Origin of the sequence: Actinoplanes sp. NPDC051851 (assembly GCF_040681165.1) — a bacterium.
GTDB lineage: Bacteria > Actinomycetota > Actinomycetes > Mycobacteriales > Micromonosporaceae > Actinoplanes.
Genome location: NZ_JBFAYF010000039.1, coordinates 47,076 through 99,366, shown reverse-complemented (window position 1 = coordinate 99,366; position 52,291 = coordinate 47,076). Strand labels below are relative to the sequence as shown.

The following is a 52,291-nucleotide window of genomic DNA, read 5'->3' as shown; positions in this document are numbered from 1 at the left end:
GGCAGGATCGACAACATCCAGTGCTCCTGGGTGAAGCTGGGCGACGAGGGCACCCGGGTGATGCTCAATGGCGGGTGCAACGACCTGGGTGGAACAGCCACGCCGCCGAGGGCGGCGCGGCGGGTCAGGGAGTGATCGAGAACCGTCACGTTGTTCATAGATCGGACCAACGCGCGGACATCCGCGCGGTTACCGGCCGGCCGCTCCCGGATCGCTACCGGGACAATGATCGGATGGCACAGCGCAGGTCGTCCCGGCGACGGGTGGAGACGGTCGGCTCCGGGACCGCCGAGTTGGTACCCGACCCGGATCGGGACACCGCGTTCACCCTGCTCCTGGACGGCGCGCCGCAGTCGCACGTCGACCTCGCCGACCCCACCCACCTACAGTTCGAGTACGTCCGGCGGATGGCCGCGGCGCTCGACCTGATCGCGCCGCCGGGCCGTCCGCTGCGTGCGCTGCACCTCGGCGGGGGCGCGCTGACCCTGCCGCGCTATCTGGCGGCCACCCGGCCCGGCTCGGCGCAGCGGGTGGTCGAGATCGACGGGCCACTGGTGGAGCTGGTCCGCCGCGAGCTTCCGCTCCCGGCCAACGCCGGCATCCGGGTACGCGTGGCCGACGCCCGCGCCGCCGTCGAGGGCATGCGGGACGCGGGGTACGACGTGATCGTGCTGGACGTCTTCGCCGGCGCCCGCACCCCGGCCCACCTCGCGTCCGCCGAGTTCGCCCGGGAACTGGCCCGCGTCCTGGACCCGGCCGGCTGGCTGATCGCGAACGTGGCGGACGGGCCGCCGCTGCGCTACGCCCGTACCCAGGTGGCGACGCTCCGGTCCGCCCTGCCCCGGGCCTGCCTCGTCGCCGACGCCGCGGTGCTGCGCGGCCGCCGGTTCGGCAATCTCGTGGTGCTCGCCGGCCGGACCGAACCGCCGGTCGCCGAGCTGACCCGGCGGGCCGCCGGCGACTGGTTCCCGGGCCGCGTCGAGACCGATCTCGATCGATTCGCGGGCGGCGCCACCCCGGTCCCCGACGCGGCAGCCGTCCCGTCACCGCTCCCACCCGAAGGCCTTTTTGGTAACCGAGCGTAACGGTCACTTAGGCCGATGGTGCACCGGTGATCACTGAACGGCGTCGAATCCGAAAGAATCAGTGTGATTCCCGTCAGGTGACTGGCGACACCCGCCTTCCACGGTTGTAATCGTGTCGAGAGGGCTTACCAGCCGTCACGCCTGAACGGGGAAGGCAACCATGTTCCACCAGCACTTCCTGTCCGCGCCGGGTACCGATCTCGGTCCGCTGGACAGCGGCGAGCGGGTGCTGTGGCGCGGCCGGTGCGCCGTCGCCGAGTACGCGTTCGACGAGGCCTCCTCACTGCCGCGCTGGACGCTGCCGGAGGAGGCCGAGGTCCTCGTCACGGACCGCCGCGTTCGCTATACGTATGCGAACGAGACAACCGTGAGTAACGGAGAGCTCTTCTGGCTCTGGCCGCAGCACCTGCGCGTCCAGCCCGGCAACCGGGAGACCGGCCGGAACGCCACGGTCACCCAGCTCCAGCTGGTCTGCAACGGCCCCGGCGGCACCCACCCCGCCCTGGTCTTCGCCGGCGGCGACCTGGCCGTGGTCGGCGACGCCGACAAGCTGGCCAACGTGCTGCGCCAGGCGATCGCCCGCTTCCGGGTGGAGAACGCCAACGAGATCGGCGTACCCGCCCCGCAGGCCCGGATGCTCTCCCGCCTGGTGATAGGCCCGGAGTTCAACAACTACCAGGGCGGCGAGGGCCAGACGGTCACGCTGCTCGGCTACGTCCCGGTCCCCGGCCCCGCCCCGGAGCAGCCCGCAACCTACGCCGACCCGCAGCCGTCCCACCCGGGCACGTACGCGGCACCCGGCCCCGGCTCACCCGCACATTCCGGCTCGCCGGCGTACCCCGGTTCGCCGGCGTACCCCGGTTCGCCCGCGCATTCCGGTGCGCCCGCGCATTCCGGCTCGTCGGCGTACCCCGGTTCGCCCGCGTACTCCGGCTCACCCGTGCACGCGGGGTCGCCCGGCGGCACGCACCCGGGCGCGCACGCCGCCACGCATTACGCCGAGACGCAGCACTCGCAGCCCGACTACGTCGACGCCGAGTTCGTCGAGGCCGAGTACACGGAGTACGCCGAGCCCGTCTCCGCCATGCCCGTCTCCGGCCGTGGCTACTCCGACCGCCCCGGCACCGACGCCGACGCGCTCCGCGCCGAGGAGGCCCTGCGCGCCGAGCAGGACAGCCGCTACGCCGAGCCCGACCTGGCCTCCCGCGCCGCCAACCTGGCCGCCCGCGTCGCCAACCTGGTCTCCGCCTCCCCCAGCGAGGCCGACGGCCGCGAACGCCTCAGCGGCCAGATGACCAACCTCTCCTCCTACCTCAACCGCACCCGCGACAACGACCCCCGCGCCGGCCGCTGACCGGCCCCATCGTCCCGGCCGACCAGCCACCACCCCACCGCGTGCGGCCCAGCGCCGTGCCCGCTCGCGACTCCACGCCCGGCCAGCCCGCAACGCCGCGCCCGGCCAGCCCGCAACGCCGCGCCCGGCCAGCGGCCTCGCGCTGTCCCGCCGGCCTGTCAGTGCTTCGCGGTCGCGGCCTCCGGGGCGAAGCAGGTGCCCGCCGCGACCCGCTCGGCGTGCAGGTCGTGGGCCCGCCGCAGCAGGTCCATCAGGTCCTCGTGGCGGCTCACCCTGGTCCGGTGCCGCTCCGGCAACCCGCGCAGCTTCTCCTCCTGGTCGAGGAGCTGGTGGTAGATCTCATCGCAGTACTTCGGGTCGGTCTCCACGTCGAGGAACGCCGTCGCATGCCGCCGCGCCGCCGCCTCGTAAGTGCGCGACCGCCCTCGCGGGCTCAGCAGCGACGCCCCCACGGTGAGCGCCAGCACCCCGACGATCAGTGTGAGTGAGAGCAGCGTCGGGATCTCGACGACATCGATGCGCTCACCCTCGTTGATGAACGGCACATTGTTCTGGTGCATCGCGTGCAGCACCAGCTTGACGGCGATCAGCGCGAGGATCGCCGCCAGCCCGTACGAGAGGTAGACCAGCCGGTCCAGCAGCCCGTCGATCAGGAAGTAGAGCTGCCGGAGCCCGAGCAGCGAGAACGCCGTCGCCGTGAAGACGATGTAGACGTTCTGGGTAAGCCCGAAGATCGCCGGGATCGAGTCCAGCGCGAACAGGATGTCGGTGCCGCCGATCGCCACCATCACCAGCAGCATCGGGGTCAGCACCCGCCGCCCGTCCCGCACGGTCACCAGCTTGTCGCCGTCGTACGTGTCCGAGGTCCGCAACACCCGTCGCGCCAGCCGGATCACGACGTTGTCCGCCTGCTCGCCCTCGTCGTCCCGTTTCTCCCGCAGCAGGTTGCCCGCCGTGACCAGCAGGATCAGCCCGAAGAGGTAGAACACCCAGGCGAATGAGTTGATCAATGCCGCGCCCAGGAAGATGAACGCCGTCCGGGCGATCAGCGACACCGCGATCCCGACGAGCAGCACCTTCTGCTGGTCCGCCCGCGGCACCTTGAAGCTGCCGAGCAGGAGCAGGAACACGAAGAGGTTGTCGACCGAGAGCGCCTCCTCGGTGACATAGCCCGCGAAGTACTCGGCGCCCATCGCCGATCCGCCGAAGACCCAGACGCCCACGCCGAAGAGGATCGCGAGCGACACGTAGATCGAGGTCCACAGTGCGGCCTCACGCAACCGCGGCACATGGGCCCGCCGTACATGGACGAAGAAGTCGAAAAGCAGAAGGCCGATGATCCCCAGCACGGTCGCCAGCCACAACATGCCGCCCATCTTAGGTCTGATCGGCTGTCGTCACTGCCGCGCGCAACTGTGACGAAGTCAGGAAGAGTGCCCCGTTCAGATCCGCGCCCCGCAGATCGGTGCCGCGCATGTCGGCTCCCGTGAAGTCGGCCCGCCGCAGATCCGCGTCCCTCAGGTCCGCGCCGATCAGCAGCGCGCCGCGGAGACTCGCGCCCCGCAGGTCCGCACCGCGCATCCGCCGCCCGATCAGCTGCGCCCCGCTGTGGTCCACCAGCCGCCTGCCGACCCTCGCCCGCGCAAGCTGGCTGGCCTTGCGCAGCACCCCGTTCACCCGCTGCCGGTACGCATCCACGTCCAGCCCCACCAGCTCGCCGGCATCCCCACCGGCCAGCCGATCGGTTTCGGACAACGCCGTCTCGAGCCTGTCGTGCACCGGCCGCGCCTCCTCCAGCGCGAGCGCCTCGGTCAGCAGCCACATCAGCTCGTGCAGCTGGCGCATCACCGGCAGCAGCGCGAACATCGGCCCGGCCAGCTCGGGCGAGGACCGCCAGTCCCGCCCCGCGAACGTCTCCTGGGTGATCCGCTGCCCGGCGCCGAAGCAGTCGAACACCACGCACCCGCGGAAACCCCGCTGCGGCAGTTCCTCGTGGATCCCGCAGCGGAAGTCGTCGCCCAGGTTGCGGCAGGGCCGCCCGGCCGGTTTGTCGACGGCGAAATCCGACGACTTGGCGAACGCCGGCGCCACGCAGCAGAGCGCCGCGCACCTCGAACAGTCAGCTTCCCACCTGGTCATGCCGACCATTGTCGGCGAGCGCGGCCCTCCGGCAGTAGCCGGAGGGCCGCCGTCTTCCCACCCGGATAACCCCCGTCTACCGCTCCGGCCAGCTCCAGTGGGTACCCGCCGGCCGCCCCGTGTCGCTCACCGTCGTGGTGGTTTCCGCCACGACGGTCATCACCGTCATCACCGTCTTCAGTACCTCTTCGGTACGTCTCCCGTACGTCGATACTGTCCAGTAACATCCTTCCCGCGGCACCCGCCGCCGCCCTCTCATCCCCTGACTCATTCCCCTGAGGACTCGATGACCAGCAGGCACCGTGCCTGGCGTTCCCCCGCAAGCCTCGCTTTCGCCGCCTCCCCGTGGATCGTCATACTCGGCTGTGTCCTGGCCCTGGCCGCCCTGCTCGCGGTCACCCTCTGGAACCGCTTCGCCCCCGGCTCCACCACCGGCGGCGGCGTACCCGCGATCCCGCAGCTGACGTACGACGTACCCGGCGCGGCGTCCGGGTCCGCACCCACACCGGTGGCCTTCCCTGCCTCCGGCGACCCGTCGGCCGTCGTCTCCGGCGGCGCCGCCGGCGCACAGGTCCCCGCGAGCGCCTCAGCGCAGGCTCTCACCCCGGCCCGCGACGCCGGCCCGGCCATCGCCGTGACGTCCACGACGACGACCGCCACGACGACCACCGCCACGGCGACTCCGACCGCCGCGAGAACCACCACCTCCGCGGCCACGTCGACCCGGGACGCTTTCGCCACCATCCAGGCCGAGTCCTACGACGCCCGCAGCGGCATCACGGTGGAGACCTGTGACGAGGGCGGCAAGGACATCACCTCGATCGCGTCGGGCGATTGGGCCCGCTTCGACGACGTCGCCTTCGGCTCCACCTCACCCACCGATTTCGTCGCCCGTGTCTCCTCCGGCGTCGCCGGAGGCGCCTCGGGTCTGGTCCAGGTCCGCCTGGACTCCCCCACAGCCACCCCGATCGGCGATTTCGCCATCGACAACACCGGCGGCTGGCAGTCCTGGCGCTCCGTCCCCGGCAACGTCGGCACGATCACCGGCACACACACCGTCTACTTGACCTTCTCCACCACCGCAACGACAGACTTCGTCTCGGTGAACTGGTTCTCCTTCCGCCATTGACCCCAGGGCCGGCCGGCCCAGCCCGGCCGGCCCTGGACAACACCCCGGATCAGCGGCCGGGCCGAAGGAGAACCGCACAGGCAAGGAAGTCCTTCTCGGCCCGCCGCATCCGTCTACGGGACTGTCCACCGATCGCCGTGACGGCGGTGCGCGGAAGGCGTTGACCTGGCACTCCGCGATCGATGCGGTGCCGTTTACACCGTTTCCCGGGCAGTCCCCCGTCTCCCGTCGCAACGCAGGATTTCAGTGGGCTCGCCCTCACGGCCGTTTCAACATCATCCGGTAAGGCCGAGGATGGTGAATGGCCTGGTCATGTCGCGGTTGGCCCAGCGGGTTGCTTCGGTGATGTCGGGTCGTCCGGCCAGACGTAGCGCGTTGATCGCGAGGTTTCGGAGCGAGGCCATAACGCGTGGCCCGGAACGGGTGCGGATGCGGGATTGGTCCTCGCGGTAGCAGGTGTCGCGGATGTAGTGCAGGGTTTCGATGGCCCAGTGGCCGCGGTTGAACGTGGCGATCTCGGCGGGGTGGCTGGTGACGCCGAGTTGCGCGGCGGCGGACTGTTTGCCGTTGCTGGTGGTGACGTAGCGTTCGATCAGCCAGACCTGGCTGACGTGTGGAAACGGCAGATCCGGCGGGGCGGGCAGGACCCGGATGGTCCGGCGGGTGCTCCGGCCGTGCCCGACCTCGGTGCTCTCGTGGCCGATCCCGGTCGTGGCCCAGGGCAAGGCGTTGAGGGCGTCGAACAGCGCGGCCCGGTTCTCCTTGACTGGCAGCACGAAGTGGCCGCCCTGCTGATGGATGAGCTCAGCGGTGGCCTTGACGGTGTGCAGCGTGTCCGCGGTGACGGTCACCTGGCGCAGATCGAGGGTTTCCAGCAAGGCGCGGGCAGTCTCTGGTTCTCGGGTCTTGGCACCGTCGGTCGGTGCCTGGGCGATGATGACGGCGACCGGGTCCGGGCCAGGGGAGCCGGCCAGGGCGGACAGCAGATGCAGTTGCTCGCCGTCCGGGTCGGCGGCGCCGCGCACGGTCTTACCGTCCAGGCGCACCTGTGCTGGTGAATCGGTGCTGGTCGGAGCCTGTCCACCGGAGCCGGTGCGCTGGGTCGTGGTCCACTCGGCGATCACCATGTCCAGGATGTCACCGTCGGTGTCGGTGCAGACCCGCCACAGCGTCGAGCGTGACGGCCGTCCGCCAGGACGGGCATCGACCCGCGCATACAGGCTGTCAAGGATGTCGGTAGGTACGTCAGCGACCCAGCCGCTCGCGGTGTAGCCCTTCAACCCGGCGACCGTGGCTGCCGCGACCAGCGCGAGCACGACCGCGACCGGATGATCACGGCCCTGATCGGATCGGCCGTCGCCGACGGCGAGCAGCAGGTCGAGCAGACCGTGACACGAAGGCGTGAACGAGACGTCCCCGGACAGCGGCACGGGCGACGGATCGGTGCTGAGGGTGGCAGACTGCGGCACGACGAAGCTCCGTTTGAACCAGATCCTTGAGAAGACCTGGACTCAACGGAGCTTCGTCCATATCCGACACACCAACACAGGCATCGTCACTCACCGCCACTATCGATCATGAAACGGCCGTGGCCCAGGAACTGGGCGGCGACTTCAACCACTACTGGACCACCTTCGGCCCGACCAACGTGCAGCTACACAGGGCAGCCGCAGCAGTTGAACTCGGCGATGGCCGTGTCGCGATGGAGTGCCACGAACAGGTCGCCCCGGAAAGCTTCGCGGCCATCCCACTTGCGCAGCGCGCCCACCATTTCCTGAATCTTGCCCGCAGCTACACCCAGGTCGGCAACATCGAGAAGGCCAGCGAGATGCTGCTGGAAGGTGAGCAGCTCGCCCCCGCAGAAGTCCGGTGTCGGCCACTGGCCCACGAGGTCCTCTCCGAGGTACTGCGACGCACTCGGGGAACACCCTCAGCCCCTATCGCGGAACTGGCCGAACAGATGGGAGTGGAAGTTTAGGGGCAACCTCACCAACGGCCGCTTCGGGCCGGCGTCCTGGCCGAGTTGTGCGAAAGGTGGAGGATTTACGACAGCGACTGACTCTCGCCCGGCAACTCCGGAACGTGCAGGAGTGGGCTGACAGCCCGGTGCCGCGCGCCATATCGGCCCTCGTCGCCGAATGACTTAACGGGCCGGGTCCGTCGGCAGCCGTGAAGTCAGTAGAGGCCGACGTCGGCCAGTCGGCCGCCGGGCAGGGTGGCCAGGGCGCGTAGTACGAGGGGACGGTCCTGTTCCCGAGCCTGAGCGAGGAGTCGTTCGTCGCCGTCGAGGTCGGCGAGGAATCTGAAATGGGTGCGAAGGGCTTCCGACAGCTCGGCCGCGGTGGGGGCCGGGACGGCGAGTGCTCCGATGTCCTGTTCGTCGAACTCCCCGGTGCTGCGGTCACGGAGCCATCTCTCGGGGGTGAAGGCGGGTCCTTCGTGGCCGGGTTTCCAGAAGGTGTCGCCGGCGTGGAGGCCGTTGGCATCGACCCAGATTTTGAGGACGGCGAGACGGCGCACGAGGACGTGATCCAGTTTGCCGGTGATAGGGGTGTTGGTCATGGCCCAGCGCAGGTCGTACATGTCGCGGGCGGGAGTGGCGCGATTCAGCCGGGCGATCTTCTCGGCGATGTTCTCTTCGAGGCGGATCACCTGAAGCTGAGGTAGAACGGGTAGCCCGTACCGGGCGTGAATGGGCAAGGGCTGCCATCCGCGCAGTACCGGCGGCAGCCACGGCGGCGGATTCAGGTCGAGTTTGCTCTGCAGGGCACCGGTGTCGCCGCCGAAGCTGTGGTCGTAGGTGAGTGTCCACTTGCCGCGCCGTTCGATGACGCCGTAGCCGAAGGGGCCGACCTTGAGGCCGTCGACGGCGGCGATCAGGTTGGTGAGCGCGTCGTCGGGATCGGCGCCGATCTCGGTGCTGGAGAAGTCCAGATCGAGGGAGAACCGCCCGGCGTTTCCCGCGTACAGCTTGCGCAGCGCGGTGCCGCCCTTGAACGTCAGCGCATCGAGGACGCCGAGCCCGTGCAGGTGGCGAAGCAGCAGGTCTTGGGCGATGTCGACGATGGCGGCGTCACGGCCTTGGGCACCGGCACCACGCGGTGTATTGCCGGGCGATGTGTCCGACGGTCAGGTTGATGTCGTTCATGTGGCTGCTCGCAGGGTGCGGGGGTCGAAGGGGAGGCTGGTGTCGGCGACTTGCCAGGTGTTGTCATGGCGGCGGAGTTGTCCTCGCGGGCCGAACCAGGTTTTGCCGTGCAGGGGGCTCGACTCGCGGATCGCGCCGGCCAGGTCGGGTCGCAGCCCCTGGAGCAGATAGCCGGTGCGGGCACTGGTGGCCGACGGTCGGCCGGCCAGTTCGAGGGACAGTTCTTCCCAAGACAAGTCGGCGGCAAGTTCCGGGAGCCATTCGAGCGCACTCGCCCAGGAGCGCACGGCACCGGGCTTTGCCGTCATGTGTACGAGGATGCTTTCCGGGGCGAGCACCGGGACACCGCGCTGATCGCGATAGTGAAGGTGAGGATCGAAGACGGATGCCGCGATGTCGGCGGGTAATTGACGGGCTAGTTCAGTCGTCGCGGCGGCAACTTCGATGTGGGTCGGTACGCGATCGGCGAAGCCGAATGCCCAAGCGGCGGCCTGCAAGGTCAAGGCGCACCGCGCGGAAGTTCGTTGAGCTAGAAAGGCACGGAGGGGCATGAGCGGGTCGCTACGGGAATAGGCGCCCGCCATGGCGGCGGGTGCGAACTCCCAGACGCCGCGTTGCCCTGTTGGTAGTAGCCATCCCCGCTCACGCAGTCGCGCGGCCACGATCCGGACCGGGGTACGCAGGCCGTGGCGTTCGACGAGCTGAGCGAGTTGCTCACTCGTGACAAGCGTGGGCTGCTCAAGCTCCAATTCTTCGAGGATACCCCCCATCGAAGGCGGGATCGTCCGTGTCATCGGATGCACCTATGTATCGTGAACAGTTACTAACGATGCCAGCTTGACACCCCCTGACAGCGGTGTCAACGCAGCATGCTACGTAACTGTTAACGTTACTTGGCACGCCAATCTGACACCGCGCGCGCTCGTCACTTCCGATCACCGGACCAATGGCGGCGCGTAGCCCTCGCCGGCCGCACGCTTGCCTACTCCACGCCCAAGTACCTCAAGATCGCGGTGACCGACACCGTGTACTTACGCCCAACCCGCATCAGAGGGACGGGGAATTCGTCGTGACGCGCCATCTCGTACGCCTTACTCCGACCGATACCGAGAATCTGCCCGGCCGTCTCCAAGCTCGTCACCAAACCCAGATCGCGAACCTTCTCCGCAATCCAGATCACCCGCTCCGCCGCAGCCCGAACTCCTGCCCGAGAGGTCTCGCTCGTACCGCCGCAACCGGGCGCAACAACAGATGCCAACCCCAGAATCCCCCACAGGAAACCGCCCGCATGCACAGTTCCGCCGAACCGAGGCATACGCCTGAGACCAGCGCTTTACCACACGGCCAAGCCCCGATCAGGACCAAAATCGGCAGCCATCTATGGAGCGATCTGGGCCACTTGCTGATGTTTTCTCGTCTGCGGCCACCGTACGACCACGGAGTACAGAAAGACCGCTCACCCGAGTGGATGAACGGCCTTTGAACTGCACTTCTGTGGTAGCGGGGACAGGATTTGAACCTGCGACCTCTGGGTTATGAGCCCAGCGAGCTACCGAGCTGCTCCACCCCGCGTCGGTATGAATAAAGCTTAGCTCGTCCCCCCACCCCTCCCGCAACCGGGTTACCCACAACCCCGAATCCCCCCACTGACCAGGACAACCACATCCAGAATCAACCAACAAGCCCCACCCCCACAACACCACCCCGAAGGCCCCAAAGACCAAGCAAACCAAGAAGATCGAAAAGATCGAAAAGATCGCAAGCGCACTCCGCAAGCGCACCCCGCAAGCGCACCCACCCAGGTGTAAGCGCAACCACACCCACTCAGCGCCCCCACCGCAACGCGGGGTTTCAGGGGGCTCGGCCCCCTGAGCAAAATGCGAAGAGGGGCCCCCGTTCGCGCTTTCTGCGAACAGGGGCCCCTACCACTCGTAGCGGGGACAGGATTTGAACCTGCGACCTCTGGGTTATGAGCCCAGCGAGCTACCGAGCTGCTCCACCCCGCGTCGGTATGTGTAAAGCCTAGCGCACCGTCTCCGGGACCTGCAAAACGGGTCCCGGAGACGGCGGACACACTGCTAGCCGCCGGCGCTGGCCGACGGTGTGGCCGTGGCGGGCGCCGAGGCGCTCGCGGTCGGGCCGGCCGTGGGGGCCGTCGTCGGTGTGGTGGTGGTCGACGATGCCTTCTGGGCGTTCTGGAACTCGGTCATCGCGGCATCGAGGGCGGCGAGTGCCTCGCCCTGCTTCGCGAAGTCACCGGATTTCTGCGCGGCGCGGAGAGATTCGATGGCCGCGTCGACCTTGGCCGCGGCGGCGGAGAGGGCCGGGCTGAGCTCGGTGGGTGGCGTGGTGCCGGTGTCGGTGCCGCCGGTGTCGGTGCCGGTGTCATCGTCGGTGGACGCGTTCTTCCCGAGCTCGGCCAGGGCCTTGAGGCCGTTGGTGAGGTTGGATTCCAGCACCACGTACTCGCCGTCGCCGTACGACATCAGCACCCGTTGCAGCAGCGGCGCGGCGTTGGCCTGGGTGCTCTTCACGTAGACGGGCTCGACGTAGAGCATGCCGTCGGCGAGCGGCAACGAGATGAGGTTGCCGTAGAGCACGGTGGCCTGTCCGCTCCGGTTCAGCAGGGCCAGCTGTTGCGAGATGGTGGCGTTGTTGACCATCCGTTGATGAACCTGGACCGGGCCGGGTGTCACGGTGTTGCTGGGTAGCTCGTAGACCTGCAGCTGGGGCTCACCGTCGACGTACGACCCGGAGATCAGGGCGGCCATGTTCTCCCGGTTGGCGGGTGTCACGCCCGAGGTCAGCTGGAAGCTGGTCCCGTCCTGGTCGGGCAGCTTGACGTTCAGGTAGAACGGCGGCTGCTTGTCCCCGCTCTGCGGCGAGTCGGGCGCGTTCGGCACCTGCCAGAAGTCGTCGCCGTTGAAGAACGTCTGCGGGTCGGTGACGTGGAACTTGGTGAGCAGGTTGCGCTGCACCTTGAACATGTCGGCCGGGTAGCGGAAGTGCGCGGCGAGCGAGGCCGGGATCTCCGCCTTGGGGATCACCAGGTCACCGCCGAACGCCTGGTTCCAGGCCTTGAGCACCGGGTCCTGGTCGTCGAACTCGTAGAGCTTGACGGTCCCGTCGTACGCGTCGACGGTGGCCTTGACCGAGTTCCGCATGTAGTTGACGTCGTCCCGGGCGAGCGCGAACGACCCCTGGCCGGTCGACTCGTCCTTGGTCTCGGTCTGCAGGTTGATCTTCTGCGAGTACGGGTAGCTCTGCGAGGTCGTGTACCCGTCGAGGATCCAGACGATCTTGCCGTCCACCACGGCGGGGTACGGGTCGCCGTCGATGGTGAGGAACGGCGCGACCTTCTCGACGCGCTCCCGCGGGTTCCGGATGTACATCACCCGGGAGTTCGCGTTGACCGCGTCGGAGAGGAGGAAGTTGCTCTCGGTGTTCTTGATCGCGAAGACCAGCCGGCGGAAGAACGAGCCGATCGGGACGCCGCCGGTGCCGTCGTACGTGTAGTTCACCGAGGCGTCGCTGCTGCCCTCCTTGGGGTAGTCGAACTCGACCTTCTTGCTGCTGTCGGTCTGCCCGACGATCGCGTAGTCGGTCGACTCCTCGCCGTAGTAGATCCGCGGCTGCGTGGTCTCGATCTGGTCGCTCGACGCGGAGCAGTCGTCCGAGGCGGTCGTGTCCGCGGTGCCGAGGAAGCCGGAGACGAAGCAGGGCAGCCCGGTGGCGGAGACCTCGTTGGCCTTCGCCGCGACCAGGCCGTACCCGTGGGTGTAGACGGTGTGCCGGTTGAGCCAGTTGCGCTGCTGCGCGGTGAGCTTGGCGTCGTTGATCTCCCGGGCACCGACCACGTAGTCAGCGGTCTCGCCGTCGATCGTGTACGTGTCGACGTCCAGCTTCTCGCCGAAGTCGTAGAAGCCGCGGGACTGCTGCGACTGGGTGAACGCCTGGGAGACCAGCTGCGGGTCCATCAGCCGGACGTTCTGCGCGCTGGTGTCGGCGGTGATGGTCGCCGACGGCGCCCCGTTCTTCGGCGTGTACGAGTCGGACTGCGTGCCGGTCAGGTCGAACGCGTCCCTCGTGGCGTTGATGGCCCGTTGGATGTACGGCGCCTCCTTGTCCGAGAGGCTCGGCTTGACCTGGAAGTTCTGCACCGCGAGCGGGTAGATCCCGCCGATCGCCACCGCCGAGATGGCCAGCAGCGCCAGCGAGACGCCGGGCCAGACCAGGTTCCGCATCACCGCGTTGGAGAACACGATGATCGCCACGGCCACCACGATCGAGATGTAGGCCAGGATCTCCTTCGCCGGCAGCAGCGCGTTGACGTCGGTGTACCCGGCGCCGTACAGGCCGGGAGAGACGTGCTGCTCCAGCAGCAGGGCCCGCCGGTCGAGGACGTACGCCACCGCCTTGAGCAGCACGAAGACCGCGACCAGGGTGGTCAGGTGAGCGCGCGCCGAGGCGGTCATCCGGTCACCGACGCCCTGCAGGCGGACGCCGCCGAAGATGTAGTGCACCGCCAGCGCGCCGAGCACCGAGAGCACCACCGCGGTGAACCCGACGCCGAGGAGATAGCGCCAGAACGGGTACTCGAAGACGTAGAACCCGATGTCCACCTTGAACTCGGGGTCGGTCTGCCCGAACGACTGGGTGTTGCGGAAGAGCATCCAGTCGGTCCATCGGCTCTGCGCCGAGAGGCCGGCGAAGAAGCCGATGACCAGGCTGATCACCGCGATCCAGGTGCCCAGGCGGGGCGTCAGGATCATCCGGTAGCGCTCCAGCGTGGCCTGCTCCGCGGAGTGCGGGCGCAGCAGCGGCCGGAGTTTGTACGCCAGATAGAGGTTGCCGGCCACGACCAGGGCCATCGCCGCGCCGAACGCCAGGAACAGCAGCAGCTTGGTGAGGAGTACGCCGGTGAAGACCTGAGTGAAGTCGACCTCGGAGAACCACAGATAATCGGTGTACTCGTCGATGCCCCAGCCGAGCAGCGTGAAAAGGACGAAGACCCCCACCAGGACGCCGACGGTGACGCGACCGCGCCGGCTCATCCTCGGTAGCGGACTATTTCGCATTACCAACGTTGGCTCCACACTTCGTCGGGCCGGTGTTTCACCTTACGATGTCGCATCCGGCTTCGATACGCTGTAGAAAGCCTCCAGTCACGAGGCCGAGCAGGCCTTCGGGGTGCCTCCGGAGGTGAATGTCTTCAGGGCGGTGAGGGCGTCGTCCACCGTGGCCACCTCGGCCATCGGCAGGCCGGGCACGGCGTTGCGCAACGCCTCCGCGCAGTTGTCCTTCGGCACCAGGAAGAGCTTGGCACCGGCCGCCTTGGCGCCGTGCATCTTCTGCGGGATGCCACCGATCGCGCCGACGTTGCCGTCGTCGTCGATGGTGCCGGTCCCGGCGATGACCTTGCCGCCGGTCATGTCGTCGGGGGTCAGCTTGTCGATGATGCCGAGCGTGAACATCAGGCCGGCGCTGGGCCCGCCGATCTTGTCCAGGTCGATCGTGATGGTGAACGGGTGCGGCTGCTTGGTGTCGATCTCGACGCCGAGGCGCGGGGTCTTGTCGTCACCGCTCGCCCTGGTGGTCACCGTCCCGGTGCCGGCCTTGCCGTCCCGGGTGTACGACACGGTCAGCGCGGTGCCGGCCGGTTTGGCCCGGACCAGCGCGACCAGCTGGCTGGGGCCGGTCACCGCGGTGCCGTCGATCGCGGTGATCACGTCGTCGGCCTTCAGCACGCCGACCGCCGCGCCGCCGTCGGTCACCTTCGCCACGTACGTCTGCACGGGGTAGCCCAGCTCGCGCAGCGCCACCGTCTCGGCGCTGGTCTGCGACTGCTTCCACTCCTGCTGGTTCTGCTCCTGGACCTGCTTCTCGCTCTGGTCCGGCGGGTAGATCAGCTCGCGGGGCACCACGGCGTCGTCGTCGCTCAGCCAGCCCTGGATCGCCCAGACCAGCTCCACCTGCGACTGCACGTTGACCGTGGTGAGCCGGAGCTGCCCGGCCGAGGTCGACGTGGTCGCGTCGGTCACCTGGATGACCTCGGTACCGTTGTCGGAGCCGAGGGTGTCCACCGTCGGGCCGGGCTTGAGCACCACGTAGGGCAACGGGGCGACCATCACACCGGCGGCCAACAGGGCGGTTATCAGGGCGCCCAGGATGACGGTGACACCGCGACGTCTCATGCGCGTGAGAGTACCCACCCGCCCTGAGTTCTCTCTGAGCTGACACCGGCATCAGTCCGCTACGTGCGTTTCGCGCGTACCGTTGGGGTCGTGCCCGATATCCCGTTCGGCTTCTCCCTGCCGGGCGCGCAGCCGCCCGACCCCTCCGACCCGCAGCAGATGCAGCAGTTCATGGCGCAGCTGCAGCAGATGTTCGCCGCCCCCGGCAGTGGCCCGGTGAACTGGGACCTGGCCCGGCAGGTCGCCGCCAGCCAGCTCTCGGCCTCCGGCGACCCGGCGGTGAACATGCACGAGCGCCACCAGGTGGAGGAGGCTCTGCGACTCGCCGACCTCTGGCTCGACCCGGTGTGCGCCATGCCCAGCGGCATCCACAAGGCCGTCGCGTGGAACCGCAACGAGTGGATCTACAACACGCTCGACGTCTGGAAGAAGCTCTGCGAGCCGATCGCCGGCCGCATGGTGGGCGCCATGGGCGACCTGGTCCCCGAGGAGGCCCGGGCCCAGCTCGGCCCGATGCAGTCGATGGTCGCCACGCTCGGCGGCGCGCTCTTCGGCGGCCAGCTCGGCCAGGCGTTCGGCCAGCTCGCGGCCGAGGTGCTCTCGGCGGGCGACATCGGCCTGCCGCTCGGCCCGGCCGGCACCGCCGCGCTCATCCCGGCCAACATCAAGGCGTACGGCGAGGGCCTGGAGCTCCCCGAGGACCAGGTCCGCCTCTACGTCGCGCTCCGCGAGGCCGCCCACCAGCGGCTCTTCGGCCACGTCCCGTGGTTGCGGGCGCACGTGCTCAACGCGGTCGAGGCGTATGCGAACGGCATCACCGTGAACCGTGAGGCGATCGAGGAGGCGATGAGCCGGGTCGACCCGAGCGATCCCGAGTCGATGCAGGCCATGGCGCTGGAGGGCATCTTCACGCCGGAGGACACGCCGCAGCAGAAGGCCGGTCTGGCCCGCCTGGAGACCGCCCTCGCCCTGGTCGAGGGCTGGGTCGGCCACGTGGTGGACAACGCCGCCGGCGACCGTCTCCCCTCGGTCGCCGCGCTCGGCGAGGCCTTCCGCCGCCGTCGCGCCGCCGGCGGTCCCGCCGAGCAGACCTTCGCCGCCCTGGTCGGCCTGGAGCTCCGGCCGCGCCGTCTGCGCGAGGCCGGCGCCCTCTGGTCCGTCGTCGCCGAGCAGCGCGGCACGGCCGGTCGCGACGCCCTCTGGGACCACCCGGACCTGCTCCCGACCGACGAGGACTTCGCTCACCCCGAGGTCTTCGCCCGCAGCCAGTCGGACTGGGACATCAGCGAGCTCGATGGCCTGGAGGGCAACCCCGGCCCCGAGTGACCGACCCCCGTTTCAGGCGCCGGGCCGTTTCAGGTCCGGCGCCTTTTCACGTACGCCGTCCCCGCCCCCACCACGCGCAAAAGGCGGCGCCTCTCCCCGCCGCCCCCACCTGCCCCCTCCCGGCCGCAGCGCGCCTCCCCCTCCCGGCTGGCCCTCCGGGGTCCCTGGCGAACGCTGAGACACCGCTGAGCGCCAGCCCGGATCGGTAGCTACCCGGTGGCCGAGTGTGAGGGGTGTCTCAGAAATCGGGTGGCGCTGATCACAAACGGACGGCGGCGCCAGGGGCTTGCGGGAGCCGGCTGAGCGTTCGCTGGGCGGAGGCTAGGCGCTGAGGAGGGTGCGGGTGTTGTCCCAGCCCTCCAGGGCCACGTCGAGCGTCGCCAGGTCGGCGGCGGTGCGCAGACGGCGCCACTTCGGGGTCGAGGTGACGTCGCCCGGGGCGGGTGCCGTACGGCGGAGCGACTGGGCGGACGCGGTGTCCAGGTCGTGGTCGGCCAGCCAGGACGGGGCGGGCAGGCCGGTCGCCACGCCGAACAGCCCGCCGTCCGGGCCACCGCCGGGCGCCACCGCCACCGCCTTGCCGTCGAGCGGGCGCAGCAGCTTGCCGAGGATCATCCCGGGCACGTCGGGGGCGTCGGCGGCGATCACCGCGGCCTGATCGAAGCCGTCCGCGGCGGCGGCCGCGAGCACGGGCAGCACGGTCGGCGCCGGAACCTCGTAGATCCGCATCCCCGGCCAGGCGATCTCCTCGGCGAGCGCCCGGTCCGCCGGCGTCGCCGCGATGGCGGCCTCCGCCTGAGCCAGCCGGGCGAGCAGGTCGACGACGTCCTCGGCGAGCGCGGTACGCCACGTGAGCAGGTCGACCCCGGGCGGACTCCACGGCACCGGCACCAGCATCGCCACCACCACACGCCGCGTCACCCGCCCACCCTACCGGCCCACGCCGCCACCCCAGCCGGCCCTCAGGGGTGTCTCAGCGTTCGCCAGGGACCCCGGAGGGCCAGCCACCCGGGCCCGAGCGGGTGCGAACACGGGACACCGGTGGTCCGCCGTCGACGTCGCGGCGGCCACCCGGGCCGAGCGGGTGTGCACGCGGACACCGGTGGTCCGGCGTCGACGTCGCGGCGGCCACCCGGGCCGAGCGGGTGCGGGCGCTGGTGGCTGGTGATCCGGGGTGTGTGGGAGGGGGTCAGGGACCCCGGAGGGCCAGCCGGGAGGGGGAGGCGCGCTGCGGCCGGGAGGGGGCAGGTGGGGGCGGCGGGGAGAGGCGCCGCCTTTTGAGCGTGGTGGGGGCGGGGACGGCGTACCGGAGAAGGGGTCTTATTCGGCCATGACCAGGGTTCCGGCGGCGGAGACACCCTCCAGGTAGCCGCGGGCGCGTTCGGCCTTGGGGAAGCGGTTGACCAGGTCCCAGAAGGCGGCGTTGTGGCTGGGGACGACGAGGTGGGCGAGCTCGTGCAGGAGCACGTAGTCGATCACCCAGTCCGGCATCTCCTGGATGCGGTGCGAGATGCGGATGGTGGCGTCGTCGGGGGTGCAGGAGCCCCAGCGGCCGTTCTGGTTGGTGACCCAGCGGACGCTGGCCGGGGCGACCCGGTCGGCGTGGTCGGCCAGGAAGCGCGCGGTGAGGCGGCGAGCCCGGATGAGCAGCTCGTCGTCGGTGCTGCTCAGGCGCTCCTCGCGGGCGGCCAGGCGGGCGAGCATGCGCTCGACCCACTCGGTCTCCTCGGCGCGGGAGAAGCGATCGGGGATGAGGACGACGACACGTTCACCGTCGCGATAAGCGGACACCGTCCGTCGCCGACGCTGGCTGCGCCGCACTTCCACGACAGGCTTGCGCACGCGGGCCATTACCGGCTCGCGAGGCCCAGATTCGGGTTCACGTTGAGACGCTAATCCGCGAGACCCTGGTCACCGCAAGAGTACGCCCAATGACTGTCGCGGAATATGCGCACTTCGCCCGCATATACCCGAAAAAAATTTCCCCAGCCGCAACAAGCGACGGCTTTCGCCAACCTAGACCATCGTCGACTCAGGGCTTTACTCGACCTTGCTGTCCGTTTTATGCCGCCCTGAAGGGAATCGTCGGCGTGTTGGGGCAAAATTGGGTGAAACGGGCGCTTCGGGCGGCACACTCACGTCGTCGGTGTCACCGCCGACAACGCGCTGACATGGAACCCGCCTGAGCTGGGTAAGTGACCGCCCCGGACGGGTGGCCACATCCACGTGGCCGCTAAGCGGTCCAGCGCCACAGACGGTTCGCGCCCGTCGCCGCGAACAGGCAGCGGGGCCGAGCGGCCGACGATACGACGAGGAGGAACCGTGGCCGACACCACCTACAACGGCTACTGCGTCAAGTGCAAGGAGAAGCGTGACTTCCAGGGCAACGTGGAGGTCTCCAAGACCGGCATGAACATGGCCAAGGGCAAGTGCCCGGTCTGCGGTACGACCATGAACCGGATTCTGGGCAAGGCCAAGGCCACTTCTTGACGTGGTCACCGGGGAGGGCCGGCCCGGCAAGCCGCCCTCCCCGGCCGTAACCGTGTTCGCCGAGACACGTTGAGTGATCTGGGGAAAACTACGACAGCCTGTGGATAACTCACTCTTGGCTGTGGACAACCCTGCGCCACGGCCCCCGGGCCTGTGGATAACCAACCCGCTCCGCAGCGCGGCGATGACACCCTGTCATCCATGACCCGGCCCACCCTGATCCCCGGGCTGCCCCGTGCCTGGCGTACGCCGGTCGAGCTGCAGCTCGGTCTCGACCCGGACCACGCCGTCCGGATCGAGCTCGCCGACCCGCGTACCGCGGAGGTCCTCGACCTGCTCGACGGCACCCGGCCCGAGCGGCTCGTCCTGCTGGACGCCGCCGAGCGTGGCGTGCCGCCCGGCGACGCCCGCCGGCTGCTCGACACCCTGCGCGACGCGGGCCTGATCCTGCCCGCCGAGTCCCTGCTGCCCGCCACCCTCCCGGCGGCCGAGCGGCAACGGCTGCTCGGCGAGGCGGCCGCCCTGGCGATCGCCGCGCGCGTCTCCGGGGACCCGCACGCCCACCCGGCCCGGGCCCTGCGCCGCCGCCGGGCCGCCCAGGTGGTGCTCCGGGGCCGCGGCCGGCTCGGCGCCCCGCTCGCGGTCGCGCTGGCCGAGGCGGGTGTCGGGCACGTGCACCCCGACCTCACCGGCGCCGTGGGCCCGGCCGAGCTGGCCGGTGGGCCGCTGCGGGCCGCCGACGTGGGCGGTGCCCGCCGGGCCGCGGTCGCCGCGGCGGTGGCCCGGACGGTGCCCGCCACCCAGGTCCGGGGCACCCGCCGGATGCCCGCGACGCTGGTCGTCCAGCTCGCCCACGACGAGCCGACCGCCCTGATCGCCGCGGCGTACGCCGCACGCCGCCAGCCGCACCTCGCCCTCGGCATCCGGGACGGCGCCGGCGTGGTCGGGCCGCTCGTACCGGCCACCGGCGGTCCGTGCCTGTACTGCCTCGACCTGCACCGGCACGACCGGGACCCGGACTGGCCCGGACCGCCCGCGCCGGAGCACGCCGAGCCGTGCGCGGTCGCCACCGTGCTCGCGGCGGCGGCGTACGCGACCGCCGAGGTGCTGACCTTCCTGGACGGCGGGCGGCCCGCGACGGCCGGGGCGGTGGTGGAGATCCGGGCGCCGGGGCAGGCGCGGCGGCGGACCTGGACGCCTCACCCGCACTGCTCGTGCCAGAGCGGGCGACGGAATAACCGAACTTTTGTCACATAAGTCAACAAACACCTGCGCGGTAGGCCGTACCCGGCTCCCCCGTCGGTAACAATGATCGGGTGACGGACATACCGCGCCGCGCGGCTTCCCGGACCGCCAAGCTCGCCGCCCTGCCCCTCGGCTTCGCCGGGAGGACGGCCCTGGGCCTGGGGAAGCGGGCCGTCGGGATCGCCTCCGACGTCATCTCCGCGGACATCCAGCAGCGCACCGCCGAACAACTCTTCAGCGTCCTGGGCCAGCTCAAGGGCGGGGCGATGAAATTCGGTCAGGCGCTCTCGGTCTTCGAGGCCGCGATGCCCGAGGAGATGGCCGGACCGTATCGCCAGGCGCTCACCAAGCTCCAGGAGGCCGCCCCGCCGATGCCGGTGGCCAACGTGCACCGGGCGCTCGCCGAGCAGCTCGGACCGGACTGGCGGGACAGCTTCGCCGAGTTCGACGACAGCCCGGCCGCCGCGGCGAGCATCGGCCAGGTGCACCGCGCGGTCTGGAAGCTGCCCCCGGCCCGGAGGAACGCCAAGCCGAAACTGCTGCCGGTCGCGGTCAAGGTGCAGTACCCGGGCGCCGGTGAGGCCCTGGTCGCCGACCTCAAGCAGCTCTCCCGGCTGGCCGGGATGTTCAAGATCATGCAGCCCGGCATCGACGTCAAGCCGCTCCTCGCCGAGCTGCACGAGCGGGTCGTCGAGGAGCTGGACTACGAGATGGAGGCGGAGACCCAGCGGGCCTTCGCGGCGGCGTACCACGACGATCCGGACATCTTCGTGCCCCGCGTGGTGGCCGGCGCGCCGCGGGTGCTGGTCACCGAGTGGGTCGAGGGCACCCCGCTGGCCGCCGTGATCGCCGACGGCACCGAGGCCGAGCGGGACGAGGCCGGCCGTCTGATGGCGATCCTGCACTTCTCCGCGCCCGCCCGGGCCGGCCTGCTGCACGCCGACCCGCACCCGGGCAACTTCCGGATCCTGCCCGACGGCCGGCTCGGCGTGATCGACTTCGGCGCGGTCGCCCGGCTGCCGGAGGGCCACCCCGAGCCGATCGGCCGCCTGGTCCGGCTCGCCCTGGCGGGTGACGCGGACGCGGTCGCCGACGGGCTGCGCGGCGAGGGCTTCATCAAGCGGGACGAGCGGATCGACGCCGAGGCGGTGCTCGCCTTCCTCCGGCCGATGATCGAGCCGGTCGCGGTGGATCGGTTCCGGTTCACCCGCGCGTGGCTGCGCGGGGAGGCCACCCGGATCGGCAATCCGCGGTCACCCGCGTACCAGCTGGGCCGCAAGCTCAACCTGCCGCCGAACTACCTGCTGATCCACCGGGTCACCATGGGCTCGATCGGGGTGCTCTGCCAGCTCGAGGCGGAGGCCACCTACCGGGAGATCCTGGAGCGGTGGCTCCCGGGCTTCGCCCCGGTCGCATGAGCCCGGCGTACGCGGAACTCCCCGCCCTGCGCCTCGCCTACCGGGCGTGGGGCCCGCCGGACGGCCGCCCGGTGCTCTGGCTGCCCGGGGCGTCCAGCGACGGCACGACGTTCGAGCAGGTCGCGGCGCTGCTACCGGTCCGCTCGTACGCTCTCGACCCGCGCGGCTACTTCGCCAGCGACCGGGCCGCCGCGTACGGCCCCGAGACCACCCGGGACGACGTGATCGCTTTCCTGGACGCGCTCGGCATCGACCGGGCCGTCCTGGCCGGGCACTCGGCCGGCGGGGTGGCGGCCTGGCGGACGGCGCTGGCCCACCCGGACCGGATCGAGGCGGTGATCCTGGAGGAGACCCCGCCGCCGGTCCCGCACGCCCTGCACCCGCGGCGGCCGGAGGGCGATCCCGGCTACGACTGGGCGGCCCGGCTCGCCACGCTGGCGGTCGTCAACGACCCGCCCGAGGCCTGGTGGGACGATCTGTCCCGGATCGCGGTACCGGCGCTGGTGCTGGCCGGCGGCCCGGAGAGCCACCTGGACCAGGACGCGATCCGCCGGATGGCCGCGGCGATCCCGGGATCGTCCTTCGTCTCCGTCGGCGGTGGACACGCCTGCCACCGCGCGCGGCCGGCCCCGTTCGCCGCGGCCGTCCGGGACTTCCTGCACGTGTGAACGGCCCGTCCGCATGACGCGGACGGGCCGTTCCTCTCTCATCGGGTTATCAGACGCCCAGTTCGCGGGCGGCCCGGTGGCGGGCCTCCATGGCGATCCGGCGGGCGGGACGGTAAGCCTCAGGTGCGCGCTCGCTCTGAGGCCGTCGCATTCGGGCTCTCGATAACGCCTCTTGGATGAGTCTCATCTTGGTGACTCCATTCGGTACCAGGGTCTCGGTGTTCGGCTTGCCGGTGACGGTCACGGTGGTCATCTCAGGCCGCCAGCCGTACGGAGCTGCGGGAGTCGAGACCGTTCGCGGCGAGCCGCTCCTCGACCTCGACGGCCAGCTCGGCGTCGCGCGCGACGTCGGCCTTCCGCGGCCGGCCACGCGGCCGCTTGCGCGGGACCACGGCCCCCCGCTCGAAGATCTCGCCGCCCCAGACACCCCAGGGCTCGCTCCGCTCCACCGCGCCGGCGAGGCACTCGACGCGCAGCGGGCAGTCCCCGCAGAGCGACTTGGCCAGCTCCAGCTGGGCCGGGGCGTCGGAGAACCACAGGTCCGGGTCGAACTTCCGACAGGGCAGGTTCGCCTCGATCTCGACGGGAACGTCGATCGGGGCCAGCGCCAGACTCATGAAGCCCGGTCACCTCTCTCTTTTTCGTCGATCTTCTGGATCGCGTTTTCCGGGGTCGTGCACCGGCGGGTGAGCCGGCAAAAGAAATGAGGCCGCGGATCCCGGTTAGGGGTTCCGCGGCCTCGAGGTGAGCCGGAGGTCTGTTTTTCAGACCGGCCTTCCTCGAGGCGGGACACCGCTGCCACCATCCGTGTAGCGCTTACGGGAGGCGACATTGCTGCCCTTGAACCCAGTGGTGCCCGTGCTTCCGATGGAGCCGCCGGCAAGAACCCGCTCAACAGCCCATGTGCCCAGCTCGGCCTGGGTCTGGGTGAGAACCTGGTGCTCCCGCTGAACCGAAGCCAGCGGTGCCGGAGTCAGTCCGCCGACCATCAGCACTGCCGGGCCCTCGGGCGCGACGGTGATGGCGGGCAGCAGAACCGACGGAGCGCAGACAGCAGACGGCGACATCGACGGACGCATCGGAATCACATTGATTCCCATCGTGGCCACCCCTCTCCGTGTCTCGCACTCGTGGTTAGTTATCCCTGCCCGGGCAGTCCCCCGGCAGGTGTGTCCTGAGGCTATGCCTGCCCCGCAGGGGAGGGCAAACGAATTAACGCACTAGTTTTCAAAGTTTTTTCGGCCAAGATCATCGAGGCCCGCGCCGCCCACCAGAGCGAAGACCGCCTCGCCGTACTGGCCCAGCTTCCGGGGGCCGATCCCGGCTATGGCCAGCAGCTGTGCCGGATCGGTCGGGCGACGCTCCGCCACGGCGACCAGCGTGGCGTCGGTGAAGACGACGTACGCAGGGATTTTGAGCTCCGCGGCGGTGCTCGCGCGCCACTCGAGCAGCCGCTGATAGAGGTCCTCGTCCATGTCCGACGGGCAGGTCGGGCAGCGGCCCAGTTTCCGGTCCGCACCGGCCAGCAGGGTGGCACCACAGATCCGGCAGGAGGCCACCTGAGGACGCCGGCGGTCGGCTTTCCGACCCGGCTCCACCCCGGCCCGCGCCGTGCCCGCCCGCTCCACTCCGCCCCGGGAACGTTCCAGCTGCGGCAGGAAGCGGCAGGGGCGGCGGGTCCGGCCGCCCGGGGCGCGGGACTGGCCGTACGAGAGCCAGAGCACGTGCCGGGCGCGGGTCACCCCGACGTAGAGCAGCCGGCGCTCCTCCTCCAGCTGCTCGGCGGTCTTCGCGTACGTGGTGGGCAGCGTGCCGTCGGCGAGCCCGACCAGGAACACCGCGTCCCACTCCAGGCCCTTCGCCGAGTGCAGCGACGCCAGGGTGACGCCGGCCATGGTCGGCACGTGCTGCTGCTCGGCCCGGCGGGCCAGCTCGTCGTTGAAGGCGGAGAGCGTCATCTCCCGCTGGAGCGTGCCGCCCTCCCCGATCGGCAGCAGGTCCGGGCTGGCCGCGCACTCCTCGGCGAGGGTGACCAGGGCGGCCAGCGCCTCCCACTGCTCGCGGGCGGCGCCGCCGGGCGGGGGCTGAGCCCGGTTCCAGCCGGTCGCGGCGAGCCCCTCGATCACCGCCTCGACCAGCGGGGTCTCGCCGGGGATCGAGCGCACCGCGGCGCGCAGGGCGACCATCGCCTGCCGGACCTCGGCGCGCTCGAAGAACCGCTCGGCGCCGCGGACCACGTACGGCACCCGGGCGTCGGCGAGCGCCTCCTCGTACGCCTCGGACTGCGCGTTGGTACGGAACAGCACGGCGATCTCGTTCGCGGGCGTGCCGGCCGCGATCAGGTCACGGCAGCGGCGGGCCACCGCGAGGGCCTCCCCCGGCTCGTCCGGGAAGATCTTCAGCTCCGGCTCCGGGCCGGGCGGGCGCTGGCCGACCAGCTCCAGGCGCAGCTTCGCCTCGGTGCCGCGGGCCTGGCGGATCACCGCATTGGCCAGCCCGACCACCTGCGGGGTGGAGCGGTAGTCCCGGACCAGGCGGATCACCACGGCGTCGCGCCGCTGCCGGGGGAAGTCGATCAGGTACGCCGAGGTGGCCCCGGTGAACGAGTAGATCGTCTGGCTGGCGTCGCCGACCACGGTCACGTCGTCCCGGTCGCCCAGCCAGGCGTCGAGCAGCCGCTGCTGGAGCGGGTTGACGTCCTGGTACTCGTCGACCACGAAGTGCCGGTACTGGGAGCGGATCTGCTCGGCGACGTCCGGGTGCTCCTCGATGCCCCAGACCGCGGCGCGCAGCATGTCCTCGAAGTCGATCACGCCCTGGCGGCGCTTGAGGGACTCGTACGCGACGAAGACCTCGGCGACCCGGGCGGGCTCGTACGGCGGCTCGCGCAGGGCCTTGGCGGCGGCGACGGCGTACTCGGCGGGCTCGACCAGGGAGGACTTGGCCCACTCGATCTCACTCGCCAGGTCCCGGGCGGCGGCGCGGTCGGCGCGTACCCCGGCCCGCGCGGCGGCCAGCCCGACCAGGCGGATCTTGCTCTCCAGCAGCTCCGGCATGGCCCGGCCCTCCAGCAGCCGGGGGGCGAAGTAGCGGACCTGGCGCAGCGCGGCCGCGTGGAACGTCCGGGCCTGGACGCCGGTCGCGCCGAGCTCAGCGAGCCGGGAGCGCATCTCGGCGGCGGCCCGCGCGGTGAACGTCACGGCGAGCACGTGCCGGGGGTTGATCTCGCCGGAGAGCGTCCGGTGGGCGATCCGGTGGGTGATCGCACGGGTCTTCCCGGTCCCGGCGCCGGCCAGGATGCAGACCGGCCCGGCGGGCGCGGTCACGGCCTTGTGCTGTTCCGGGTCGAGTTCAGTCCGCACGGTAGGGAATCATGACACCCTCACCGGGTGTTGTGCTTCTCAGCCGCACCGCCGTGTGACCTGGATCGAAGGAGCCCTGACCGATGCTGACCATGTACTCGACGTCCTGGTGTGGGTACTGCCACCGGCTGAAGAGCCAGCTCGACCGGGAGGGCATCGCCTACGACGTGGTGGACATCGAGCAGGACGAGGCCTCGGCCGCGTTCGTGCGCAGCGTGAACGGCGGCAACCAGACGGTGCCCACGATCCGCATAGTTCCCGCCAACGGCGGAGACGAAATCGTGATGACCAACCCGTCGATCGTCCAGGTCAAGCAAGCTCTGGCCGGTACGGGCGTTGCGGGCTGAGCTAGCCGCCTTGGCCGCCTTGACGGCCTAGCAACGCAGAGAGGCCCCGGTGATCAGCCGGGGCCTTCTCCTTATTACTGCGTCGCCTCAGACGCTCTCTGACGCGTCGGCCTTGAGGTGACGGTGAAGCGTCGGGCGGGAGACTCCCAGTGCGTCAGCGATCGAATTGACGCTCTCACCCTTGGCTCGCCGGGCACGCGCCGCGCTGAGGATGTCCTCGTTCACCACCGACGGACGGCCACCCGTGCGGCCCTGAGCCTTGGCCGCTTCTAGCCCGGCGCGCGTGCGCTCACGGATGATGTCGCGCTCAAGCTCAGCAAACGCCGCCATCATGGTGAAGAAGAACTTCCCCTCGCCGGTCGGCGTGTAGTTCCCCGCCAGCTTGCCCGTGAGGATGCGTAGTCCGATGCCGCGACCGTGCAAGTCGTCGGCGATGGTGAGCACGTCCTTGACCGAGCGACCAAGGCGATCGAGCTTCCACACGCACAACGTGTCTCCTGAGCGCGCCCAGTCCAGCACGGCGGCAAGGCCAGCCCGGTCCGTGTTCTTCCCGCTCGCCTTGTCCTCGAACACGCGGACACAACCGGCCTCGTTGAGCGCGTCGCGCTGGAGCTGCGCGTCCTGGTTGTTGGTCGAGACTCGGGCGTATCCGATGAGCTGGCCGGTAGCGGCGTGCGTTGTCATGAGATCGACTATCTCAATACTCATCTCAAAACGTCAACCCTTTGAGCCGGGTTTTGAGATGGCTTTTGAACACGCTTTCGGCCTTGTCATCGGCCTCCCGAGCATCGTCTCAAAACCCTTCGTTATTGAGACAGCCCTCTAACCAGCAACGACATACCGGGGGGTGTAACCCCTTCGAGCTTCAAGGCGGGACCGCTGCGTGATAGCACCTCAGAAATCGCCACGGTTTCAGAGTCGTTCGCTAGCCGGTGACGGTGGTCAAGTAGGCGCGAACGAAGAACCCACCTACCACGGCACGGTGAAGGTGACCGGCGGCCGTGATGTCCTCACCGGCGAGGGTGACGTGAAGGTGAGCCTTGCCCTCGATGACTTCCCCGGTGCCGGACAGCTCCATCGGCTGCGTGTAGCGCCGGACGTAGTCGACGCTCTCATCATCCTTGGCCATGACCGACACCTCAGCCTCGTTGACCGCCCCGATCAGGGTAATGACGGCGCTATTGAGTCCGAGCTGATCGACATGTTCTTGAACTACCTGGAGGACTTCCTCGTCCTTGTTGACCTGCACGACACGGGTAGTCAAAGCGAACTCCTAGATCTTGAGTGGGTTGATGCCTGCAAGGGCTGCGCCGATAGCCCGCAGGTTCTCGCGGCTGACCTCTGATCGGAGCGCTGAGAGCAAAGCCTCCGTGACGTGAGGCTCTGCCCCTTGGTTCCTACTCAAAAGCAGGACCGAGCAATAGCGCGCCCCGCTGTCGTTGGGGTTCGACAACTCCGCCTTGAGTGGCTGGATCTGCTCCGGGCTGAGCGGCGCGGAGGATGCTGCGAGATCGGCTGAGGCGTCCCAGTCCAGCCCGAGAACACGGTGAAGGACTGCCGTCAGGTATAGCTCGCGCGCCTCCCCGTCGGCCTGAATGACCGAGATGGCCTCGTTGTCAACGGTCGGGGAGCGGACTTTAGCCAGGATGCCGGCCGCATTCACGCGAAGGAGCGCCTTGCCTGACCGCGACCACTTGGCAAGCGAAGCGATCGAGGGAGAGTTCCTAGCCACGAGCGAAGCCACCGCCCGGTCCGTGGCATGGCTAGTCTGAACACCCGTCAGCATTCCCGTTCGGCCACCGCTGATGTCGTTGGCGATGGAAGCTGCCGTGTCGGGTTCCGCTCCTGCCGCTAGGGCCGAGATGGTGCCGAGCAAGAGTTGACGCCGCTTCAAGTCCTCTCCCAGGACGTTCTCGTACTTCCTTATGACGTCCGGTGTGACCGCTCTGACGCCCGTCTCCACGTTGCCGATGTAGCCCCGGCTGTAGCCGGTGCGCTTCGCCATGCCCGTCAACGACAAGCCCGCCTGTTCACGGGCTTCTCTCAGTGTCCGTCCTAGATCACCCATTGCCCAGCCCTGTCCGTTTTTGGAGCGGCTTGGAGACACCTCACGCCTTCCGCCCGAGTGATCACTAGATGACGCTCGGTGTGTCGGGAATCCTAATCGCGGCGGGAGACAGGTGTGGTAGTGGCGGCGGTGATTGCGGCTCTAGTGCTGGGGTTCCTGGCCGGGCTACTCGCCTTCAAGGTCAAGACTCGTTGGTGCCCGAGCTGCGGCGAGCGGCTGGCCTGCATTCGGTGCGAGGAGGTGGGCAGTGGAGCACCGCGTCCCGCCCGCAGAGCTTGAGGTAAGCCCCGGCGTCACCTTGAAGGTGAGCGTGATGGGTGGCTACTCCGTCGAGCGAGACGGCGAATACATCGGATGGATTCACGCCAGCATCGGCAACTACTGGAACGCCTACGTGAGGCGGCCGGGAACCAGCGGCGACCACGTTGGCCGGCACACCCAGGAAAACGCTGTGAGCGCCATCGTGGCAGCTTGGGATGCCGGTGCGGTCCTGCCGAACGGGTGCCGGACATGACGGGCCGGAGAGAGTATCCCCCGGCCGTGCTGGTCCATGCCGAGTCGTGCCCTGACGTTGCAAGCCTGCGAGCAAGCGGGACGATCTTGATCCCGATGGCAACCCCGGCCATCGCTCAGGCGTATCCGAACGGCCGGATGCATTCGTGCTTCCACTTCACGCTGCAAGCGCGCGGCATGGTCGAGACCATGCAATACCCGCCGCATGCATACGAGGAATCCACGGTGGTCTACGAGGACGCGACGATGCCGCTTTGCAAGGTGTGCATGGGAACGCATGGTGCTCTCGATCGCCTGATCTTGCCGCCGGGGGTGCGTTAACACCCGCTCCATCTCAGAGACAGGAGGATCGGATGTACCAGGCCATCATCAGCCCGCAAGAAGACCTGTTCGTCGCCGTACGGGCTGGACGACAAGAGGCTATGCAACTCCCCTCCACCCACTACGCCGAGCTTGCCGACCTGGCGGATACGGGCGGCACCGTGCCGGACTGGTTCAGCGACGCCGCGCGCCAAGCTTGGCGCATCGAGCTGGCCGACCATCTCGTCAAAGACGTGCTCATGGTGCGGCCACCATCCGTCTCTCCCGTCACCTACAGCCGCGCCTCGTGGGAGATCAACAAGGGCTGCAACTTCTCCTGCGAGCACTGCTACCTGGAGCAACGCCCTTTCGCAGGCTTGCCCTTGCCAGAGAAGCTGCGAATGCTCGACATGCTCGGCGACATGGGCGTGCTCTGGTTCGAGATCACCGGCGGCGAACCGCTCATTGACCAGGACTTCGTGCCCGCTTACGAGCATGCTCACGCGGCCGGGATGATGATGGAAGTCCTGACGAATGGCTCTCGGCTCTACCGGGATGACTTGCTTGACGCCTTCACAGCACGTCGTCCGCACAAGATCACCGTCTCCATGTACGGGGCAAGTCCTGAAACAGCCGACGCTCTGACGCAGACACGAGGCGCGTTCAAGAACGCCTACCGGGGTCTCGTCGCGGCGGCGGGAGTCGGCCTACCCCTTGAGGTCACGCTGATCGTGACGAAACACAACGTCGAGGAACTGGACGAGATGCGCGCGATGGTGCGTGACCTTGGCCTGCCGTTCAAGGAGTACGCCTCCATCTCGCCTACCTACACCGGCAACGGCATGACGTTGGAGTCCCAGGTCCCCAGCCTCATCGGCAAGAGCGATGTCTTCCAAGGCTGTCCGGCCGGGCACACGTCCTTCCATGTCGACCCGCTCGGGTTCACGACGATGTGCAAGGTCGGCCGGGACGACCCCATCAACTTGGTTACCGAAGGCCCAGAGGGCCTGTTGCGTCTGCCCGCGATTGCAGACGCCCAAATGCTTCGCACGGGTGGATGTACGGGTTGCAAGCTCTCGTCCACCTGCCGGGTATGCCGACCCATGGCGCGCGTGTACCAGGAAGCGAAGGCTCCGCTCAGTCACTATTGCCAGCACGGCATCAAGGAGGAGTCATGAGCGCTGTCCCCGTCGAGATCATCAGCCGTCCCCTCAGCACGGGTAACGCCGCGAAGCCGGTCACCGCGAGGCGAGAGCCGGCCGGGGTTGTCATCACCCAGATCGACACCCTGACCACCGGCAACGAGCGCGGTTGCGGCAACGACAACCCGTACAACTAGCACCGTGTAGGGGTTGCCCTGGCGAGTCGTCGTGCCATGGCGAGGCTCACCGGGGCAACCCTGCTCTAGGAGAGAACGTGCCTATTAGCCGCATCCCCTACGCCGAGTTGCCGGAATCCGTGCGCCATGCCGTCGAGGCCATCACGGGACGTCCTGAGTCGCTGGAGGCGGTGAGCGAGGGTCTGAACAGTGCGGTTGCGGTCAAGCTGCACACCACCCAAGGCACTTACTTCATGAAGGCGCTGCGGACTGATCACCGATGGGTCTGGACGCAAGAGCGGGAGGCGGAGGTTGCTCCCTACGTTCGGCACGTCGCGCCAGCGCTGCACGCTCGCATCGTCGAAGCCGGGTGGGATGTCCTGGTCTTCGACGCGTTGACGGGACACCGGGCCGACTATGCACCCGGCTCGCCAGATCTCCCCTATGTGATGAACCTGCTCACGCGGATTGGACAGACCGAATGTCCAGACATTCCATTGCGACGGGCCGAGCAAAGGCTTGAGTCTTATGCGAGCGCGGAGGATTTGAATTTCTTTGCGGGGAACGCATTTCTCCATACCGACTTGAACAATGCGAACATCATCGTCGACGAGAACCAGGCAAGCATCGTGGATTGGGGATGGGCAACTCGCGGTGCCCCTTGGCTTGATGCCGCGTACTGGGTTGTCTGGTTGATCGCCGCAGGACATGCGCCCCATTCCGCGGAGCAATGGGCTACACAGATAGCCGCATGGAGAACAGCGCCGCAAGATGGGGTTACTGCATTTGCCCGAGCAAACGCCCGCATGTGGTCAGAGATCGGCGGAGCCAACCCCGACGATTGGACCGCCCCTTTGATTATGGCGTCGACGGCATGGAGCGCATTCCGCACTAACAAATCTGACCTTTGAGCGGGCCGCGCGCCGTACCCCTTGCGCGGAGCCAGCAACTTCCGGTAGACTAGCAGGTCGCCATCAAGGACATGCCTCGATCTTGAACAGCCTCTAGACGGCTCTGAGATCCACGCTAAGGCTCGAACTGCCCCGACGGGTACCCGTGTGTACCCTACGAACCCTCGGAGGCTCTGCGGGCGCCTGAGCGGGTTGGGCTGTCTGATGCCGCCTGCGGACCCGGTTACAGCGGCGGAAGACCAGGGAGGATGCTCCCCTCTACGCGCGGGCGCGCACGCGAAAACGGAATACCTACTTACGTAGGTATGCTGTATCGCTTAAGAGACTCCTATCGGAGTCTTTTACTGTATACCAGTAAACTGGTATCTGCATAGCCTGTTAACCAGGTAGAGTAATTACCTCTCCAAGGTCTTCTACTTGCTATCTGTATAACTGCCTAACAGGTAGTCAATGATTACTTTCTCAAGGTCTCCTACTGCATAACAGCTTAGCTGGCCAAAAAGCCAAGCTGGAGACTCTTGCAAGTCTCCTTCATAGACCTATACGAAGACTTTCCAAGAGGTCACTATGATGACCTGTATAAATGCTAAAGGCCCTCCGAAGAGGGCCAATAACGAGCTGATCTAGCTAGACGAGGAAACGCCTTCAGATGCCTCATGTTCCCTCTGTCGAGGGATCCAGGGATTGCCGCTCAACTCTGCGATAGCACGAGGAGCATCGGCCGGAAGATCCCCAAAGAATCGTGCGAAGAAGCCGGAAGCGTAGAGCTTCTTCTTAGCCTCTTCCGAAGACTCATGATCACCCGGATCAAACCAGATCTGCTGCTTGCCGAAAGCCTCGGGAGGCATGTCCCCAAAGCTGATCGCTTGACGCTCCTCCAGGTAGCCGAGCAAGTCGCCGGGGGTGATCACGAGCAAGCCCATACCGGCGTACGCCTTGACCCCTCGCCGCGTCAGGAACTCCCGGCGCTCCTCCTCCGTTGAGCGCTTCCACCAGTCGGCGTAGGTCTCCCCCGTCGGGATCCACAGCGTTACCGGCTTGGCTCCTCCAGCCTTCAACGCCTGTTCCCGGTCATTGGCGAGCTGGGTGAGCTGAGAGCTGTAGGCGACCGCTTCAAGCCGACCGGCCCGGAACTCCTTCGTGAGCTGGTTCATCTCGCCGTCGATGATTGCGAGCCTCCGCGCCTGCTCGTCGTCACCGGCCTTCGTGACCGACTCCATGATCTCCATGTCGCCGATCTGAATCAGAAGCAACTCCTCCAGCCACGGATACAGCCGCTCCGCAGTCACCGCCGCGTCCTTGCCCTTGCAGGCCGGCTGTCCCTTGCTCTTGTTCCCGTGACACCGATACCGGGCCTTCCTGCTGCGCTGGGGCTCCTCCTTCATGAAGTACAGGGGGTTTCCGCACGTAAGGCAGTACATGACGCCTAGCAGGGGCGAGGACGATCCTCGCGGTTTCTTGTACTTCACGGAGTTCACGGCGTCCTGGAGGACAGCCCACTCCTCCGCGCTGAGTACGGGCTGAGATCGCATGATGGGTGAGCCGTCGTCGCCTCGCAGAACAGAACCATCGGCCGTTTGGTACTCGCCCAGGAGAGACCGATTGGTAAGCACCGACTGAACCGCAGTCGGGAGCCACTTTCTCCCCTTCGCTTCCGGAGCGATCAGACGCGTCGTGCTCTCGCCTCTGGCCGACCGTATGCGGGCGATGTCCTGGACGGTGGGGATCTCCTGCTCGTTGAGCCATTGGGCCACCCCGGAGAAGCTGGGCTTGTCGATGAACCGGCGGATCATCTCCTTGAGCACCGGGCCGTACTCGGGGTCCAGCTCAAGCGTGAAACCGTCAGAGCCCTTGACGGACCGTCGGCCGAATGGGACCAGGCCACCCGGCCAACGCCCCTGTTGCCGCATCGCCTCACGTGAAGCCCGGATTCGAGCGGTGATTGCGTCCAGCTCAGCTTCCGCCACAACGGCGAGAATCTGGACGACCACCTTCCCCCAAGGCTTGGACAGGTCGAAGCCCTCCTCGCACGAGATAAGGCCCTTCCCGTGCTTCGAGCACCACTCCATCAACTCGGTGAGGTGACGGACCGACCGGGCGATACGGTCGATCTTCAGGACGATGATGTGGTCGAACTCGTCCTTGCGGTTCGTGAGCCAGTCACCGACGGACGGGCGCATCCAAGGTGAGGTGGAGCCGGACACGTCGATGTCGGTTGCGAAGTCGACAAGCTCCATCTCCTCGCTCTCGGCCCTCTTAAGGATGCGGCGACGCTGTGTCTCCTCGCCCGTCTGGTTCTCGTTCGAGACCGAGAGTCGGACGACACCCAAGGCCCTGAGCTTGTTCAATTGGTTCCTCCCCCATACCCGGCTGATCTTGCTCAGCCAGAGGGGGCAACTCTACAGACCGTGCCCACCCTGAAGTTCGAGGACGGGTCGGCGCTGACCAACCCGTCGATCGTCGCGGTGAAGCAGCACCTGGCGGCGATCTCCGCCTGATCGGTCCCAGGAAAAAGGGCCGCCCCGAGGGGCGGCCCTTTTTCGCACATCAAGCGATTACGGGATCAGCGCCGGGATGCTGGAGTCCAGCAGGTCCCGCTCCTTGAGCGCGCCGTACAGCGGCGTGGTGGCCGGGTAGTGGCCCCACTGGTGGTCGCCGTCGCCGTCGCCGAACGCGCCGAGCAGCTGCTGCTGCACCGGGTTCAGGCCCGCCCACTCCGGCCGGTTCGGCAGGTCGGCGTTCTCGTCGCGCATGGCGATCCAGCGCGGCGTGTAGCCCAGGAAGGCGCCGACGCGGGTGTAGTCGGAGTAGTTGTCCGACCGGGCGTGCCAGATGCGGCGGTCGAAGACGACCAGGTCACCGGCGTTCGCGGTGATCTGGACGGCGCCCTCCGGCTGCGGCCACGGGACGCCGCGGCTCGGCGGGCCGGGCAGCCAGTTGGTCTTGTGGCTGCCGGGCAGGACGGTGAAGTTGCCCCGGCCGGTCTCGCTCACGTCGGAGAACCAGTAGGCCAGCTTGACCGAGAGCATCGGCCGCGGGTCGGTCTCGATCTCGCGGTTCTGCCGGCCACCGTCCTGGTGCCAGTGCCACCACTCCTTCTGCTGCTCGTGCAGCTTCGGGTGGACGTCGATGTGCGAGTGGTAGATGTGGACGTTCCACCCGAGCAGCGACCAGATGTAGCTGAAGGCCTTCGGGTGGTCGATCAAGAACGCCAGCTCGGGCACGTGGGCGATCGGGGAGAGCTGGTGCAGCGCGCCGGTCGGGCTGAGCTTGCCCTCGGCCTTGCACTTCTCGTAGTACCCCAGGATCGCGGCACGACCGGCCTCGATCTCGCTCTCACTCAGCACCGACGGCACGACGATGTAACCGTCGCGCTCGAACGCCTCCCGCTCCTCCGCGGACATCGGCGTCCATACCGGCGCTTCCACCTGGGTCATCGGTTCCCCTCTCGTCTTTGCTAAGGATGACGCATCGGGACCGTACTCAGGTTGCCTCCTAAACGAGAAATTCTCTGTTTAGGTATTTCGCTGTGACGTTGCAGATACCGGTTACGTTTAGGCAGCCCGCAGCCACTTCTCGACGAGATAGAAAGCGATTGATGAACGCATCGGGAGGGACATCGGAACACCCGAAGTGGGGTCGGTGTAACCGCCGGTGATCATTTTGGCGATCGCATCCCGGGTGAGCCACTGCGCCTCGTCGATCTCCTCCGGGTCGAGGACCAACGGCTGCGACGGATCCGCGACGGCCAGGAAGCCGAGCATCAGCGAGCCGGGGTACGGCCAGGACTGGCTGCCCTCGTACCGCAGTGAGGTGAGCCGGATGCCGACCTCCTCGCGGACCTCGCGGCTCACCGCCGCCTCGGCCGACTCACCGGGCTCGACGTAACCGGCCAGGCAGGAGAAACGCATCACACCGTCGGGTCCGACACCCCAGGCCGCGTTGTGCCCGAGCAGGCAGCGGCCGGAGGGGCCCGCGACGCCGTCGTGCACCAGCACGATCATCGCGGGATCGGTCCGCGGCCACATCAGGGCGCCGTCGGCGTCGGCGCGGGCCCAGCCGGCCTCCACCGCGGTCGTGGCTTTTCCGGTACGCGGTGAGTACAGGTGACTCGCGTGCCAGTTGGCCAGCGCCGCGGCCGCCGTGAAGATCCCGGCGTCCCGGTCGTCCAGCCGGTGGCCGATCTCCCGCAGGGTCACCGCCCGCGCCTCCGGGTGCTCCGGCAGCGCGGCGGCCATGGTCCAGAGCGGGGTGCCGTCCGCGTCCACGCCGAGGAACCAGCGTTCGGCCTCGGGCGCCTCGGCGGCGGGCAGCAGCACCAGCGCGGCGCCGTCGTCCGGGCGGGTGGTGACCAGGGCGCGACCGCCGGTGGCCAGGTCGACGACGAGGACCTGGCCGCGGCTCCACGCCGCGGCCAGCCATGCCTCGTCCTTCCGGCGCTCCGCGGCGCGGTCCAGGGTGGTCCGCGCCAGCGGAGGGGTGCCGGGTTGTTCGCCCAGATCGGGCTGATCCGGGTCGGGCTGAACGGAAGAACTCACTCTGTGCTTCGCTCCACGGCGGTCAGGGCGGACAACTGTCCCTCGATCTTGTCAGCATCGCCGAGAACCACGGTCACGGCGCGCGACGGAGCGAGATATTTCGCCGCGGCGGCGAAGACCTCGTCCCGGGTGGCCGCGGTCAGCGCGGCCGAGTGTTCCCGCAGGTGGTCGAGGCGGAGGCCGAAAGCGGCGTACATGCTGGCCAGACCGGCGAGACCGGACTGCGTCGACATGCCGAGACGGAGCGTGCCCAGGGCGTAGCGCCGGGCCTGCTCCAGCTCCTCCTCGCCGGGCGGGAGACTGGCGATCCGGCCCAGCTCGTAGACCGTCTCGAGCAGCGACGGGCCGGTCACCTCGGTGGCGACCTCGGCGGTGGCGACCCACGCGGAGCCGGCCACGAAGTGCTCGATCCCGGAGTACGACCCGTAGGTGTACCCCTTGTCCTCGCGGATGTTCTCCGTCCACCGGGACGAGAAGTACCCGCCGAAGACCAGGTTGGCCAGGCTGAGCGCGGCGTAGTCCGGATCGGTGCGGGTGATCCCGGGCAGGGCCAGGCGCAGCGAGGACTGCACCGAGCCGGGCCGGTCGACCAGCAGCAGCGGGCCGGTCGACAGGTCCGGGGTGGGCGGCACGACGCCGTCGCGGGCCGGGCCGGTCCACGAGCCGAGCACCTTCTCGGCCACGTCGATCGCCTGCTCCGGGTCGATGTCGCCGACCAGCACCAGGACCGCACCCTCCGGGCGTACCCGGTCGGCGTGCAGCTCGCGGAGCCCGGTCGGCTCGACCAGGCGGATCTGGTCCGGCTCGGGGGTCTGCACGGCGTACGTGTGGGTGCCGTACATCCGCTTGAGCAGGGCGACCCGGGCCAGGTGGGCGGGCTGGGTGAGGGCGACCTGGATGTGGTCGACCAGGCGTTCCCGCTCGGTGACCGTCTCCTCCTCGGGGTACGTCGCGTCGGTCAGCACCCCGGCCAGGATCTCCAGGGTCCGGCCCAGCCCGTCGGCGAGCGCGTTGCCGCTGACCATCAGGCGGTCCGGGTCGAGCGAGGCGGCCAGGCTGCCGCCCACGGCCTGCAGCTCGGCGGCGATCTCGATGCTCGACATCGTGCTGGTGCCGGTGAAGAGGGCCTGGGAGAGCAGGGTCGCCGGGGCGAGCGGGGCACGGCCGAACGGGATGCGCAGGCGCACCTCGACCAGCGGCACCGCGGACCGGCGGATGGCGATCACGGTCAGCCCGTTCGGCAGGGTGCGCTCGACCTCGCGGGGCAGGTTCAACTCGACGTCCGGAATCAGGTCCGGCAGGGTCTTCAGACTCATCAGGATGCTCCGGGGATGACCTCGACGGTGGCACGGCGCTCGGGCCGCAGGGTGGCCGCGGCGGTGACGATCTGCTCCGCGGTCACCTCACTGATCAGCTTGGGCAGCTCGTTGAGCAGCCCCGGCCGGCCGCGCTGCAACTCCAGCACGGCCATCGGCAGCGCCCGGCCGAGCACCGCATCGGTGTCGTGCAGCAGGCGGGTCGCCATCCGGGCCTGGGTGCGGGCCAGTTCGCCGGCCTTCAGACCGTCCGCGACCAGGCGTTCCAGCTCCTCGTCGATCGTCTGCAGCACCTTGCCGGCGTCGCCGCCGGGCGGCATGTGCGCCTGGAGCAGCAGCGCGGTCGGGTTGCGGACCTGGTACTCGTCACCCATGAAGCCGATGTAGCCGCCCAGCGTGGTGGCCGTACGGTCGCGCTGGACCAGGCGCTCGACCAGGCGGGACGCGTCGCCGTCGGTGAGCACCTCGGCCAGGACGGCGAAGGGGAGGTACTCCTCGAAACGGGAGATCGGGTCGGGCACGCGGTACCCGGCCGCGATCGCGGGGAGCGGGGCGATCCGGTCGGTGTACGACTCGCGCCGCTCACCGTCCAGGTCGGGCTCGTCGAAGTCGGGCAGCGGCGGGGCCGGGCGGGCCGGCACGTCGCCGAAGTGCCGCTCGATCATCGCGGTCGCCTCGGCCACGTCGAAGTCGCCGGCGACCGAGAGCACCGCGTTGCCACACGCGTAGTACCGGTCGAAGAAGCCCTGGGCGTCCTCGACGGTGGCGCTCTCCAGGTCCTCGAACGACCCGTATCCGTCGTGCTCGTTGGGGAAGGTCCGGAACATCACCGGTGGGAGTTTGAGCCAGGGGAACCCGCCGTACGGCCGGTTCAGCACGTTGACCCGGATCTCCTCCTTGACCACGTCCACCTGGTTGCGCAGGTTCTCCTCGGTCAGCCGAGGGCCGCGCATCCGGTCCGCCTCGAGGAAGAGCGCCCGCTCCAGTCCACCGGATGGGAGCACCTCGAAGTAGTCGGTGTAGTCCAGGTGGGTGGAGCCGTTGAAGCTGCCGCCGGCACCCTGGACGTGCCGGAAGTGCGCGAGCTTCTCCAGGTTGGCCGAGCCCTGGAACATCAGGTGCTCGAACAGGTGGGCGAAACCGGTCCGCCCCTCCGGTTCACTGCGGATGCCGACGTCGTAGACGACGGCGACTCCGACCACGGGCGCGCTGCGATCCGGCGAGAGGACCACACGCAGACCGTTGCCGAGCGTGAAGCGCTCGACCGGGTATTTCGTCGCGGGGATCTGGATTCTGGACGCCACGGTATGAATCTAGCGTGTCGAGGTGCCTCCGAGCGGTACTCGATCGCACACCATCACGGTGACCCCTGCGTGACCAGGCAGTGACAGCACGTCGATATGCCGATATCCTCTTCCGCCCCTCCGGCACGACGCGCGCGCGGCACAGACAGTGATGAGCATCACCACCCGCCGTCATCCCATCATCCGGAGGTGGGCTTGACGCACTAAACCCCTCTGATCCAGTATTCCCATCCAACAGATAGAAAAAGCAAAGTTTGATCCACCGGGAGGGGGCCCCGCTCGTGTACGTCTCGGCTCGCACGGACTACGCCGTCCGCGCCATGCTCGCCGTCACCGCGGAGCACCCACGTCTTGTCAAAGCCGCCGGGCTGGCGGCCGTGCAGGAGATCCCGCTGAGCTTCCTACAGGGAATCCTGCTCGATCTGCGCCGCGCCGGGTTGCTGCACAGCCATCGCGGGGTGGACGGCGGATACGCGCTGGCCCGCCCGGCCGAGGACATCACCGTCGGCGACGTGGTTCGCGCCGTCGGTGGCGCGCTCACCACCGTCCGCGGGCTGCCCACCTCCACCGCGACCTATCACGGTGCCGCCGTCGCGCTGCACGACGTGTGGATCGCCGTCGAGGCGGCCATCGAGGGTGTGGTCGACCACAAGACCCTGGCCGAACTCTCCACCATCTCAGTGAAAAGAAATTAGGAGTGAGCATGAGCTCCCGCACCCTACGTGCGTTCGCCCTTGCCACGGCCGCTCTGGTGGCCTCTACCTCCCTTGCCGCCTGCGGATCCGACGACGACGACAAGACGGCCGCCGGCACCAGCGGCGCCGCGGCCGAGGCGACCAGCATCAAGCTGGGCTACTTCCCCAACATCACCCACGCACCGGCCCTGGTCGGCGTCAACAAGGGCCTCTTCGCCGAGGCCCTGGGCAGCACCACCAAGCTCGAGACGCAGACCTTCAACGCCGGCCCGGCCGCGCTGGAGGCGTTGCTCTCCGGCGCCATCGACGCCACCTACATCGGCCCGAACCCGGCGATCAACGGCTGGGCCCAGTCCAGCGGCTCGGCACTGAAGATCATCGCGGGCAGCACCTCGGGCGGCGCCGGCCTGGTCGTCAAGGAGGGCATCAACAGCGCGGCGGACCTCAAGGGCAAGAAGATCGCCACGCCGCAGCTCGGCAACACCCAGGACGTCGCGCTGCGTGCCTGGCTCAAGGAGAACGGGCTGAACGCCGACACCAACGGCGGCGGCGACGTCTCGATCCTGCCGCAGGACAACGCCACCGCGGTGCAGGCCTTCGCGCAGGGCAGCATCGACGGCGCCTGGGTGCCCGAGCCCAACCTCAGCAAGCTGATCCTGGAGTCCAAGGGCAAGCTGCTGGTGGACGAGAAGACCCTGTGGCCGAACCAGCAGTTCGTCACCACACACTTGATCGTCAGCCAGAAGTTCCTGAAGGAGTACCCGGGAACGGTCAAGAAGCTGCTCCAGGGCCACCTCGCGGCGATCAATTACATCAACGACAACAACGCCGACGCGCAGAAGGCGGCGAACGCCCAGATCGAGGCGCTCTCCGGCAAGGCGCTCAAGGACGACATCCTGGCGGCCGCGTTCAAGAACCTGACGTTCACCGCGGACCCGATCGCGTCGTCGCTCTACACCAGCGCCGAGCACGCCGAGGAGGTCGGCCTGCTCAAGAAGGTGGACCTCAAGGGCATCTACGACCTCGGGCCGCTGAACGAGCTGCTCAAGGCCGACGGCCAGACCGAGGTCAGCGACGCCGCGGCGTCCTGACGACCACCTGAGATGACGGGAGGGCGAGCATGAGCATCCTCGAAACCACTGATGTCCAGACCGGAGCGGTCGTCCACATCGACAACGTCTCCAAGCGGTACGGCTCGGGGAGCAAGGCTCTGCTCGCCCTCGACCGTGTCTCCCTCGACGTGCACCGGGGCGAGTTCATCTGCCTCCTCGGTGCCTCCGGCTGCGGCAAGAGCACGCTGCTCTCGCTGGTGGCCGGGCTCGACAAGATCACCAGCGGCACCCTGGAGACCGGCGGCCGCAAGGTCGCGATGATGTTCCAGGAGGCCGCCCTCTTCCCCTGGCTCTCGGTGGCCGGCAACGTCGAGCTGCCGCTGCGCCTGCAGGGGATCGGCAAGGCCGAGCGACAGAAGCGGGCGCAGGAGCTGCTGGAGATCGTCCGGCTCAAGGACTTCGGCGGCAAGCGCCCGCACGAGCTCTCCGGCGGCATGCGCCAGCGTGTCGCCCTGGCCCGGGCCCTGGCCCAGGACGCCGACGTCCTGCTGATGGACGAGCCGTTCGGCGCGCTGGACGCGATGACCCGGGACATCCTGCACGACGAGCTGGAGCGGATCTGGCGCGAGCAGGAACTGACCGTGCTCTTCGTGACCCACAACGTGCGCGAGGCGGTCCGGCTCGGCGACCGGGTCATCCTGCTGAGCAGCCGTCCGGGCCGGGTGATCGAGGACTTCAAGGTCGAGCACCCGCGCCCCCGGCGCATCGACTCCCCCGAGGTCTCCGGCCAGGCCGGCGAGATCACCGACCGGCTCCGTGCGGAGGTCGCCCGTCATGCCCACTGAACCCGCCCCGACGAAGTACGCGGGCGCCCGCGCCGGTCTGGAGGGAGCCCTCTCCCCCGAGACCGCCGGCCTGGGCCCCGAACCACAGAGGATCAAGACGCTGACCGACAGCGAGGTCAGCGGCCTGGACGCGCTGAACCTGGCGCCGAAGGCGGACAAGGGCCGGCTCGGCCTGCGGATCTGGAACAGCGCGTGGCCCAAGCTGCTGGCGATCGCCATCGTGATCGGGATCTGGGAGATCGTCTTCCTGGCCGAGTGGAAGCCGGCGTACGTGCTGCCGGCACCGACCGAGGTCTTCCCGCTGATCTGGGATCTGGTCACCACCGCCGACTTCTGGGACGGCGTCCGGCTCACCATGACCCGGGCGATCACCGGGTTCGGGCTGGCGGTCGCGCTCGGCACGGTGATCGGCGCGGCGGTGTCGCGGTTCGCGCCGCTGCGGGCCGCGATCGGCTCGCTCATCACCGGCCTGCAGACCATGCCGTCGATCATGTGGTTCCCGCTCGCCATCCTGCTCTTCCAGCTCGGCGAGAAGGCGATCCTCTTCGTCGTCGTCATCGGCGCCACCCCGTCGGTGGCGAACGGCCTGATCAGCGGCATCGACTACGTGCCGCGGACCTGGCTGCGGGTGGGCCAGGTGATGGGGATGTCCGGGCTGTCCCGGTACCGGCACCTGATCCTGCCGGCCTCGCTGCCGTCCTTCGTCTCCGGGCTCAAGCAGGGCTGGGCGTTCTCCTGGCGCAGCCTGATGGCCGGTGAGCTGCTGGTCATCGTGCCGGGGACGGTGTCGATCGGCGTACGGATGCAGAACGCCCGCGATCTCTCCGACTCGCCCCTGGTGATCACCTACATCATCGTGGTGCTGGTGATCGGCATCGTGATCGACCAGCTCTTCAACTTCGCCGACGGCGCGCTGCGCAAGCGCTGGGGCCTGACCAGCTGATTCTTCCGGTACGCGAGAGGGGGCGCTCCATACGGAGCGCCCCCTTCTCCTGCTCTCAGCTCTTGAAGACCGCCTTGACCAGGGTGTCCAGCGCCTGCGGGAAGAACTCGGCCGGGTCGAGCGGGGCGTCGCCCATGGTCAGCCCGGCGGTCATCGTCTTCCGGCCGTCGGGGCTGCTGTACATCAGCGCCCCGTAGCCGCCGGGTGCACCGCCGTTGTGGTGGTAGACGGTGCCGCCGTACTCCGGGCCCAGGTCCTGCACGAAGATGCCCAGGCCGTAGTCGATCGGGCCGTGCGGCGTCCGCATCTCGGCGAGCAGCTCGGCCGGCAGCAGCTCCCCGCGGTTCAGTGCCGCGAAGAAGACGTGCAGATCCCGGGTGGTGGAGATGGCGCCGCCGGCACCGAGCAGCATCGAGAGGTTCTGCCGGGAGACGTCGGTGACCACCCACTCGTCACCGTCCTGGTAACGGTAGTAGCCGACCGAGTGCGGCTCCGGCAGGTCCGTGACCTCGCCCGACAGGATCGTGTCGGTCAGCCCGAGCGGCCGCAGGATCCGCCGCTCCATCTGCTCGCCGTACGACCCCTCACCGGCCCGCTCGATCAGCAGCGTGGCCAGCGTGTAGTTGGTGTTGGAGTAGCTCCAGTCGGTACCGGGTTCGAACCGTGCCGGCTTCGACAGCGCCAGCCCGACCAGCTCCTCCGCCGTGTACGACCGCAGCCGGTTCGCCACCCACGCCGCACCGGTCGCCGGGATCCCCGGCACGATCGTCCCGTCCGGGAAGTACTCGCCGGTGTAGTTGAACAGCCCGCTGGTGTGCCGCAGCAGCATCCGCGGGGTGATCCGCCCGTCCAGCCCGAGCTCCGGCAGGTGCTCGGCGACCGGCGCGTCCAGCCCGAGCCGTCCCTCGCCGACCAGCTGCAGCACCACGGTGGCGGTGAAGGTCTTGGCGACGCTGCCCGCCCAGAACCGGCCGTCGACCGGCGGTCCGGCGACGTCGTCCAGCTCGCGTACCCCGGCGGCACCGGTCCACTCGCCCTGCTCGTCGTCGACCCGCAGCTGAAGTCCGGCGAACCCGGCGCTGACGAATGCTTCGGCGGCCTTCTGGAACTCGTTCACGGTCGTACCTTTCATAAGGGGCTTGAAGGGGTTTTCAGAGGCTGCGGGCGGTGATGTCGCCGTGCTCGGTGGTCGCGTGGATGGCCAGGACGGCGCCGGCGCCCTCGTCGTTCCGGAGCGCGTTGTGCACGCGGCCGAAGGTGGTGCCGGCGTCCAGCGAGGCGGCGGACCCGCGGGCGGCACCGACCGAGATGTGGCCGTACGCGGTGCGGAGCGTGACCTCGCCGGTCACCGCCTCGCCGATGCTCAGGTCGCCCCGCTCGGCGCTGATCAGCGCGGGCCCGGTGAGCCGGCCGACGGTGACGTCACCGGACTGCAGGGTCAGGCGGACGCCCGCGGCCTCGTCGAGCTTGACCGGGCCCAGCGCGGACTCGACGACGACCTCGCCGAGCCGGCCGACGCCCCGCACCTCGCCGCTGGCCAGCTTCGCCTCGATCCGCGAGCCGGCCGGCAGCGCAACGGTGATCTCGACGGCCCCGGACGAGCCGAGGAGGCGGTGGGCCGGCTTCGCGGCCCCGATCCGCAGGACACCGTCGGCGTACGCGACCTCGACCCGCTCGGCGGCCGCCACGTCACGGCGCTGACCGGCGACGGCGGGCCGGACCTCGACCGTGCTGTCCGCCCGGTCGGCGGCGATGAACTGGATGCGCCCGGCGGGGATGTCGAGGACGGTGACGATCGGGGCGGTGGTGGCGAACTTCTGCATTGCGATCTCCTTGGATCTTTTGTTTCCGATGCAGGAAACGCTACGTTGCTTTCCTGAACCGGAAAACCACGAAGTTGCTCGCGCTCGTTGTTTTTGCAGCTCACAGCATTGCATTCATTGCAATGACGGTGAATCTAACGCAACAGTCCACATGCGAACGTTGCAATGGCTGGAAAGTGAACGCTACGATGAGGCATGCCCGGAGGCCGACTCACCCAGCAGGAACGCCAGCAGATCGCCCTCGGCCTCGCCGAGGACCTCCCCTATGCGGAGATCGCCCGGCGCCTGGCCCGGCCCACCTCGACCGTCACCCGGGAGGTGATGCGCAACGGCGGGCCCACCGGGTATCGCGCCGACCTGGCCCACCACGCCACCGAGCACCGGGCCCGCAACCACACCCGGAAGAAGGCCGCCACCGGGCACCCCGGCACGCCCCCGCCGGCGCACGGGCGCGACGCCGAGGCGGTCCGTGCGTACGAGGAGACGTTCGCGGAGCTCTTCATGCAGTCCGGCCTCCCCACGATGACCGCCCGGACGCTGGCCGCGCTCTACACCACCGACACCGGCAGCCTCACCGCCCCGGAGCTCGCCGCGCGCCTGCGGATCAGCCCGGCGTCCGTCTCCAAGGCGATCGCGCTCCTGGAGGGCCAGGGCCAGATCCGGCGCGAGCGCGACGAGCGACGGCGGGAGCGCTACGTGGTCGACGACGACGTGATGTACCAGTCCACGATGGCCAGCGCCCGGGCCACCGCACACCTCGGCGAGGTCGCCCGGCGGGGCGTGGACGTCCTCGGTCAGGGCACCCCGGCCGCCGCCCGGCTGGAGAACATCGCCCGCTTCGTCGACTTCGTCGCGGAGGGGATCGCCCGCGCCGCCGATCAGGCCCGCGAGATCCTGCACCCGAAGGGCCCTACAGGGGACGCACCGAGTTGAGGACCTCGTCGATCACGTAGTCGAACTGGGAGTGGGTGCCCGGGATCGAGACGTAGAGGACCGCGGCGGTGGGCTTGCCGACGTCGATCACCGCGACCGCGGAGTGCTCGGAGGTCGCGGTGAGACCCGGCGACGAGAAGCGCAGCCGGAACTCGCTCACCCAGGCCGGGCGCCCGCCGAGCGTGGTGAGCTCGTCCCGGATCGCCTCCATGGTGTTCGGCTGCGGGTAGTACTCGGCGCGCACGTCCGCGGCGACCTGCCGGCCGACGCACTCCAGGTCCAGCGTGACGGCGTCGTTGTCGGCGGCCGGGACCGCGGCGGAGAGGATCGAGGCGTGGTACTCACCACCGCTGTAGACCTCGGTCACGAAGTGCTGACCCACCCGGTACGGCACCTCGAGCGTGCCTGCCTTCCACACCTCGGTCCAGGTCTCCCAGGGTGCGCCGTACTTCTTGTACGAGATGCCGGCGTCGTCGTCGACCGTCCGCGCTCCGGTGGCCGGCGGCAGCGTCGTGGTCGGTGCCGCGCTGGGCACGTCACTCGGGGCCGGGCACGCCTGTGCCAGTGGCGGGCGGACGTCGGTCGGCGCGGACGCCGTGTCCCGGAACGGGTTCTCGTCGCTGCCGAACATCACCGCGAGCAGCACCGCCAGGCCACCGGCGAGGATCACCCCGGCGATGCCGCCGAAGATCAGAAGCTGTCGCCGCCGCCGGTCGGGCCCGCTCGGCGGAGGCGGCTGCGGCAGGGTGGGCGCCTGCGGCGCTTCTCCGGGTACGCCCACCGAGGTGACCATGCCCGACGCCCAGGACCCGCCAGGCCGTTGCCAAGCGGGCGACTGCTGCTCCGGTAGGGTCATGGAACCAGTGAACACCACGACGTGCGGAACCGTGTGAGCGGCGCACGCCGGGAAGAACGCATGGCCAAAGTCGTACCCGGCCGATTCGTTTCCGGGAAATTTCGGCTACCGTTCTGCCATGGAACTGGTTTATCCCCCGGTCGTTGCCCTGGCCAAGACGATGTTCCGCGCACTCGACCTCAAGATCGTGGTGGAGGGCGCCGAGCACATCCCGAGCACGGGCGGGGCGGTGCTGGCCAGCAACCACTCGAGCTACCTCGACTTCATCTTCTGCGGCTTCGGCACCCAGCCGGCCAAGCGCCTGGTCCGCTTCATGGCGAAGAAGCAGGTCTTCGACCACAGGATCAGCGGCCCGCTGATGCGCGGCATGCGGCACATCCCGGTCGACCGCCGGGCCGGCACGGCGGCGTTCCGCGAGGCGATCACCTCCCTGCAGAACGGCGAGATCGTCGGCGTCTTCCCGGAGGCCACGATCAGCGAGTCCTTCACCGTCAAGGAGCTCAAGACCGGCGCCGCGCGGATGGCCCGGGAGGCTGACGTCCCGCTGATCCCGATGGCCGTGTGGGGACCGCACCGCCTCTGGACCAAGGGCCGCAAGAAGGAGCTCACCAAGCGCCACGTCCCGGTGATCATCAAGATCGGCGAGGCGATCCAGCTGCCCGAGGGCGCCACCCCCGAGGCGATCACCGCGACCCTCAAGCAGCGACTGAGCGTCCTGCTCGACGAGGTCCAGCAGGCCTACCCGGACAAGCCCGCCGGCGACGACGACCGCTGGTGGCTCCCGGCCCACCTCGGCGGCACGGCACCACTCCCCCAGGCCGCCGCCGTCTGACCTTTTCCGATCACTCGAAGGCCTCGGGACACCCACCCGGGGCCTCACCCATTACTCGACCCCGGCCCCACCGGTCCCGCCCAGAGGCGTACCACGCCCAGCCACACGTCACGCCCAGCCACACGCCACGCCCAGACGCGGATCACCGTGCGCCGTGGCCGTCCCTCCGCGGATCGCCGTGTGCTGCAACCGTCTCGCTCCGCGCCATCCGCATACGTCCCGCCACAACGGAGGAGTGCCGGGCCAGGAGAGCAACACGGGCCAGGCGAGCGGGCCGGGTAGGACTGGGCGAGCGGGCATGCGGGCCGAGCGGGCATGCGGGCCGAGCGGGTGAGACGAAGACGGCGTCGCTCCCGAGGGGTGCGACGCCGTGTTCACACGATGTCAGGTGGCCGCCTCCCGGCGGCCCTGATCAAACGCGAATCAGACGGAACGGATGTTCGCGGCCTGCGGGCCCTTCTGGCCCTGGGTCACCTCGAACTCGACCCGCTGGTTCTCCTCCAGGCTGCGGTAGCCCGACATCTGGATCGCGGAGAAGTGGGCGAAGACGTCGGCGCCGCCGTCGTCGGGGGTGATGAACCCGAAGCCCTTGTCCGCGTTGAACCACTTCACAACGCCGGTAACCATGATCGTCTCCTCGACGGTCGATCGTTCCCGCCCATTATGGACGTGAACGAGGTAATAAGACCCGCATTCTGCGGGACTCGTGTCGCCGTACTGATCGCCCGTACCGGAGAAACCCGGGTTACGACAAAGAGCGCCTGGGGCAGACTTCCCCACAGGCGCTCCTGAGTACTTGGGAACCAAACTGACAACGGGACGAGCCTAGCACGCGGAAGGGGGTCGAGAAGTGCTCGGCGTACAAGTCGCACGGCAGCTCAGCGCGACGGGACTGGCCTGGCAGCCCCGGTTGGGGGATCGATTCGCGGTACCCGACCGGGGTCTCGACGACGAGGTCTTCGTACTCAGCAACATGACGATCCAGGTCCACGAACGGCCGGAGGGGCGCATGATCGGCTTCAACGGGACGACCGAGTGGGCGCTCGACGACGTGGAGATCGATGAAGTTGCCTGGCTGCCCCGTGAGGACCAGTTGCGGGAGATGCTCGGCGAGACGTTCCGGGGACTGACCCGGGAGGATGACGGTTTCGTGGCACGGATCTCCCTGTCGGGCGAGTCGCACGCGTTCGTGGCGGAGAGCGCGGAGCACGCCTACGCCGCCGCCCTCCTCCACCTGCTCGCGGCGCCCGGGCTTCAGGGGACCCCCGGGATCTCGGCACCCGGGCTTTAGAGACTCCGCCTGCTCCCGGCGGCCTACGGGGACTCCTCGGGGATCTCGGCGAGCAGGGCGGCGAGGGCCGGTGCGTCCATCAGGTCCAGGGGGCGGACGGTGACCTGCTCGCGGACGTAGTGGAAGCCCGCCCGGACGTGCCGGACCGGCACCCCGGCCAGGGTCGCCCAGGCCAGCCTGTACGCGGCCAGCTGGACCGCGGCGGCCTCGGCCTCGGCGCCGGTGGGGCGACGGCCGGTCTTCCAGTCGATCACGTCGAAGTGGCCGTCCGGATCGGCGAAGACCGCGTCCATCCGGCCCCGGACCACCACGCCGGCGACCGTGGTGGCGAACGGGACCTCCACCTCGACCGGGGTGCGGTCGGCCCACTCGCCGGTCAGGAACGCCTCCTGCAGGGCGGCCAGTTCCTCGTCGGCGGCCGCGGCGTCGTCGGCGGCGCCGGGCAGCTCGTCGATGTCGAGCAGGCGGACGGCGCCGAAACGCTGCTCCAGCCAGAGATGGAAAGCGGTGCCGCGGCGGGCGTACGGGGCCGGGCGGTGCGGCAGCGGGCGGCGCAGGGAGCGGGCCAGCGCCTGCGGGTCGCGGCGGAGCACGACCAGCTGAGAGACCGAGAGGTGCGGTGGCAGGGCCACCTCGATCGGGCCGTCGCGGCGGGCACGTTCGTCCCGTTCGGCGAGCAGCAGCCGGGCCTCCCGGCGCCAGCGGGCGATGTCCGGGTCGGCGGCCGCGGTCACCCGGTCGGCGGCGGACGCCGCGGCGGCCCGTCCGGCCCGATCGCGACGGGGATCGTCCGAGGGGACGGGCTCCGGGCGTACCGGAGAAGGGGTGAGATCTGTCAGGTCGGCCGCCAAGCCGGCGCGCGCGGCGATCTCCGGATCGGCGGCGGCGAGATCGGCGAAGGCCTCGGCGGCGGAGGCGTCCGGATCGGCGATCATGCGGCGGATCAGGTCGGCGGCCGCGGCCATCGCGGGACGGCGCAGGCCGAGCGGGTCGGCGGGCCACTCGGCGGTCGCCACCACCTCGTCGCTCGGGTTGGTCTCGCCCGGCGCCGGCTCCGGCGTCCAGACGGTGACCACGCCGGCGCCCTCCGCACAGGTCGCGCGGATCTCGTCGAGGAGGACCGACGGGCCCCGCGGACGCTTCACGCCGTCGCCCCACCAGTAGCCGGAGGCGAGCAGCAGGCGGCGCGGGCGGGTCACCGCGACGTACGCCAGCCGGCGCTCCTCACGCTCGTCGTGCTCGCGCCAGGCCCGGGCGAAGGCGCCCAGCGCGGCGTTGACGTCCTTCTGCTCGACCGCCTCGCCGAAATCCAGAACGGGCAGACCGGAGGCGTCGCCGCGCAGCGGGAATGGCAGCACGCCGATCCCGCCCAGGTAGTGGTCGCTGGCCCGGGACTGACCCGGCCAGACGCCGCGGCAGAGACCAGCCACCGAGACCACGTCCCACTCCAGGCCCTTCGCGGCGTGCGCGGTGAGGATCTGCACCGCCCCCTCGACCACGTCGACCTGGCCCGGTTCCAGGCCGCGCTCCTCCTCCTCGGCGGCGGCCAGGAAGGCGAGGAAACCGGTCAGGGTGCCGCTCTCGTTCTCGCTGACGTAACGGGTGGCGGCCGCGCCGAGCGCGTCCAGGTGGCCGCGGGCCAGGCCCGCGTCGCCGGCCGCCCAGCCGCGGACCGCGACCTCGACGTCCAGGCCGACGGTCCGTTCGATGTCCGCGAGCAGGTCGGGCAGCGGTTGGTCCAGGCGCTGCCGCAGCGCCGCCAGTTCCCTCGCGTACGCCCGCAACCGCGGATACCCCTCCGGGGAGTACTGCGCCGCCGGCCCGAGGTCCGCCATCGCCTCGACCAGCGTGGCGTCGTCCAGCCGGTCGGCCGTCGGCTCGTCGTCCTCGCCGTCCCGGTTCGTCGCGCGCGCGGCCGCGATCGCCCGGGACCGGCGGTGCAGGGCGACCAGGTCGCGCGGGCCGATCCGCCAGCGGGCCCCGGTGAGCAGGCGGAGCATCGAGGCGCCGTCGGTCGGATCGGCGAGGACCCGCAGCGTGCAGACCACGTCGCGGACCTCGGGGGTGTCCAGCAGACCGCCGAGGCCGACCACCTCGACCGGCAGGCCCCGGGACCGCAGCGCCTCCTCGATCACCGGGATCTGGCTGCGGACCCGGACCAGGACAGCGCTGGTCGGGCGCCCGTCCAGCGGGATCTCCTCGGGGAGCGCCCTGGGCATCCCGGCGGCGAGGCGCCACGCGGTCAGCATGGTGTCGGCGATCCAGGTGGCCTCGTCGGCGTACGTGGAGAGCAGTGCGCAGCTGACCGTGCGGCCGCCGACCGCCTCGGCCACCCGCTCGGCCGGGCGCAGCGTGCCGACCCGGGCGTTCAGCGGGGCGGCCAGGGTGTTCGCGACGCGCAGGATCTCCGGGCGGTTCCGCCAGCTCCGGGTCAGGCTCCGGGTCCAGGCCGGCCGCCCGGACCGGTCGGTGAACTCCTCCGGGAAGCGCTCCAGGGTGCCGGCCGAGGCCCCGCGCCAGCCGTAGATCGACTGGCAGGGGTCGCCGACCGCGGTCACCGGATGCCCGCCGCCGAAGAGGTTGTTCAGCATGGTGACCTGGGCGTGGCTGGTGTCCTGATACTCGTCCAGCAGCACCACCCGGAACCGGCCCCGCTCGATCTCGCCGACCTCGGGGTGGTCCCGCGCCACCAGGGCGGCACGGGCCATCTGGTCGCCGAAGTCCATCGCCTCCAGGTCGAGTTTGCGCTGCTCGTAGAGGCGTACCAGGGGCAGCAGGGTGAGCCGGTGCTGCTGGCGGCGCAGCACGTCGGAGACGTCCCGGTACATCCGCCCGGGGAAGGACTGCGCCTCGGCGTAGAACCGGCCGGTCCAGGCGGCCAGCGCGTCCGGGGCCACCAGATGCTCGGAGAGCTCGGCGGAGAGCGCGAGCACGTCGTCGGTCACCGTGCCGGGCGCGCGGTTCAGGCCGGTCATCTCCCCGGTGTACGACCGGACCAGCGAGTCGACGATCTGCCAGCGGGCCGCCTCGGTGAGCAGCCGGGCGGACGGCTCGAACCCGCCGCGCAGGCCGTGCTCGGTGACGATCCGGGCGGCGTACGAGTGGTAGGTGGAGATGGTGGCCTCACCGGCGAACGCGTCGTCCCGGCCGAGGCGGCGGATCAGCTGGCCGACCCGGGTACGCACCCGATGGGCCAGCTCGCCGGCGGCCTTACGGGTGAAGGTCAGGCCGAGGATCTCGCCGGGGTGGACGTACCCGTTGGCGACCAGCCAGACCACCCGGGACGCCATGGTCTCGGTCTTGCCGGACCCGGCGCCCGCGACGACCAGCAGCGGCTCGGTGTTCGGGTGCGCGATGATCGCGGCCTGCTCGTCGGTGGGCTGGTGCAGCCGGAGCAGCTTCGCCAGCTCGGCCGGGGTGTACCGGGGCCCGGCATCGGCGCGGGCACTGCGCGGCGGCGTCATCGGCCGCCCTCCGGGTCTCGCCGCTTCGGCGTCATCGGCCGTCCTCCGGGGCTCGCCTCTTCGGGGGCTCGACCACCTGGCGGCCCTTACCGGAGACCGGGCAGCTGGTGCGGACCGGGCAGACCCGGCACCGGCTGTTCGCGACCGCGGAGAAGGTGGACGCGGCCATCGTCTCGGCCGTCCGGCGGACCATGGCGTACGCCCACTGCGGGTCGGCGGCCTCGTCGAGCGGGACCTGCATCTGCTCCCGGGCGTCCTTCCCCGGGCCGAGCTGGACCAGCGCCGCCCCGCCGGAGGCCTCCCCGTAGTCCGCGAACGCACCCGCCTCGACGGCCGCCTGGTAGCCGGCGAGCTGCGGGTTCTCGGCCACGTCGGCGGAGAGCGCGGTGCTCTTGCCGGTCTTCAGGTCGATCACCACGAGCCGGCCCTCGTCGTCGATCTCCAGCCGGTCCACCCGGCCGGTGAGCTGGACCGGCCGGTGCTCGTCCTCCAGCCGGACGGTGAACTCGTGCTCGATCGCCAGCAGCCGCCGCGGGTTCACCGCCAGCCAGCGGAGCAGCTTGTCGACCATGCTCTGCGCCCGGTCGTGCTCCGGCCCGGCGAGCCAGCGGGCGGCCAGCTCGATCGAGTCGAACCGGGCGGAGACGTACTCGACCAGCTTCTCCCGGTCGGCGTTGGCGTCCTCGGCGAGCATCGCGGCGGCGTGCACCAGGTTGCCGATGCCCTGGGCAGGCCCGGTGGGCGCGGCGCCGCCGTGCCGCTCCAGCAGCCAGCGCAGGCTGCAGCGGAGGGCACTCTCCATGGCGGACGGGGTCACCTTGACCGGCTCGCCGTCGGCCACGAGGGGCCGGTCGTCGGAGAGCGGGCGCAGGCCCCACCACTCGTCCGGGTGCGCTCCGGGCACACCGGCGACGGCGAGACGAGCGAGCTCGGCGGCCGCGGCCCGGCGCCGGCTGGGCGTCTCCTCCGCCGAGACGACCACGGTACGCAACTCGGCCACCAGCGCGGCGAGGGTCAGAGCACGAGGCGCCTTCCCCACCGGGAGCTCATCCTCGTCACGGTCGCCAACGCCGTCGCGGTCGTCGCCGGGGTCAGCGGCTTCGTAGGCGTCGTCCGCGTCCCCGGGCTCGTCGACCGGCTCGGGCTCAGCAGCCTGATCGCCGGACTCCAAGAAACGGACATTTCCCGAAATATCCGGTTGAGCATCGAGAGGGGCACTCTCGGGCTCGGGCTCGGGGCCATGGCCGGGCTGGTCGTCGGGGTCAGGCTGGTCGTCGGGGTCGGGCTCGGGGTCAGGCTGGTCGTCGGGGTCGGGCTCGGGGTCAGGCTGGTCGTCGGGGTCGGGCTCGGGGTCAGGCTGGTCGTCGGGGTCGGGCTCGGGGTC

45 protein-coding genes, 2 tRNA genes and 4 pseudogenes are annotated in these 52,291 nt (G+C 69.4%); 23 read left to right on the top strand and 28 right to left on the bottom strand.

Annotation, left to right across the window (positions count from 1 at the left end):
* Positions 1–233: 233 nt before the first annotated feature.
* Both AB0M08_RS31225 and AB0M08_RS31220 read left to right on the top strand, forming a co-directional pair.
* Positions 234–1,085, top strand: coding sequence for a fused MFS/spermidine synthase (locus AB0M08_RS31225; protein ID WP_364500930.1), 852 nt, complete (start codon positions 234–236; stop codon positions 1,083–1,085).
* Between the two features lie 160 nt (positions 1,086–1,245).
* Positions 1,246–2,439, top strand: a complete 1,194-nt coding sequence (locus tag AB0M08_RS31220; protein WP_364500927.1) for a translation initiation factor 2 — start codon at positions 1,246–1,248, stop codon at positions 2,437–2,439.
* Positions 2,440–2,852: 413 nt separating this feature from the next.
* On the opposite strand, the pseudogene AB0M08_RS31215 reads toward AB0M08_RS31220, so the two are convergent.
* Both AB0M08_RS31215 and AB0M08_RS31210 read right to left on the bottom strand, forming a co-directional pair.
* Positions 2,853–3,815: pseudogene (locus AB0M08_RS31215) on the bottom strand (TerC family protein); the annotation flags it as partial.
* Between the two features lies 1 nt (position 3,816).
* A complete protein-coding gene (locus tag AB0M08_RS31210) occupies positions 3,817–4,578 on the bottom strand; it encodes a pentapeptide repeat-containing protein (RefSeq protein ID WP_364500924.1) in 762 nt (253 codons plus the stop codon).
* 724 nt (positions 4,579–5,302) lie between these two features.
* Here AB0M08_RS31210 and AB0M08_RS31205 point away from each other — a divergent pair.
* Positions 5,303–5,707, top strand: a pseudogene (locus AB0M08_RS31205) (carbohydrate-binding protein); the annotation flags it as partial.
* 275 nt (positions 5,708–5,982) lie between these two features.
* On the opposite strand, the gene AB0M08_RS31200 reads toward AB0M08_RS31205, so the two are convergent.
* The gene (locus AB0M08_RS31200; protein WP_364500941.1) at positions 5,983–7,137 is read right to left on the bottom strand and encodes an ISAs1 family transposase; all 1,155 of its coding nucleotides are present in this window, start codon (positions 7,135–7,137) and stop codon (positions 5,983–5,985) included.
* A 170-nt stretch (positions 7,138–7,307) separates the two neighbouring features.
* On the opposite strand from AB0M08_RS31200, the pseudogene AB0M08_RS31195 reads away from it, so the two are divergent.
* Positions 7,308–7,685 (top strand): annotated as a pseudogene (locus AB0M08_RS31195) (transcriptional regulator); the annotation flags it as partial.
* Between the two features lie 197 nt (positions 7,686–7,882).
* Here the strand turns inward: AB0M08_RS31195 and AB0M08_RS31190 are convergent.
* The 6 genes from AB0M08_RS31190 to AB0M08_RS31165 all read right to left on the bottom strand — a co-directional run bounded on the left by AB0M08_RS31190 (position 7,883) and on the right by AB0M08_RS31165 (position 15,049).
* A complete protein-coding gene (locus AB0M08_RS31190) occupies positions 7,883–8,677 on the bottom strand; it encodes a nucleotidyl transferase AbiEii/AbiGii toxin family protein (RefSeq protein WP_364500939.1) in 795 nt (264 codons plus the stop codon).
* Between the two features lie 174 nt (positions 8,678–8,851).
* On the bottom strand, positions 8,852–9,649 hold the full coding sequence (locus AB0M08_RS31185; RefSeq protein ID WP_364500922.1) for a type IV toxin-antitoxin system AbiEi family antitoxin: 798 nt from the start codon (positions 9,647–9,649) through the stop codon (positions 8,852–8,854).
* Between the two features lie 701 nt (positions 9,650–10,350).
* Positions 10,351–10,427 (bottom strand) — tRNA-Met (locus tag AB0M08_RS31180).
* Between the two features lie 360 nt (positions 10,428–10,787).
* Positions 10,788–10,861: transfer RNA gene (locus AB0M08_RS31175), tRNA-Met, on the bottom strand.
* Positions 10,862–10,933: 72 nt separating this feature from the next.
* Complete coding sequence (locus tag AB0M08_RS31170; protein WP_364500920.1) at positions 10,934–13,909, bottom strand: UPF0182 family protein; 2,976 nt, start codon at positions 13,907–13,909, stop codon at positions 10,934–10,936.
* Positions 13,910–14,020: 111 nt separating this feature from the next.
* On the bottom strand, positions 14,021–15,049 hold the full coding sequence (locus AB0M08_RS31165) for a PDZ domain-containing protein (RefSeq protein WP_364500917.1): 1,029 nt from the start codon (positions 15,047–15,049) through the stop codon (positions 14,021–14,023).
* A gap of 90 nt (positions 15,050–15,139) precedes the next feature.
* Here AB0M08_RS31165 and AB0M08_RS31160 point away from each other — a divergent pair, with 90 nt between their 5' ends.
* A complete protein-coding gene (locus AB0M08_RS31160) occupies positions 15,140–16,375 on the top strand; it encodes a zinc-dependent metalloprotease (RefSeq protein WP_364500914.1) in 1,236 nt (411 codons plus the stop codon).
* Positions 16,376–16,696: 321 nt separating this feature from the next.
* Here the strand turns inward: AB0M08_RS31160 and AB0M08_RS31155 are convergent, their stop codons facing one another.
* On the bottom strand, positions 16,697–17,296 hold the full coding sequence (locus AB0M08_RS31155; RefSeq protein WP_364500911.1) for a hypothetical protein: 600 nt from the start codon (positions 17,294–17,296) through the stop codon (positions 16,697–16,699).
* A 399-nt stretch (positions 17,297–17,695) separates the two neighbouring features.
* Positions 17,696–18,226, bottom strand: coding sequence for a M48 family metallopeptidase (locus AB0M08_RS31150; protein ID WP_364500909.1), 531 nt, complete (start codon positions 18,224–18,226; stop codon positions 17,696–17,698).
* Positions 18,227–18,697: 471 nt separating this feature from the next.
* Here AB0M08_RS31150 and AB0M08_RS31145 point away from each other — a divergent pair, with 471 nt between their 5' ends.
* The 4 genes from AB0M08_RS31145 to AB0M08_RS31130 all read left to right on the top strand — a co-directional run bounded on the left by AB0M08_RS31145 (position 18,698) and on the right by AB0M08_RS31130 (position 22,196).
* Entirely contained in the window at positions 18,698–18,865 is a 168-nt protein-coding gene (locus AB0M08_RS31145; protein WP_364500906.1) for a DUF5679 domain-containing protein, read from the top strand.
* A 201-nt stretch (positions 18,866–19,066) separates the two neighbouring features.
* Entirely contained in the window at positions 19,067–20,122 is a 1,056-nt protein-coding gene (locus tag AB0M08_RS31140) for a hypothetical protein (RefSeq protein WP_364500904.1), read from the top strand.
* A gap of 59 nt (positions 20,123–20,181) precedes the next feature.
* Positions 20,182–21,528 carry an AarF/ABC1/UbiB kinase family protein gene (locus AB0M08_RS31135; RefSeq protein ID WP_364500902.1) on the top strand — a complete coding sequence of 449 codons (1,347 nt, stop codon included), beginning with the start codon at positions 20,182–20,184 and terminating at the stop codon, positions 21,526–21,528.
* Complete coding sequence (locus AB0M08_RS31130; protein ID WP_364500900.1) at positions 21,498–22,196, top strand: alpha/beta fold hydrolase; 699 nt, start codon at positions 21,498–21,500, stop codon at positions 22,194–22,196. The genes AB0M08_RS31135 and AB0M08_RS31130 overlap by 31 nt, the downstream gene beginning before the upstream one ends.
* Positions 22,197–22,450: 254 nt before the next feature.
* Here the strand turns inward: AB0M08_RS31130 and AB0M08_RS31125 are convergent, their stop codons facing one another.
* From AB0M08_RS31125 to AB0M08_RS31115, 3 genes are all read right to left on the bottom strand, one after another.
* Entirely contained in the window at positions 22,451–22,813 is a 363-nt protein-coding gene (locus AB0M08_RS31125; protein WP_364500897.1) for a WhiB family transcriptional regulator, read from the bottom strand.
* Between the two features lie 147 nt (positions 22,814–22,960).
* The gene (locus AB0M08_RS31120; protein WP_364500894.1) at positions 22,961–23,296 is read right to left on the bottom strand and encodes a hypothetical protein; all 336 of its coding nucleotides are present in this window, start codon (positions 23,294–23,296) and stop codon (positions 22,961–22,963) included.
* A gap of 120 nt (positions 23,297–23,416) precedes the next feature.
* The gene (locus AB0M08_RS31115) at positions 23,417–25,558 is read right to left on the bottom strand and encodes an ATP-dependent DNA helicase UvrD2 (protein ID WP_364500892.1); all 2,142 of its coding nucleotides are present in this window, start codon (positions 25,556–25,558) and stop codon (positions 23,417–23,419) included.
* 83 nt (positions 25,559–25,641) lie between these two features.
* Here AB0M08_RS31115 and AB0M08_RS31110 point away from each other — a divergent pair, with 83 nt between their 5' ends.
* Positions 25,642–25,905: a mycoredoxin gene (locus tag AB0M08_RS31110; protein ID WP_364500889.1), complete on the top strand. Its 264-nt coding sequence runs from the start codon at positions 25,642–25,644 to the stop codon at positions 25,903–25,905.
* 87 nt (positions 25,906–25,992) lie between these two features.
* Here the strand turns inward: AB0M08_RS31110 and AB0M08_RS31105 are convergent, their stop codons facing one another.
* The 3 genes from AB0M08_RS31105 to AB0M08_RS31095 form a co-directional block, all read right to left on the bottom strand.
* On the bottom strand, positions 25,993–26,589 hold the full coding sequence (locus AB0M08_RS31105; protein WP_364500887.1) for a recombinase family protein: 597 nt from the start codon (positions 26,587–26,589) through the stop codon (positions 25,993–25,995).
* A 241-nt stretch (positions 26,590–26,830) separates the two neighbouring features.
* Positions 26,831–27,169 (bottom strand): DUF296 domain-containing protein, encoded by a 339-nt coding sequence (locus AB0M08_RS31100; protein WP_364500884.1) that lies wholly within the window; start codon positions 27,167–27,169, stop codon positions 26,831–26,833.
* Between the two features lie 9 nt (positions 27,170–27,178).
* Positions 27,179–27,973: a helix-turn-helix transcriptional regulator gene (locus tag AB0M08_RS31095; RefSeq protein ID WP_364500881.1), complete on the bottom strand. Its 795-nt coding sequence runs from the start codon at positions 27,971–27,973 to the stop codon at positions 27,179–27,181.
* Between the two features lie 247 nt (positions 27,974–28,220).
* Here AB0M08_RS31095 and AB0M08_RS31090 point away from each other — a divergent pair, with 247 nt between their 5' ends.
* The 5 genes from AB0M08_RS31090 to AB0M08_RS31070 all read left to right on the top strand — a co-directional run bounded on the left by AB0M08_RS31090 (position 28,221) and on the right by AB0M08_RS31070 (position 31,015).
* Positions 28,221–28,487, top strand: coding sequence for a hypothetical protein (locus tag AB0M08_RS31090; RefSeq protein ID WP_364500878.1), 267 nt, complete (start codon positions 28,221–28,223; stop codon positions 28,485–28,487).
* A 95-nt stretch (positions 28,488–28,582) separates the two neighbouring features.
* Entirely contained in the window at positions 28,583–28,807 is a 225-nt protein-coding gene (locus AB0M08_RS31085) for a hypothetical protein (protein WP_364500876.1), read from the top strand.
* A 32-nt stretch (positions 28,808–28,839) separates the two neighbouring features.
* A complete protein-coding gene (locus tag AB0M08_RS31080) occupies positions 28,840–29,964 on the top strand; it encodes a radical SAM protein (protein ID WP_364500873.1) in 1,125 nt (374 codons plus the stop codon).
* Positions 29,961–30,125, top strand: a complete 165-nt coding sequence (locus tag AB0M08_RS31075) for a hypothetical protein (protein ID WP_364500870.1) — start codon at positions 29,961–29,963, stop codon at positions 30,123–30,125. Before AB0M08_RS31080 ends, AB0M08_RS31075 begins: the two co-directional genes overlap by 4 nt.
* A gap of 77 nt (positions 30,126–30,202) precedes the next feature.
* Positions 30,203–31,015, top strand: a complete 813-nt coding sequence (locus AB0M08_RS31070) for a phosphotransferase (protein ID WP_364500867.1) — start codon at positions 30,203–30,205, stop codon at positions 31,013–31,015.
* Positions 31,016–31,638: 623 nt separating this feature from the next.
* Here the strand turns inward: AB0M08_RS31070 and AB0M08_RS31065 are convergent.
* The gene (locus tag AB0M08_RS31065) at positions 31,639–33,363 is read right to left on the bottom strand and encodes a recombinase family protein (protein WP_364500864.1); all 1,725 of its coding nucleotides are present in this window, start codon (positions 33,361–33,363) and stop codon (positions 31,639–31,641) included.
* Between the two features lie 54 nt (positions 33,364–33,417).
* On the opposite strand from AB0M08_RS31065, the pseudogene AB0M08_RS31060 reads away from it, so the two are divergent.
* Positions 33,418–33,513, top strand: a pseudogene (locus AB0M08_RS31060) (NrdH-redoxin); the annotation flags it as partial.
* A 57-nt stretch (positions 33,514–33,570) separates the two neighbouring features.
* Here AB0M08_RS31060 and AB0M08_RS31055 read toward each other — a convergent pair.
* The 4 genes from AB0M08_RS31055 to AB0M08_RS31040 form a co-directional block, all read right to left on the bottom strand.
* The gene (locus AB0M08_RS31055; protein WP_364500861.1) at positions 33,571–34,452 is read right to left on the bottom strand and encodes a phytanoyl-CoA dioxygenase family protein; all 882 of its coding nucleotides are present in this window, start codon (positions 34,450–34,452) and stop codon (positions 33,571–33,573) included.
* A gap of 117 nt (positions 34,453–34,569) precedes the next feature.
* On the bottom strand, positions 34,570–35,553 hold the full coding sequence (nudC, locus tag AB0M08_RS31050) for an NAD(+) diphosphatase (RefSeq protein ID WP_364500858.1): 984 nt from the start codon (positions 35,551–35,553) through the stop codon (positions 34,570–34,572).
* On the bottom strand, positions 35,550–36,869 hold the full coding sequence (locus AB0M08_RS31045; RefSeq protein WP_364500855.1) for a pitrilysin family protein: 1,320 nt from the start codon (positions 36,867–36,869) through the stop codon (positions 35,550–35,552). Before AB0M08_RS31045 ends, nudC begins: the two co-directional genes overlap by 4 nt.
* Positions 36,869–38,173: a pitrilysin family protein gene (locus AB0M08_RS31040; RefSeq protein ID WP_364500852.1), complete on the bottom strand. Its 1,305-nt coding sequence runs from the start codon at positions 38,171–38,173 to the stop codon at positions 36,869–36,871. Before AB0M08_RS31040 ends, AB0M08_RS31045 begins: the two co-directional genes overlap by 1 nt.
* Before the next feature lie 281 nt (positions 38,174–38,454).
* On the opposite strand from AB0M08_RS31040, the gene AB0M08_RS31035 reads away from it, so the two are divergent.
* From AB0M08_RS31035 to AB0M08_RS31020, 4 genes are read left to right on the top strand one after another with little or no spacing between them, the layout of a single operon-like run.
* The gene (locus AB0M08_RS31035) at positions 38,455–38,868 is read left to right on the top strand and encodes an Rrf2 family transcriptional regulator (RefSeq protein WP_364500849.1); all 414 of its coding nucleotides are present in this window, start codon (positions 38,455–38,457) and stop codon (positions 38,866–38,868) included.
* 8 nt (positions 38,869–38,876) lie between these two features.
* Positions 38,877–39,959 carry an ABC transporter substrate-binding protein gene (locus AB0M08_RS31030; protein WP_364500846.1) on the top strand — a complete coding sequence of 361 codons (1,083 nt, stop codon included), beginning with the start codon at positions 38,877–38,879 and terminating at the stop codon, positions 39,957–39,959.
* A gap of 29 nt (positions 39,960–39,988) precedes the next feature.
* Entirely contained in the window at positions 39,989–40,765 is a 777-nt protein-coding gene (locus AB0M08_RS31025; protein WP_364500843.1) for an ABC transporter ATP-binding protein, read from the top strand.
* Positions 40,755–41,708, top strand: coding sequence for an ABC transporter permease (locus AB0M08_RS31020; protein ID WP_364500841.1), 954 nt, complete (start codon positions 40,755–40,757; stop codon positions 41,706–41,708). The genes AB0M08_RS31025 and AB0M08_RS31020 overlap by 11 nt, the downstream gene beginning before the upstream one ends.
* Before the next feature lie 55 nt (positions 41,709–41,763).
* On the opposite strand, the gene AB0M08_RS31015 is transcribed toward AB0M08_RS31020, so the two are convergent.
* Positions 41,764–42,825 carry a serine hydrolase domain-containing protein gene (locus AB0M08_RS31015; protein WP_364500838.1) on the bottom strand — a complete coding sequence of 354 codons (1,062 nt, stop codon included), beginning with the start codon at positions 42,823–42,825 and terminating at the stop codon, positions 41,764–41,766.
* A 34-nt stretch (positions 42,826–42,859) separates the two neighbouring features.
* The gene (locus tag AB0M08_RS31010; RefSeq protein WP_364500836.1) at positions 42,860–43,531 is read right to left on the bottom strand and encodes a DUF4097 family beta strand repeat-containing protein; all 672 of its coding nucleotides are present in this window, start codon (positions 43,529–43,531) and stop codon (positions 42,860–42,862) included.
* 195 nt (positions 43,532–43,726) lie between these two features.
* Here AB0M08_RS31010 and AB0M08_RS31005 point away from each other — a divergent pair, with 195 nt between their 5' ends.
* Positions 43,727–44,464 (top strand): helix-turn-helix domain-containing protein, encoded by a 738-nt coding sequence (locus tag AB0M08_RS31005; RefSeq protein WP_364500833.1) that lies wholly within the window; start codon positions 43,727–43,729, stop codon positions 44,462–44,464.
* Here the strand turns inward: AB0M08_RS31005 and AB0M08_RS31000 are convergent.
* Complete coding sequence (locus tag AB0M08_RS31000) at positions 44,442–45,320, bottom strand: hypothetical protein (RefSeq protein ID WP_364500831.1); 879 nt, start codon at positions 45,318–45,320, stop codon at positions 44,442–44,444. The genes AB0M08_RS31005 and AB0M08_RS31000 overlap by 23 nt on opposite strands.
* A 118-nt stretch (positions 45,321–45,438) precedes the next feature.
* Between AB0M08_RS31000 and AB0M08_RS30995 the strand changes: the two genes are divergently transcribed.
* Positions 45,439–46,152 (top strand): lysophospholipid acyltransferase family protein, encoded by a 714-nt coding sequence (locus AB0M08_RS30995; RefSeq protein WP_364500828.1) that lies wholly within the window; start codon positions 45,439–45,441, stop codon positions 46,150–46,152.
* 423 nt (positions 46,153–46,575) lie between these two features.
* On the opposite strand, the gene AB0M08_RS30990 is transcribed toward AB0M08_RS30995, so the two are convergent.
* Entirely contained in the window at positions 46,576–46,779 is a 204-nt protein-coding gene (locus tag AB0M08_RS30990; RefSeq protein WP_014447450.1) for a cold-shock protein, read from the bottom strand.
* 223 nt (positions 46,780–47,002) lie between these two features.
* Between AB0M08_RS30990 and AB0M08_RS30985 the strand changes: the two genes are divergently transcribed.
* Entirely contained in the window at positions 47,003–47,443 is a 441-nt protein-coding gene (locus AB0M08_RS30985) for a pilus assembly protein CpaE (RefSeq protein ID WP_364500825.1), read from the top strand.
* Between the two features lie 23 nt (positions 47,444–47,466).
* Here AB0M08_RS30985 and AB0M08_RS30980 read toward each other — a convergent pair whose 3' ends face one another.
* Complete coding sequence (locus tag AB0M08_RS30980; RefSeq protein ID WP_364500822.1) at positions 47,467–50,907, bottom strand: UvrD-helicase domain-containing protein; 3,441 nt, start codon at positions 50,905–50,907, stop codon at positions 47,467–47,469.
* Positions 50,908–50,938: 31 nt separating this feature from the next.
* A partial coding sequence (locus AB0M08_RS30975) for a PD-(D/E)XK nuclease family protein (RefSeq protein WP_364500819.1) occupies positions 50,939–52,291 on the bottom strand: 1,353 nt, incomplete at its 5' end.

Bases quoted from the DNA above. Each gene is read 5' to 3' on its own strand.
- AB0M08_RS31225 (WP_364500930.1), top strand. From the start codon at position 234: ATGGCACAGCGCAGGTCGTCCCGGCGACGGGTGGAGACGGTCGGCTCC.
- AB0M08_RS31220 (WP_364500927.1), top strand. From the start codon at position 1,246: ATGTTCCACCAGCACTTCCTGTCCGCGCCGGGTACCGATCTCGGTCCG.
- AB0M08_RS31210 (WP_364500924.1), bottom strand. From the start codon at position 4,578: ATGACCAGGTGGGAAGCTGACTGTTCGAGGTGCGCGGCGCTCTGCTGC.
- AB0M08_RS31185 (WP_364500922.1), bottom strand. From the start codon at position 9,649: ATGACACGGACGATCCCGCCTTCGATGGGGGGTATCCTCGAAGAATTG.
- AB0M08_RS31170 (WP_364500920.1), bottom strand. From the start codon at position 13,909: ATGAGCCGGCGCGGTCGCGTCACCGTCGGCGTCCTGGTGGGGGTCTTC.
- AB0M08_RS31165 (WP_364500917.1), bottom strand. From the start codon at position 15,049: ATGAGACGTCGCGGTGTCACCGTCATCCTGGGCGCCCTGATAACCGCC.
- AB0M08_RS31150 (WP_364500909.1), bottom strand. From the start codon at position 18,226: ATGGCCCGCGTGCGCAAGCCTGTCGTGGAAGTGCGGCGCAGCCAGCGT.
- AB0M08_RS31140 (WP_364500904.1), top strand. From the start codon at position 19,067: ATGACCCGGCCCACCCTGATCCCCGGGCTGCCCCGTGCCTGGCGTACG.
- AB0M08_RS31125 (WP_364500897.1), bottom strand. From the start codon at position 22,813: ATGAGTCTGGCGCTGGCCCCGATCGACGTTCCCGTCGAGATCGAGGCG.
- AB0M08_RS31120 (WP_364500894.1), bottom strand. From the start codon at position 23,296: ATGGGAATCAATGTGATTCCGATGCGTCCGTCGATGTCGCCGTCTGCT.
- AB0M08_RS31110 (WP_364500889.1), top strand. From the start codon at position 25,642: ATGCTGACCATGTACTCGACGTCCTGGTGTGGGTACTGCCACCGGCTG.
- AB0M08_RS31105 (WP_364500887.1), bottom strand. From the start codon at position 26,589: ATGACAACGCACGCCGCTACCGGCCAGCTCATCGGATACGCCCGAGTC.
- AB0M08_RS31095 (WP_364500881.1), bottom strand. From the start codon at position 27,973: ATGGGTGATCTAGGACGGACACTGAGAGAAGCCCGTGAACAGGCGGGC.
- AB0M08_RS31085 (WP_364500876.1), top strand. From the start codon at position 28,583: ATGGCAACCCCGGCCATCGCTCAGGCGTATCCGAACGGCCGGATGCAT.
- AB0M08_RS31080 (WP_364500873.1), top strand. From the start codon at position 28,840: ATGTACCAGGCCATCATCAGCCCGCAAGAAGACCTGTTCGTCGCCGTA.
- AB0M08_RS31075 (WP_364500870.1), top strand. From the start codon at position 29,961: ATGAGCGCTGTCCCCGTCGAGATCATCAGCCGTCCCCTCAGCACGGGT.
- AB0M08_RS31055 (WP_364500861.1), bottom strand. From the start codon at position 34,452: ATGACCCAGGTGGAAGCGCCGGTATGGACGCCGATGTCCGCGGAGGAG.
- AB0M08_RS31045 (WP_364500855.1), bottom strand. From the start codon at position 36,869: ATGAGTCTGAAGACCCTGCCGGACCTGATTCCGGACGTCGAGTTGAAC.
- AB0M08_RS31030 (WP_364500846.1), top strand. From the start codon at position 38,877: ATGAGCTCCCGCACCCTACGTGCGTTCGCCCTTGCCACGGCCGCTCTG.
- AB0M08_RS31025 (WP_364500843.1), top strand. From the start codon at position 39,989: ATGAGCATCCTCGAAACCACTGATGTCCAGACCGGAGCGGTCGTCCAC.
- AB0M08_RS31020 (WP_364500841.1), top strand. From the start codon at position 40,755: ATGCCCACTGAACCCGCCCCGACGAAGTACGCGGGCGCCCGCGCCGGT.
- AB0M08_RS31010 (WP_364500836.1), bottom strand. From the start codon at position 43,531: ATGCAGAAGTTCGCCACCACCGCCCCGATCGTCACCGTCCTCGACATC.
- AB0M08_RS31005 (WP_364500833.1), top strand. From the start codon at position 43,727: ATGCCCGGAGGCCGACTCACCCAGCAGGAACGCCAGCAGATCGCCCTC.
- AB0M08_RS31000 (WP_364500831.1), bottom strand. From the start codon at position 45,320: ATGACCCTACCGGAGCAGCAGTCGCCCGCTTGGCAACGGCCTGGCGGG.
- AB0M08_RS30995 (WP_364500828.1), top strand. From the start codon at position 45,439: ATGGAACTGGTTTATCCCCCGGTCGTTGCCCTGGCCAAGACGATGTTC.
- AB0M08_RS30990 (WP_014447450.1), bottom strand. From the start codon at position 46,779: ATGGTTACCGGCGTTGTGAAGTGGTTCAACGCGGACAAGGGCTTCGGG.
- AB0M08_RS30980 (WP_364500822.1), bottom strand. From the start codon at position 50,907: ATGACGCCGCCGCGCAGTGCCCGCGCCGATGCCGGGCCCCGGTACACC.